At 60.7% G+C, this 41,943-nt stretch carries 36 protein-coding genes; 5 read left to right on the top strand and 31 right to left on the bottom strand.

Annotated features, from left to right (window positions below; translation table 11 throughout):
* Window positions 1–188: 188 nt before the first annotated feature.
* The 8 genes from C2E25_RS13290 to C2E25_RS13330 form a co-directional block, all read right to left on the bottom strand.
* On the bottom strand, window positions 189–2,168 hold the full coding sequence (locus C2E25_RS13290; RefSeq protein WP_103116217.1) for a (Fe-S)-binding protein: 1,980 nt from the start codon (window positions 2,166–2,168) through the stop codon (window positions 189–191).
* A 363-nt stretch (window positions 2,169–2,531) separates the two neighbouring features.
* Complete coding sequence (locus C2E25_RS13295; protein WP_103116218.1) at window positions 2,532–3,110, bottom strand: TetR/AcrR family transcriptional regulator; 579 nt, start codon at window positions 3,108–3,110, stop codon at window positions 2,532–2,534.
* Window positions 3,111–3,245: 135 nt separating this feature from the next.
* The gene (locus C2E25_RS13300) at window positions 3,246–5,354 is read right to left on the bottom strand and encodes a TRAP transporter permease (RefSeq protein ID WP_103116219.1); all 2,109 of its coding nucleotides are present in this window, start codon (window positions 5,352–5,354) and stop codon (window positions 3,246–3,248) included.
* A gap of 73 nt (window positions 5,355–5,427) precedes the next feature.
* Window positions 5,428–6,459 carry a TAXI family TRAP transporter solute-binding subunit gene (locus tag C2E25_RS13305; RefSeq protein ID WP_103116220.1) on the bottom strand — a complete coding sequence of 344 codons (1,032 nt, stop codon included), beginning with the start codon at window positions 6,457–6,459 and terminating at the stop codon, window positions 5,428–5,430.
* A gap of 246 nt (window positions 6,460–6,705) precedes the next feature.
* Window positions 6,706–8,094, bottom strand: a complete 1,389-nt coding sequence (locus C2E25_RS13315; RefSeq protein WP_103116222.1) for a sigma-54-dependent transcriptional regulator — start codon at window positions 8,092–8,094, stop codon at window positions 6,706–6,708.
* Window positions 8,091–9,872: a sensor histidine kinase gene (locus C2E25_RS13320; protein ID WP_146032974.1), complete on the bottom strand. Its 1,782-nt coding sequence runs from the start codon at window positions 9,870–9,872 to the stop codon at window positions 8,091–8,093. The genes C2E25_RS13315 and C2E25_RS13320 overlap by 4 nt, the downstream gene beginning before the upstream one ends.
* A 180-nt stretch (window positions 9,873–10,052) precedes the next feature.
* A complete protein-coding gene (locus C2E25_RS13325; protein WP_103116224.1) occupies window positions 10,053–10,451 on the bottom strand; it encodes a hypothetical protein in 399 nt (132 codons plus the stop codon).
* Window positions 10,448–11,608: a histidine decarboxylase gene (locus tag C2E25_RS13330; protein WP_103116251.1), complete on the bottom strand. Its 1,161-nt coding sequence runs from the start codon at window positions 11,606–11,608 to the stop codon at window positions 10,448–10,450. Before C2E25_RS13330 ends, C2E25_RS13325 begins: the two co-directional genes overlap by 4 nt.
* 154 nt (window positions 11,609–11,762) lie before the next feature.
* On the opposite strand from C2E25_RS13330, the gene C2E25_RS13335 reads away from it, so the two are divergent.
* The 4 genes from C2E25_RS13335 (at window position 11,763) to C2E25_RS13345 (ending at window position 13,897) form a co-directional block, all read left to right on the top strand.
* Window positions 11,763–12,239, top strand: coding sequence for an Lrp/AsnC family transcriptional regulator (locus C2E25_RS13335; protein WP_103116225.1), 477 nt, complete (start codon window positions 11,763–11,765; stop codon window positions 12,237–12,239).
* Window positions 12,240–12,703: 464 nt separating this feature from the next.
* Complete coding sequence (locus C2E25_RS13340) at window positions 12,704–13,369, top strand: protein-L-isoaspartate(D-aspartate) O-methyltransferase (RefSeq protein WP_103116226.1); 666 nt, start codon at window positions 12,704–12,706, stop codon at window positions 13,367–13,369.
* A 157-nt stretch (window positions 13,370–13,526) separates the two neighbouring features.
* Window positions 13,527–13,655, top strand: coding sequence for a CBS domain-containing protein (locus C2E25_RS17990; RefSeq protein WP_146032975.1), 129 nt, complete (start codon window positions 13,527–13,529; stop codon window positions 13,653–13,655).
* Window positions 13,652–13,897: a hypothetical protein gene (locus C2E25_RS13345; protein ID WP_199177434.1), complete on the top strand. Its 246-nt coding sequence runs from the start codon at window positions 13,652–13,654 to the stop codon at window positions 13,895–13,897. The genes C2E25_RS17990 and C2E25_RS13345 overlap by 4 nt, the downstream gene beginning before the upstream one ends.
* A 164-nt stretch (window positions 13,898–14,061) precedes the next feature.
* Here the strand turns inward: C2E25_RS13345 and C2E25_RS13350 are convergent, their stop codons facing one another.
* The 13 genes from C2E25_RS13350 to C2E25_RS13410 all read right to left on the bottom strand — a co-directional run bounded on the left by C2E25_RS13350 (window position 14,062) and on the right by C2E25_RS13410 (window position 28,207).
* Entirely contained in the window at window positions 14,062–14,244 is a 183-nt protein-coding gene (locus C2E25_RS13350) for a hypothetical protein (RefSeq protein ID WP_103116228.1), read from the bottom strand.
* A gap of 18 nt (window positions 14,245–14,262) precedes the next feature.
* Window positions 14,263–15,252, bottom strand: coding sequence for a glutathione S-transferase family protein (locus tag C2E25_RS13355; RefSeq protein WP_103116229.1), 990 nt, complete (start codon window positions 15,250–15,252; stop codon window positions 14,263–14,265).
* Between the two features lie 262 nt (window positions 15,253–15,514).
* Window positions 15,515–16,090 (bottom strand): rubrerythrin, encoded by a 576-nt coding sequence (rbr, locus tag C2E25_RS13360; protein ID WP_103116230.1) that lies wholly within the window; start codon window positions 16,088–16,090, stop codon window positions 15,515–15,517.
* Window positions 16,091–16,377: 287 nt separating this feature from the next.
* Window positions 16,378–16,815 (bottom strand): Fur family transcriptional regulator, encoded by a 438-nt coding sequence (locus C2E25_RS13365; protein WP_103116231.1) that lies wholly within the window; start codon window positions 16,813–16,815, stop codon window positions 16,378–16,380.
* Window positions 16,816–16,917: 102 nt separating this feature from the next.
* Window positions 16,918–18,579 (bottom strand): AMP-binding protein, encoded by a 1,662-nt coding sequence (locus C2E25_RS13370; protein WP_103116232.1) that lies wholly within the window; start codon window positions 18,577–18,579, stop codon window positions 16,918–16,920.
* 18 nt (window positions 18,580–18,597) lie between these two features.
* A complete protein-coding gene (locus C2E25_RS13375) occupies window positions 18,598–19,173 on the bottom strand; it encodes a cupin domain-containing protein (protein ID WP_103116233.1) in 576 nt (191 codons plus the stop codon).
* A gap of 186 nt (window positions 19,174–19,359) precedes the next feature.
* On the bottom strand, window positions 19,360–20,265 hold the full coding sequence (locus C2E25_RS13380) for a thiamine pyrophosphate-dependent enzyme (protein WP_158247265.1): 906 nt from the start codon (window positions 20,263–20,265) through the stop codon (window positions 19,360–19,362).
* Window positions 20,262–21,425, bottom strand: coding sequence for a pyruvate ferredoxin oxidoreductase (gene porA, locus C2E25_RS13385; protein ID WP_158247266.1), 1,164 nt, complete (start codon window positions 21,423–21,425; stop codon window positions 20,262–20,264). The genes C2E25_RS13380 and porA overlap by 4 nt, the downstream gene beginning before the upstream one ends.
* Window positions 21,410–23,770: a 2-oxoacid:acceptor oxidoreductase family protein gene (locus C2E25_RS13390; RefSeq protein WP_103116236.1), complete on the bottom strand. Its 2,361-nt coding sequence runs from the start codon at window positions 23,768–23,770 to the stop codon at window positions 21,410–21,412. Before C2E25_RS13390 ends, porA begins: the two co-directional genes overlap by 16 nt.
* A 435-nt stretch (window positions 23,771–24,205) precedes the next feature.
* Complete coding sequence (locus C2E25_RS13395) at window positions 24,206–25,771, bottom strand: sigma 54-interacting transcriptional regulator (RefSeq protein WP_199177435.1); 1,566 nt, start codon at window positions 25,769–25,771, stop codon at window positions 24,206–24,208.
* Window position 25,772: 1 nt separating this feature from the next.
* On the bottom strand, window positions 25,773–26,363 hold the full coding sequence (locus C2E25_RS13400) for a helix-turn-helix domain-containing protein (protein WP_103116237.1): 591 nt from the start codon (window positions 26,361–26,363) through the stop codon (window positions 25,773–25,775).
* A gap of 63 nt (window positions 26,364–26,426) precedes the next feature.
* Complete coding sequence (locus tag C2E25_RS13405) at window positions 26,427–27,299, bottom strand: aminotransferase class IV (RefSeq protein ID WP_146032976.1); 873 nt, start codon at window positions 27,297–27,299, stop codon at window positions 26,427–26,429.
* Window positions 27,300–27,391: 92 nt separating this feature from the next.
* Entirely contained in the window at window positions 27,392–28,207 is an 816-nt protein-coding gene (locus C2E25_RS13410; protein WP_103116239.1) for an enoyl-CoA hydratase-related protein, read from the bottom strand.
* 115 nt (window positions 28,208–28,322) lie between these two features.
* On the opposite strand from C2E25_RS13410, the gene C2E25_RS13415 reads away from it, so the two are divergent.
* Window positions 28,323–29,027 (top strand): Bax inhibitor-1/YccA family protein, encoded by a 705-nt coding sequence (locus C2E25_RS13415; RefSeq protein ID WP_103116240.1) that lies wholly within the window; start codon window positions 28,323–28,325, stop codon window positions 29,025–29,027.
* Window positions 29,028–29,049: 22 nt separating this feature from the next.
* Here the strand turns inward: C2E25_RS13415 and C2E25_RS13420 are convergent, their stop codons facing one another.
* From C2E25_RS13420 to C2E25_RS13465, 10 genes are all read right to left on the bottom strand, one after another.
* Complete coding sequence (locus tag C2E25_RS13420) at window positions 29,050–30,165, bottom strand: CaiB/BaiF CoA transferase family protein (RefSeq protein WP_103116241.1); 1,116 nt, start codon at window positions 30,163–30,165, stop codon at window positions 29,050–29,052.
* A gap of 15 nt (window positions 30,166–30,180) precedes the next feature.
* Complete coding sequence (locus tag C2E25_RS13425) at window positions 30,181–30,738, bottom strand: DUF6125 family protein (protein WP_103116242.1); 558 nt, start codon at window positions 30,736–30,738, stop codon at window positions 30,181–30,183.
* Window positions 30,739–30,962: 224 nt separating this feature from the next.
* Window positions 30,963–32,198 (bottom strand): phenylacetate--CoA ligase family protein, encoded by a 1,236-nt coding sequence (locus C2E25_RS13430; RefSeq protein WP_103116243.1) that lies wholly within the window; start codon window positions 32,196–32,198, stop codon window positions 30,963–30,965.
* A gap of 238 nt (window positions 32,199–32,436) precedes the next feature.
* A complete protein-coding gene (locus tag C2E25_RS13435; protein WP_103116244.1) occupies window positions 32,437–33,273 on the bottom strand; it encodes an ABC transporter ATP-binding protein in 837 nt (278 codons plus the stop codon).
* A 251-nt stretch (window positions 33,274–33,524) separates the two neighbouring features.
* Entirely contained in the window at window positions 33,525–34,769 is a 1,245-nt protein-coding gene (locus C2E25_RS13440; protein ID WP_103116245.1) for an ABC transporter substrate-binding protein, read from the bottom strand.
* 78 nt (window positions 34,770–34,847) lie between these two features.
* On the bottom strand, window positions 34,848–35,915 hold the full coding sequence (locus tag C2E25_RS13445; protein WP_103116246.1) for a branched-chain amino acid ABC transporter permease: 1,068 nt from the start codon (window positions 35,913–35,915) through the stop codon (window positions 34,848–34,850).
* 3 nt (window positions 35,916–35,918) lie between these two features.
* On the bottom strand, window positions 35,919–36,812 hold the full coding sequence (locus tag C2E25_RS13450; protein WP_103116247.1) for a branched-chain amino acid ABC transporter permease: 894 nt from the start codon (window positions 36,810–36,812) through the stop codon (window positions 35,919–35,921).
* 157 nt (window positions 36,813–36,969) lie between these two features.
* Window positions 36,970–38,922 carry a long-chain fatty acid--CoA ligase gene (locus tag C2E25_RS13455; protein ID WP_103116248.1) on the bottom strand — a complete coding sequence of 651 codons (1,953 nt, stop codon included), beginning with the start codon at window positions 38,920–38,922 and terminating at the stop codon, window positions 36,970–36,972.
* Window positions 38,922–39,746 (bottom strand): ABC transporter ATP-binding protein, encoded by an 825-nt coding sequence (locus tag C2E25_RS13460; RefSeq protein WP_103116249.1) that lies wholly within the window; start codon window positions 39,744–39,746, stop codon window positions 38,922–38,924. Before C2E25_RS13460 ends, C2E25_RS13455 begins: the two co-directional genes overlap by 1 nt.
* Window positions 39,747–40,037: 291 nt before the next feature.
* The gene (locus C2E25_RS13465) at window positions 40,038–41,810 is read right to left on the bottom strand and encodes a sigma-54 interaction domain-containing protein (RefSeq protein WP_103116250.1); all 1,773 of its coding nucleotides are present in this window, start codon (window positions 41,808–41,810) and stop codon (window positions 40,038–40,040) included.
* Between the last annotated feature and the right edge of the window lie 133 nt (window positions 41,811–41,943).

Consider the following 41,943-nt stretch of genomic DNA (forward strand, 5'->3'; position numbering starts at 1 on the left):
CCTTGAAGCGCGACTCCATGTCGGGAACCTGCTTGATACAGACGAGAATGTTCATGAGTTAACCTCCGGTTGTTAAGAATCGGCTCAGGGCAAAAGGCTAAGGGACAAGGGATTTTTCTCTGGCCTTTCGCCGTCCTTATTCTTTTCCTTCAGCCTTTAGCCGCATTTGTTTTTCCTTCAGCCGCCTTTCAGGCATCTATTCGCTCCGCCAGCAACTCCAGCAGATCCTTCGGCTGCAGGGTTTCATCCAACTCGGCACCCTTGATGCCGTCTTCGAACATGGTCATGCAGAACGGACAGCTGGAGACCAGCGTCCCGGTGCCGGTTTCGGCGGCCATCCGGGCGCGTTTCTGGTTGATGCGCTCACCGAGTTTTTCTTCAGCAAGGATCCGACCGCCGCCGGCACCGCAGCAGAAGCTCTCGGCCCGACTCTTTTCCATTTCGGCAACCCGGGCGCCGGCGGCCGCCAGCAGGCGGCGCGGGGCATCGTAGAGATCGTTGTAGCGGCCGAGGTAGCAGGAGTCGTGGTAGGTGCAGTCGAGACTTTCCGCCTTGAGCTTGAGTTTACCTCCATCCAGCAGTTTAGCCAGGAAGGTATTGGCATGCTCGACGGGCAGTTCGAAACCGAGATCACGGTAGTCCTTGGCCAGGGTGTTGAAGCAGTGCGGACAGGCGGTGACGATTCGACCGGCGCCGGTCGCCTGCAGCTGTTCGATATTCTCGACCGCCAGCATCTGGTAGAGGTATTCGTTGCCGAGCTTGCGCACCGGTTCGCCACAGCATTTTTCTTCCTTGCCGAGGATGCCGACCTTGATACCGGCGGCGGACAGCAGCTGGATAAAGCTTCTGGCAATCTTCTGGTTGCGCTTGTCAAAGGAAGCGTAGCAGCCGACAAAGTAGAGAATTTCGGCCTTTTCTCCCTTGCTGAAGTCGGCGATTTCCAACCCTTCGGCCCAATCCGCCCGGGCCGCCGGCGCCATCCCGAGGGGATTGCCGTTGACTTCGGTCTGCTCCACGGCCTTCTGCACCTCTTCGCCGGGGAACTCTCCCTCCATCAGCACCAGGCTGCGGCGCATGCCGACGATCTTGGTCACATGCTCGATGGTCGCCGGGCAGATCTCCTGGCAGGCGCGACAGGTGGTACAGCTCCAGAGCACGTCGTTGGTCACGGTTTCGACCAGGTTGGCCTCGGGATTGTCGATGCTGACTTCATTGATCTGGTTGACCAGCTTCATCGGCGAGAGGGGTTTATCGGTGTTCCAGGCCGGGCAGCGATCCTGGCAGCGTTTGCAATACGTACAGGCGTCGCCGTCGAAGATATCCTTCCAGGTAAGGTCGGAGATGGTGGCGACGCCGAAACTCTCGGCTTCTTCATCTTCGAGATCGAGAGTCGGAAGATTTCCCCGGGGGCCGAGATCGCGGAAGAAGACGTTGGCCGGGGTCAACAGCAGGTGGCGAAAGCGGGTGAAGGGGATGGCACAGAAAAAACCGAGGACCAGGGCGAAGTGAAACCACCATAATCCAAGATGCAGCGAACGCTGGGCAGCCTCACTCATGCCGGCAAAGGCCTGGGCGCAGAACAATCCGACCGGCGACCACCAGGAGAGACTGGTGCCGAGCTCGGTGGCAGCCATGCGCGTCCCTTCCAGAAGAAAACCGGTCACCAGGATCAGCAGCAGCAGGACCAGCATCAGGGCGTTGTCAGAAACGGTCGGAAGATCCTTCGGTCGGACGATATAGCGGCGCGCGGCGAGGCCGAGCAGCATGACGATGCCGACCAGCCCGGCGAGATCGAGAACGATGGAGAAGAGCAGGTAGAACCCGCCCTTGAGAAAACGGATGCCGAACAGCGGATGCAGAATGTCGGCCTGCAGAAAGACCAGGGTGGTGCCGATGGTCAGCAGCACGAAGCCGAAGAAAAACAGGCCGTGGGCGGTGCCCGCTCCCTTGACGCGCAGCACCCTGACCTGCAGCAGGACATCGCGCAACACGCCCTTGAGACGTTCGTCACGTTGATCGATGCGATCCAGCGGCTGTCCCTGGCGGTAGATCGCCAGGCGCTTGCGAAGCCCCCAGACCAGTACGCCGACAGCGGCCGCCACCAGCAGATACATCGGAATCATCACTGAATGGCCGACATTCCAGTAAATTTCGCGAGTCAGTTCCATCTGTTCCATCCTGTTACCTGAATCCGTGAGTTCCCGTTGGATGGAGAGTGCAAGTGCCTGGCCCGGTTGGGATTCCCAAAAATCTGAAGCGCACCCACAGGTTCGCTGGTGATTTTTGGGAAGCTTAGACAGGTCAATGACTTGTGCTGTCCACCAACAAGGGACTCACTGGTTCAGGTGTTACGCCTGCTGCAGTGCAAGGGAAAGCAGCAAGGAAGATACCAACCACCGCCGCCCCCTTGCGGCTGCGGATAAATCTTTATTTTTCGTTTAATTCCGGAAGCTTGAACAATTACTACCGTCTCAACCGGACTGTTCTGTTCCGTGACAGCTTATCACTTACGTTTACACTCGCCGACATGATCAGCGCGGCAGCAGACCGTTGCACACCAGGTCGGCATAGGCCTCGGCAATCCCGTCAAGGGTCAACTCCCCTTCGGTCCGGAACCAGGTGGCGACGCCTGCGCATATTTTGATCACCGCCCGGGTGATGAGCTTGGTGTCGGTGACACACCAGCCTTCCCGGTCTCGCCCGGCGGCCAGAATATCCTCGATGATGCGTTGGTAACGATCCCGCTTGGCGACAACTTCACGGTAGTTCGCCGGCTCCAGGTTGCGCAGTTCATCATCGGTGATGTAGGTGCGATCGGATCCGGCAACCACGTACTCGATATGAAAACGCATCATCCGTCGCAGCCGCTGCGACGGCGTCTCCGCACCTTCGAGACACGCCGTCAACTGGGTGATCATGTCACTCATCGTGTCGTCCATCACCTGGAAGAGGATCTCCTGCTTCGAGGAGAAATGGTGATAGATGCTCCCCCCCTGGATACCGGCCCGGGACGCGAGCTCCCGCAGATTGGCGGCCAGATAGCCTTTTTCACGAAAAAGACGGGCCGCCTCCTGAAGAATGACTTCCCGCCGGGACAGGACTTCGAACATAGACTCTCCAAACAAACCTAACGTTTGTTAGGCAGATTATCAAACAGGGTTTTTCTGTCAAGAAAAAAGAAGGGCAAACCAAGGGACGAGCGCCAAAGCGATTTCCCCTGAAGGAGAAAGAAGCCTGGCAGGCGGTCAGGATTTCAGTTCCGCCGGCAGAATCCGGGGATTTTCCGCGGAGCCGAGATCCCGCCTTGACTGCCTGAAATTGAAAGAGAAAAAGATCACCAGGCCGACCAGGGCAACACCATGCCACCACCAGGGGAGCGGCCACAACAGGCCGGCAGCGAGGCCGAGGGCGACCAGCCGCAACAGGGGAGTGAGACGGGCCTCCATGTGTCCCTGCAGCGCGGCGGTAAAGGCATAGAGACCAAACAGGGCAAAGAAAAAGATCAGGAAATCCTGCCCCCAGGAGCCGCCGATAAAGGGCGTGTAAGCGAACAGCAGCGGCACCACGTAAAGCCCCTTGGCGATCTTCCACGACTGCAGGCCGGTGGCCATCGGCTTGGTTCCGGCGATCGCCGCCCCGGTGAAGGCGGCCAGGGCGACCGGCGGGGTGACGTTGGAATCCTGACTCAGCCAGAAGATGATCAGGTGGGCCGAGAGCAGGGCGAAGGTCAGTACATCCTTGCTCAGCACCGCTTCACGCACCATGCTTGCCATGTCGATCGGTACCGCATCGACGATTGCCCGGGCCGCGGCATGAGTCATCGGATTGCCGATTTCGGCCAGGTGTTCGGGGGTGGCGACCATGAACAGGGCCCGGGCCGCCTCCGGTATCTGGCCGTTGGCCAAAGCGTCGACCAGCATGCCGTCGGCGATCAGACCGTGCAGCGCCGGCGCCGAAAGGGTGCCGAGAACGATATAGGCGGCGGTCACCGGCAACCCCATCCCCAGCACCAGGGAGGCCAGGGCGATCAGACCGATGGCGATCACCATGCTGTGCCCGGCCCATTCGGTAATCATCAACGAAAAGGTGTTGCCGATTCCGGCGGTGGCGATGACATTGACGATCAGGCCGACGCTGCAGAGCAGGATCGCCGTCATCACCATGTTCCGTGCCCCCAGGGCCAGGGCCTCGACAATCGCCCGCGGCCCCATGCGGTTGGCGCTGAACCAGGAGGCGACCACCACCGAGATGATGCTGATTCCGGCGGCGTAGGTGGGGGTGAAGCCATAGATCAGCAGACCGATCAGCACGCCGATCGGCAACAGGAAGACCACTCCCCCCTTCTTGAGAATCTCCAGTGCCGAAACCTTTTCATCATCGATGGCGGTGACGAAGTTGCGCTTGGCCTCGATGCGGACAAAGAAGGCCACGGTGGCGAAGTAGAGGATCGCCGGCAGGATACTCACCAGGACGATGGTGTTGTAGGAGATCTGGGTGTAGGTCGCCATGACGAACGCCCCCGCCCCCATGATCGGCGGCATCAGCTGTCCCCCGGTCGAGGCCGCCGCCTCGACCCCGGCGGCGAACTTGGCCGGGAAGCCGGCACGCTTCATCAGCGGAATGGTGATCACCCCGGTCGAAGCGGTGTTGGCCACCGCCGAACCGGAAATGGTCCCCATCAGTCCCGAAGCCATCACCGCCACCAGTCCGGGCCCGCCGACAAAGCGGCCGGCCACCGACCGCGCCAGGTCGATGACGAATTCCCCGGCCCCGGAGCGAAGCAGGAAGGCGCCGAAGAGGATGAACATGAAGACGTAGGTCGACGAGATTCGGGCGATGGTGCCGAACAGCGCGTCATCGCCGTAGATGCTGCGAAAGAGGATGGTTTCCGGACTGAGCCCGGCGAACTTGAAGACCCCGCCGATCAACCCGCCCCACCAGCCGACGTAGGTCAGGGCGACGAGGATCAGCACCGGAATGAACCAGCCGGCCACCCGGCGGGTGAATTCGAGGGCGCAGAGGATCAGCACAATTCCGGCGGCCCACTCCGATGGCAGCAGGCTCACGCCCCGGTCGTAGATCGCGTCTTCCCGGGCGATCAGAAAGATCGCCGAGCCCGCCGCGGCCAGACCTAGCAGGGCATCGAAGACCCGCCAGCCGACCGCCCCCCCCTTGCGTAACGGATAAACCACCGCCGCGATCAGGGCGAAGCCGGCAAAATGCAGCGCGTTCTGCCACAGGGTCGGCAGCACCGAAAAGACATTGAACCAGATGTGCAGCAGGGAAACGGCCACCCCCAGCACCAGCAGCAGACCGGCGTGCAGGGGATGAACTTCGGGTTCGGAGGTGGTCATGGTCTTCAACTCCAGCCAGGGGGACGGCCGCCCGTCCGGGCGGCCGTCGTCAGGGGTTCAGGTTGCTTTCAGACTATTTGGCGATCAGCCGCGCGGGGATCTTGATGCCGACTTCCCGATAGTACCTGGCGGCACCGGGATGCAGGGGCATCGGCAGACCGGCAATCGCCTTTTCAACCGCCATCGCCTTGGTGGCGCCATGGATGGCATTCAAAAAGGGCAGGTTCTCGTAGATGGTCCTGGTGATCTGGTAGACGGCGTCCTCATCCACGTCGGCCCGGGTGGCGAGGAAATTCGGCTGGGCAATGGTGTTGATCGGTTTGGTCTGCCCCGGATAGGTCCCGGCCGGAATGACGTAACGGGTCCAGAGGTTCATGCCGTCGTCGGCCTGCTTCAGCTGCTGATCGGTGAAATCGAGGACGGTGATCTTGTCACCCATGGCCGCCATCGCCTTGGTCACCGCGCTGACCGGCGCTCCGGCGGGAGTTCCCATGCCGGCCACCTGACCGTTCTGCAGGGCGTCGGCCGACGGGCCGTAGCCGACGTAGACCAGTTTGTAATCCTTCTTGACGTCGATGCCCAGATTGCCGAGCAGCATGGTATTGGAACCGAGGGTGCCGGAATTCTTCTTGCCCAGCGCCATCGCCTGTCCCTTCATGGCCACCAGATCGGCAACGGTGCCGGTCTTGGCGAACTTCTTCAGCACGGTGAAATGCTCGACATTCTGCCAGAGCATGGTGACCGCCCGCAGCTCCTTCTGCGGACCGGCGCTGGCAATGGGACCGGTGCCGTTCCAGGCGTACGCACCGTACAGCCCCTGCAGGATGGCGAACTGCACCTCGTTGTCGCGCAGCAGCTTGACGTTCTCACCGGAGCCGGCCGAGTTGATGGCCGACATGCCGATCTTCTGCTTCGGCTGCAGCTTGACCTTGACCAGGGTCGACAGGGCGACACCGACCGGATAATAGGTGCCGCCGGTCGATGCGGTCGCCAGCAGGTAGCTGCGCTCCTTCGGCTTGGCTGCCGCCGGAGAAACCGTGCCGAACACCAGTGCCAGCGCGGCAAGAGTCAGGGCGGCCTGTCTGATTCGCGTCATGATCTTCATTTGTTCTCTCCTCCTCTGATGGGTAAAGGGATTACGATCCCGTTGACTGACTGCCATATCAACAGGGCAAGGGCTGTGCCAAAGGGAAACAGGGGAAAAAACCCGCTTTCGGACAAAAAAGGGGACAATTATCAGCAAGATTTTGCTGATAAAAATCCCCCCGTCGGCAAAAACTTGCTGACGGAGGGGGCTAGGATGGACTTCCGCAGGTCACTGCCGGACAGGAAAGACCTATGTATTCGCTCTCTATGAAGACTCTCCGTCCATGAGAAAATTCCTACGGTCGAGCTGATGGCGGGACATCTTTTCGTTCAGGGTCCGGCGCGGCAGGCCGAGTTCGTCCAGCACCGCCTGGATGTCTCCCTTGTGACGGGCCAGCGACTGCTCCAGCAGTTGCCGTTCATACTGTCGCAGCAGCTCCTGCAAACCCGCCCGGGGCGTCTCCGACGCGACCGGCCGCAAGCCCCCGAGGACCGCGGCCAGACGCTGCTCCCCGGAAAGGGAGGAAAGGACATACCGCTCGGCGATATTCTTCAGTTCGCGCACGTTGCCCGGCCAGTCATGGGCCATCAGCAGTCCGGTGGCGGCCGGCTGCAGTGGCGGCGCCGGGCGCCGGTAGGTCTCGGCCGCCCGGGCGCAGAAGTAGTCGAACAGCAGCAGAATATCGCCGCCCCGCTCGCGCAGCGGCGGCACCCGCAACTCGACCACGTTGATCCGATAATAAAGATCCCTGCGGAACCGCCCGGCGGCGCATTCGGCCTGCAGGTCGGCGTTGGTGGCGCTGATCAGCCGCAGATCAACCGCCTGCGGCTCGTTGCCGCCGATCCGCACCACCTCCCGCTCCTGCAGGGCGCGCAGCACCTTGACCTGCAGCGGCAACGGCATGGTGCCGATCTCGTCGAGGAACAGGGTGCCGCCGTGGGCGTACTCGAAGCGGCCGATGCGGCGCTTGTCAGCGCCGGTGAAGGCGCCCTTCTCGTAGCCGAACAGCTCGCTCTCATACATGCTTTCCGGCACCGCGCCACAGTTGACGGCAACGTAGCGGCCCTGCTTGCGGGTGCTGTACTCGTGCAGGCAGCGGGCGACCACCTCCTTGCCGGTTCCCGTTTCACCCTGAATCAGTACCGGCGCGTCGGTCGCGGCGATATCGAGGATCTCCTCACGCAGCCGGCGGATTCCCGGACAGTTGCCGATCAGGCGCTGTTCCAGATCCCCCGGACCGTCCAGACGACGGCGCAGTTCCCGATTTTCGAGAACCAGCCGGCGCTTCTCTCCGGCCCGCTGCAGAATATCGAGCAGCCGCTCCGGCTCAAAGGGTTTTTCGATAAAATCGTAGGCGCCCCGACGCATCGCCTCGACCGCCATCTGCACATCACCGTGGGCAGTCACCAGGATCACCGGCAGATCGGCATCGAGAGCTGTCAGTCGGGCGAGAAAGCTCATGCCGTCCATCTTCGGCATCCGCACGTCGGTCACCACCACCCCGTCCAGATCGGCATCGATCTCCGCCAGGGCGCTCGGCGCGTCGACAAAGACCCGGACCTCGTGCCCCGCCAACTCCAGCCACTGGGTGGTCGAGGCACGCATCTCCGCGTCGTCGTCGACCAGATAGACCCTGCAGTTGTTCTTCGTCATCGTTTCTCCCCGACAGACTGCCCGTTCAACAGCGGCAGACGCACAATAAACCGGGCTCCCCGGTCCGGATTGTTCATCGCACGAATGGTTCCCCCCAGGTCGGTGACGATCCGGTAGGAGATCGACAAACCGAGCCCCAGCCCCTTGCCGACTTCCTTGGTGGTAAAGAAGGGGTTGAACAACTCGGCCAGATCCTGCTCGGCAATCCCCGTACCACTGTCCCGCACCTCGATCTCGACCTCCTGTCCTTCGACGGCGACCCGGATCCGCAACTCCTTCGGCTCACTGTCGCGCATTGCGTCGATACCGTTGCGGATCAGGTTGACCAGCACCTGTCTGAGCCGGCCGCTGCCGCCGGAAATGGTCACCTCCTGATCCGGCAAATCCCGAACCAGGTCGACCCCGGCCTCGCTGAACAGAGGCGCGGTCAGTGCCAGCGCCTCGTCAAGACAGGCCTGGATCGCCACCCGCTCGCGTTGCAGCGGCGCCTTGTGGGCGAAAATCTTCAACTGCGCGGTGACCGAGGCCATGTGTTCGGTGATCCGGGTGATGGCGGCGAACGTTTCCCGAAGCTGCTCCTCCTCGTGACGGTCGAGCAGCAGCCGGCCGCTGGCGGCGTAGGTGCGCATGGCGGCGATCGGTTGGTTCAACTCGTGAACGATGCCGGCCGACATCTGGCCGAGCGCCGCCAACTTGCTGCTCTGCACCAGTTCCGCCTGGGCGTCACGCAGGGCCCGCTCAGTCCACCGGCGCTCCTCGATCTCCTCCTGCAGGCGCAGGTTGATCGCCTTGATCGCCTCGGCTTCACCGGCCTTGCGCCGGGAGAGCTGCTTCTGGCGCCGTTCACGCATGTACATGCCGCAGGCAAACAGCAGCAGCACCAGCACCGTGCCGATGATCGCCACCGCCTGACTCCGCTCCCGCACCGGGGCCAGCGAGGCAAGATGCATCAACGTCCAGTCAAACCCCGGCAACGGCCGGGAAACCAGCAGATAACGTTCACCGTCGGCACGGACAATGCGCAGGTTCTCGCCGAGAACCTCGATCGTCTGCAGCGGACTCAACCGTAGAGGCTGGTTGCCGTATTGACGTCCCGCCCGGATTCGCCGCCGCTGTTCAGCGGAGAGCGGCGCCAGGGTGGTGTATTTCCAGTCGCCGCGGCTGGAGAGAAACAGCACCCCGTTAGCATCACTGACCAGAACCGTCTCCCCCCCTTCGCGCCAGTCGTCCTGCAGAGGGTCGAGATCGACTTTGACCACCGCCACGCCGAGAAACCGCCCGTCACGACGCACCGGGTGAGACATGAAAAAACCCGGCTGACCGGTGGTCACCCCGATGGCGAAAAAACGTCCCTGTCGCCCCTGCATCGCCTCTGTGAAATAGGGGCGAAAAGCATAATTGCGACCGATGAAACTGGATGACTCGCGCCAGTTGCTCGACGCCAGGGTATCGCCCAGGATGTTCATGACGTACAGCGATTCGCAACCGGCCTCCCGGTTCAGTTCCTCCAGGTAACGGTTAACCTGGGGCGAACTGCCCCCCTGCATCAGCATCTGCTGCACCTGGGCATTGCGGGCCAGGACATAGGGAAGATAGGCATAACGATCCAGCGCCCCGCGCAGGGTGCCGGCATAGAGAGTCAGCCGCTCCTCGCCGGTCGCGGTCAGCGCGTCAAGCTCGACGCTGTGGGCCCAGCGGCTGGTCAGCCAGACCCCGCTGATCAGCAGCAGGGCAAGAACCAGGATCCATCCGGGAGCAAGCGGTCTGAAGTCTTTCACTTTTCCCGTTGTCCACTTTCCGGTCAGGAGAATCCCCGGCGCGACAATCCGCACCGGATCGACAATAAACCAAATACAGCACAGAGGGACTCTGAACGCAAAGAAACTTTCACCCCACCCCCCTGCAATCTCTGCGCCTTCGCATCAACTCTGCCCTGAACCGGTAAGGACGTCAATACATCAGGGGATGTCCAGGACATCCTCGCGAAGAACCTCCCATGCCGTGCCCCGGTCATCGGTGGCGACCGCCACGACGCAGAACCCGGCGTCGCGCTGTACCATGGTCAGGCCACGGATATCCACTCCCTGTTCGGCCAGGCTGCGGGCCACCCGCGCCAGGTTGCCCGGCCGGTCAGGAATCCGCAGCACCAGCACCTGGTCGGAAACCGCCTGGTATCCGGCATCCCGCAGCAGGGCCAGGGCCCGGTCGTAGGGTTCGGCCCGCAGCCGCAGGTAGGCGCTGCCCGCGGCGCACTGAGCGTTGATGGTCAGGATGTTGACCCCGCCCGCCGCCAGCAGCTCGGTCAGGTCGGCGATCAGCCCCTGGCGGTCCCCGGCAATCACCGTGATCCGTTTCATCGGCAGCCCCCCGCCGCCGCCAGGTCGGCGACAAAACAGTCGATCTGCCCCTGCGAAACATTGGGCAGGACCACCAGGTGCGAGGCGCCGCCGGCGCTGGCCAGCTGCCAGCGCCGGCAGACCGTTTCCGCCGGGGTGGGGAAAACCACGGTGACGGCATTGGGATTGCGCCAGGCCGCCACTCCGACCGCGCGCAGCCGGTTGCAGGCGTACGCGGCCACCTCCAGGCTGCTCCGTACCCGCGCGCGAAAACCCTCTTCGCCCAACTGCCTGATCGCCAGCCAGAGAATCAGCGGGGTCAGGCCGTTGCGCGATCCGCTGATGGTGGTGTCGAGATTGCCGATATAGGCAATCGAGCGGGCAATCCGTTCGACATGACGCTTGCGAGCCAGAACGATTCCACAGGGGATGGGAGAACCGATGAACTTGTGGCCGCTGATCGAGATGCTGTCGGCGCCATCGGCAAAATCGAAGGCGGGGCGCGGACTCAGAAACGGAGCGATGAAACCGCAGAGCGCCGCGTCGCTGTGAATATAGGATCGGCTGATGGCCAGTTCCTGAAAAATCCGGCGGATTTTTCCAATATCATCCTTGCCCTCGGTCATGGTGGTACCGATATTGGCGAACATGATCGGCACCACGTCACGATGGACCCGCAGGGTTTCGCGCAAATCCTCATAATCGATCTCACCACTGGCCTGAGAGCGGATCATGATATGCCGCATGCCGAGCAGATGGAGGTTCTTGCTGACGCTGTAATGGGTTCCTTGAGAGAAGTAGACCATCCCCTGCGGAAACAGCTCTCGCGCCAGATAGAGGCCGTAGAGATTCCCTTCGCTGCCGCCATTGCCGACATAGCCCCACCAACTGTCCTCTTCGGCCCGCAGCAGCCGGGCGGCAAAAGCGATCACTTCCCGTTCAAATTCGCGCGAATCAACCTGGTAGGTGCTCGGCGCGAAGGGATCGCCAAGATTGTTCAGCGGCAAATCCAGAAAGGGCGCCAGGGCGCTGCAGTCGAAGTCTTTGGCCACCGGGTAACCGAGAAAATTCTCGGTCCGCTCGCGAAGGTTGGCGAGCAGCCGGTCGAGACGTTCCTGGTCGGAGGAGGAAAGGCGGGGGAAATCTTCCGCCGGGTTCAACGGGTTGGCAAGCAGCATGACGAACAGCCCTTTCCGCACCTCTTCGGGTCACTCATGGTGCACCTTCAGGATATCCTGGAATACGGGCTAATTTCTTTTCAATGTTTTGTCATTCCGCCAATTATTTGATACGATTTTTCATCTTTGATTATTTTTTCGAAAGAATTTCACAATGACCCTCGACCACCAGGACCGCATCATCCTCGAATCCCTGCAGCAGGACGCCAGCCTGCCCGTTGCCGAAATCGCCGCCCGGGCCAACCTCTCGCCGCCGAGCTGCTGGAGGCGCATCCGCCAGCTGCGCGAAGCCGGCTACATCCGCCGCCAGGTCGCCCTGCTCGATGCGGACAAGGTCAATCTCGGGGTGACGGTCATCTGCTCCGTGACCCTGCGGGACAAATCGGTGGCGGGGCAGTCCGCCTTCGAACACTTCGCCGACGAACGGGATGAAGTCCAGGAATGCCTGCTGCTCAGCGGCGGCCGGGACTATCAGCTCAAGGTCATCGTACCGACCATCAAAGCCTACGAACACTTTCTGACTTCGGTCCTGCTGGACCTGCCGATCGTCGAATCGGCCGAATCGAATTTTGTGCTGCGGGAAGCGAAACAGACCACGGCCCTGCCACTGGGACTGGGGCAGACGAGTTGAATGGACCAATCGACCGGCAAGGCCAAAAAGGGCGTATCACGATGGCGAAGAAGCGCCCCAGCCGTCCCTCCCGGGCAGCGGCAAGGGCCGAAAGGCATAATTGCGACCGATAAAGCTGGACGATTCACGCCAGTTGCTCGAAGTCAGGGTGTCTCCGGCGGCATCCATCACGTACAGGGCCTCGCTGCCGGCCTCCCGGTTCAGATCTTCAAGGTAGCAACTGACCCGGAGAGAGGGATTTTCCCTGCGCCAGCATCTCCTGCACAGAGGAAATGAGTGCTGGGCTTTCGGGCCATGAACACAAACTTCCAATCTTGCAAGGCTGACCCTGCTCACTTTTACAAACGTCGTAAAAAAAAGATAGAATATTCTTATCTACTCGGATTTTACCGAATCGCATCCCAGTGCTATTGATTGCAGTATGTGGAGATTTTTCAGGGAATAAATATAAACCGGCGGGCAAGATGGGTTCTGCAAAAATAAAACAGATGCTGCGAACCATCGAGCTGGAGTGTGAATCGACCTGGCGAATGACGGGGAGGCGCGTTCTCAGGCAGTCGGTCATGGAAGCTATGGCCAACGTACCACGGGAGGAATTCGTGCCGCCGGACATCAAGCCCTTTGCCTACGACAACCGGGCTTTGCCCATCGGCAACGGCCAGACCATCTCGCAACCCTTTATTGTCGCCCTGATGACCGACCTGCTAGACCCCCGGCAGGAACACGTGATCCTTGAGGTTGGAACCGGCTCCGGCTACCAGGCGGCAATCCTGTCCACCCTGGTAAAGAGCGTGTTCAGCATTGAAATCATCTCCCAGCTTGCGACCCAAGCGGCCAACCGTCTGGACCGGCTGGGCTACCACAACATTAAAGTTATCCAGGGAGACGGCTACCAGGGCCTGCCGGAGCAGGCCCCCTTCGACGGGATAATCGTCACCGCGGCTGCCAGCCATGTGCCAATCCCCCTCAAGGAACAGCTCAAACCGGGCGGCAAACTGATCATTCCCGTCGGGCTGCCCTTTGCACACCAGGAACTGTTACTGATCAGTAAAAACCGGAAGGGACAGCTCAGAACCCGCTCGGCACTCGATGTCGCCTTTGTCCCGCTGACCGGACAACAAGAACAATAATGATGCGGGCAACAGACAGAGCTGAAGTTCCCGAGGGGAGATAAACCATTTTCACTTCCCGCAAACAGGGACGGAAAAATCGGCAACGGAGGAAAGATGCCATGTCCGTTCGCAAGGTCTGTACCCGGGAAGTAGTCATAACTGACCGGAAAACATCATGAGCTTCGAACTGCTGGTGGTCAGGGAGGATGCCAACCGTCAAGATGCATGCAAACAGATGCAGGTCAGTGGAGTGCGGCGGGTTCCAGCGGCGAACGACAGCGCCTGCGGGGTTAAAGAATCGTGAATGCAGCAACCGTAGAAGTCCGGGTCGATTGTTACGCCGGCTACCGGGGCGAAGAGACTCCCCGACGTTTTTTTCTGGGGGAACGCCGCATCGAGGTGGTGGAGATCCTCGACCGCTGGCTTGCCCCTGATCACCGCTATTTCAAGGTCCGCGGCGACGATGGCGACCTGTACATACTGCGCCACGCCAGCGATTCAGGGCACTGGGATCTGATACTCTACAGCGCTCGGGGGCTGTCGTAACATGAACCGGCGGCCCCGTATCTCAGTTTCTTTTCGGCCCATAGTTACGACGCTATCAGATAGCAAAGGGGCCAGAGTTCCACCCTGGCCAGCCTTTTCTGGCAACCTCTCCCAGGCTGGGCCGCAACGGACATTTGGCAATGCGGCCCAGGCAGATGCAAATCTCACTTCTGCACTTGTCCCTTGACAAAATTCAACGTACCACCAGCCAGTAGATGCTGCCGCTGACGATCCGAAACCTCCAGCAGGGTATGGTCGATCCTGATCGCGATCTCCGTGCCGGGAATCATCTCTCCAGCGACCAGATGGGCGGCGATGATTTTTCGGGTCAGATTTTCGGCCTTCATGATGCTCCTTTTCCGTACTCAGGCAGATGCCCGGGCAAACCTGCCCCGATCATGCGACCGGGCATAGTCGAGCAACGGCCCCTTCGGGACAATTCCGGTCGGATTGATGGCGGGATGGCTGGCGTAATAGTGGGTCTTGATCTGGTCGAAATCGACGGTTTCGGCAACCCCGGGCACCTGGTAGAGATCGCGCAGGTAACCCGAGAGGTTCGGGTAATCCTCGATCCGCCGCAGGTTGGCCTTGAAATGCCCGACATAGACCGCGTCGAAACGAATCAGGGTGGTGAACAGCCGCCAGTCGGCCTCGGTGATCCGGTTGCCGAGCAGATAGCGCTGTCCGGAGAGCCGTTCCTCCAGCCAGTCGAGGGCCGCGAACAGCCGGTCGAAGGCCTCTTCGTAGGCCTGCTGGCTGGTGGCGAAGCCGACCTGGTAGACGCCATTGTTGATATCCCGGTAGATCCGCGCGTTGATCTCGTCGATCCGACCTCTGAGCGCGGCGGGATAATAGTCGGCCTGATTATCCGTAAGAGCATTGAAGGCACTGTTGAACATGCGGATGATCTCCGCCGATTCATTGCTGACGATGGTCCGCCGCTGCCGGTCCCAGAGAACCGGGACCGTGACCCGGCCGCTGTAGCCGGGTTCGGCCCGCAGGTAGAGCTGGTACAGGTAACGAATCCCCTCGACCGGCCCTGAAGCACTCGCCTCCGTACCGAGTTCCCAACCGTTGGCCCCCATCAGCGGGTCAACCACGGAAAGACCGACCAGTTCCTGAAGGCCTTTGAGCCGGCGGAAAATCAGCGTCCGATGAGCCCAGGGACAGGCCAGTGAAACGTAGAGGTGATAGCGCCCGGCCTCGGCCCGAAACCCGCCCGTGCCGCTCGGCCCGACCCGGCCATCCGCGGTCACCCAGTTGCGGAACTGCGCCTCCGTGCGGACGAAAGCTCCCTTGTTCGATTTGGTGTCGTACCATTGGTCCCGCCAGACTCCGTCAACCAGCAATCCCATGACCCGTCCCTTTCTGCCATAGCCTTTTCTTTTTACAATACCCTGAATCAGTGAATCCCCGAAACAGCGGGTTGCCGTTTTACGGAAACCTGAAGCAGTGAGTTTCTGTTGGATGGATAGCACAAGGAACTCTCTGATTCAGGAGGAAAGAAACCGGGGCCGCCGAAAAGACTGTGGCGGACCGTTGCCGATCCGCCACCGCTTTCCCGTTCTGGCTCAGACCTGAATCGATGATGAATTCACTGATTCAGGCCAAGGACAGCTAGTAATTTTCCCCCAGCAGTTCGAAATGCGCCCGGGCATGGGCACAGGCCGGGCAGACATCGGGGGCCCCGGAACCCTCGTGCAGGTAACCGCAGTTGCGGCAACGCCAGACGGTCGTCTCTTCACGCTTGAAGACCCGGTCGTTTTCAACATTCGCCAGCAGAGCCAGGTAACGTTTCTCGTGCTGTTTTTCGGCGACCGCAATCGCCTGGAAAATATCGGCGATCTCAGCGAACCCTTCTTCCCGGGCGATCTCGGCGAATTCTGGATACATGACGGTATGCTCGTGGTTCTCGCCACCGGCGGCTTCTTTCAGGTTGTCGGTGGTGGAACCGATGACCCCCGCCGGAAAAGCGGCGGTTATCTCGACCTCGCCGCCTTCCAGCAGCTTGAACAACCGTTTGGCATGTTCCTTTTCCTGATCAGCCGTTTCAATAAAAATGTCGGCAATCTGCACGAAGCCTTCCCGCCTGGCCTGCGCGGCGAAATAAGTATAACGGTTGCGGGCCTGGCTTTCGCCGGCAAATGCGGTCAGAATGTTCTTTTCAGTACGGGTTCCCTTGAGTGATGCCATCTGTTCTTCTCCTTGCTGGTTGTGGGTAAGACGCGATAAAATTCTTTTCACGCTGGGTGTCGACTGCGGCTTCCGGGGTCGCCTGGGTTTCTCTTCGCCCCCCCCCCGCAAAACCGTTGCCTCTTTCTTATATCACCCATTAAGCACACGTCAATATCTATAGATAACCATTTTCCATGGCAGCCCCAAAAACATCTCCAAGAGACTGTCGGACTATTCAGGCTGATGCAATAATTTGGAGCGTTGAGACCCGTTTTTCGCTTCAGTCCGGCAAGCCAGACCGGCTGCTAGCTCCGCTGACAGGCGGGACAAACACCGAAAAACTGCAGCTGGTGCGACTCGATCCGATAGCCCGAGACCCGCTCGACTTCGGCAGCCATTTCACCCAGGAGGCTGGGATCGGAATCGACAATGGCCTTGCACCGGGTACAGATCAGGTGGGGATGGGGATGAGGCCTGTTGCCATCGTAACGGTTGCGGCCGTCGGCGAAACCTATCTCCAGAATTTCGCCGATCTCCTTGAGCAGAGTGACCGTTTTGTAGACCGTGGCCAGGCTGGTGGTCGGGAAATGAACCTTGACCTGTTCATGAACCTGCTCGATGCTCGGATGTTCTTCACTGTGCAGAAAGGTCTTGAGAATCGCAATCCTTTGCGGCGTGATACGACATTCACGTAGACGAAGCTTGGCGATGATGTCATCAAGACGTTCCTGCATGTTGGCCATGGTCGGGCTGTCTCCGGGGCAGGCAAAGGAAAATAAATCTCTATAAAGAATTGCAGACTCCCGAAAGGGAGTCAAGCCGCTCCCGGAAAACAGCCCCTGTCCTCAAGCCGTCTCGGCGGCCGGAGCGGCCTTGAGTCCGAGCTTCTCCACCGCCATCTCCCGCAGTTTGTATTTCTGCACCTTGCCACTGGCGGTCAGGGGAAATTCGCTGACGAAAAAGACGTAGCGCGGCTTCTTGTAGGAGGCGATCCGTTCACGGCAGAAATCCTGCACATCCTCCTCGCCGAGGTCGACATCCTGCTTGAGGATAATGAAGGCGCCGACAACTTCCCCGTATTTGCGATCCGGAATACCGACCACCTGCACATCGAGAATCCCCGGCATGGTGTAGAGGAATTCCTCGATCTCGCGCGGGTAGATATTCTCACCGCCGCGGATGATCATGTCCTTGATGCGGCCGGTGATGCGGTAATAACCGTTGTCATCCACCTCGGCCTGGTCACCGGTATGCAGCCAGCCGTCGGCATCGATGGCAGCGGCAGTCTGCTCCGGCATGTTGTAATACCCCTTCATGACGCTGTAACCACGGCAGCAGAGTTCACCCGGCTGTCCGGGAGCGCAGATCGCGCCGGTTTCCGGATCGACAATTTTCGCCTCGATATGCGGCAGCACGCTGCCGACCGAAGCGGTGCGGTAGGCGATACTGTCGTCGGTGCGGGTCTGGGTGATGACCGGCGAGGCCTCGGTGAGACCGTAGGCGATGGTGATCTCGCTGCAGTGCATCTTTTCCATCACCTGCTTCATGGTCTCGATCGGGCAGGGAGAGCCGGCCATGATGCCGGTACGCAGGGAGGAGAGATCAAACATCTCGAACATCGGGTGATCGAGTTCGGCGATGAACATGGTCGGCACTCCGTAAATCGCCGTACACTTCTCCTTCTGCACCGCCGCCAGGGCCATCAACGGGTCGAACACCTCCAGCGGTACCAGGGTGGTGCCGTGGGTGAGAGCCGCCATGACACCGAGCACACAACCGAAGCAGTGGAACAGAGGAACCGGCAGGCAGAGCCGGTCGGCGGGAGAGAAGTTCTGCCGTTCGCCGATGAAATGGCCGTTGTTGAGAATGTTGTAATGGCTGAGCATCACCCCCTTGGGAAAACCGGTGGTTCCGGAGGTGTACTGCATGTTGATGACATCGTGCGACGACAGGGATGCCCTGATCGCGTTGAGCTGCTCCGAATCGCCCTGGCTGCCGAGCTGCAGCAGTTCGCGGGTATTGTACATACCGCGATGCTTCTCCTGGCCGATGTAGATAACGCTTTTCAGCTGCGGGAAGCGGGCGCTCTGCAGATGTCCGCGCTGGCAGCTACGCAGTTCCGGAATCAACTGGTAGACGGTATCGAGATAATTATGATCCCGGAAGCTGTCGATGATCACCAGCGCCTTCATATCGGCCTGTTTGACCACGTACTCCAGCTCGAAGCTGCGGTAGAGGGTGTTGACGGTCACCAGCACCGCACCGATTTTGGCGGTGGCGAACATGAAGGTGATCCAGTCGGGAACGTTGCGCGCCCAGATGCCGACATGATCCCCCCTGCCGATGCCGATGGTCAGCAGCCCTTTTGCCAGGTCATCCACCCTGCGGTTGAAATCGCTGAAACTCCAGCGCAGGTCCCGGTCGGGATAGACCACGAAGTCGTGGTCGGGAAGCTCCCGAACCTGCTTTTCGAGATAATCCCCGATGGTCAGATCAGTCAAGGACATGGGTTCAACCTCCAGGGGTCAGAAGGGCGCGTAGACGACGGCCAGAATCCGGGCCGGTCCCGACAGGGCGTGGACGTCATGGGGAACGATGGAATCGTAATAGATGCTCTCCCCGGCTTCCAGCTTATAACGGGTCTGGCCGTAGCTGATCTCGATACAGCCGTCGAGGACATAAAGAAACTCCTCCCCCTCGTGGGACGAGAGGGGAGCGGCAGCACCCTCGCGCGGCTGGACATCAATCACAAACGGTTCCATGTGGCGGTCTTTTTTACCCGCCCCGAGAGCGTAGAAGTCGAGCGCGCTCTGTCGTGCCGACGGGTCCTTGCCCGAGAAGCGGATGACGTTGGCCGACTCCCCGTTCTTCACCAGTGCCGGACCATCGTGCGGCTCATCGTCGAGCAGGGTGCCGAGCCGGACTCCGAGGGCCCGGGCGATCGTCATCAACGGCGTCAGGGACGGAACCAGCTCTCCCGCCTCGATGCGGTTGAGAAGGTCGACATGACACTGGCTCTGTTCGGCCAGCTGTTCGATGGACAGCTCCCGCGTTTCACGCAAGCGGCGGAGCCGGTCACCAAGTTTATTGGCGGCATACATGGGTTAATCCTCCTTTAACATCAACGCCTTACAGGGTTGGAGACGATTGGAACGAGCCGCAGGTTAGCACATCTGCAGGGCGGGGCAAAGGGGACAGGGGATTGTGTCAAACAAGAAAAGCCCCCGGGCTCTGAACAAGCACCGGAGGCAGAGGATGAGGGAGTGCGATTTCTCCGGAGAGCAGTCTCAGTCCCCTGTCGGGGCGGAGCGCAGGGTTTCCCAATGCCGTCGGATGGCATCCCGTAACACCATCGCGGTCACGCCCGATTTGCGGAAACGACCCTGCATCGCCAGGTATTCCGCCAGTGCCAGGTCGGAGAAGTCAGGCTCGACATTGATCGTCATCTGCCGCCCGTCCCGGATCTCCAGAACCGGGAAAAGCCCGGAACGAACCGCCAGGCGGATCAGCTGGATCCCGTGAGAAGGTTCCGATTTCCAACCGGTGGGACAGGGGGAAAGGATGTGCAGGAAACGGAAGCCGCGCATCTCAAGCGCCAGCCGCAGCTTGCACAGGGTATCCTCGGGGTGAGCCAGGGAAACGCTCGCCGCGTAAGGAATGCGGTGCGCCGCCATGATCGCCAGGATCTCTTTCTTCACCTCCGGCTTGCCGGTCGGGGTACTGGTGGTCGCCGCCCCCAGCGGAGTGGCCGAGGAGCGCTGACCGCCGGTGTTGCCGTAGATTTCATTGTCGTAACAGATGTAGAGGATATCCTCGTTGCGCTCGGCGGCGGCCGAGAGCGCGCCCATGCCGATATCGTAGGTACCGCCGTCTCCGGCCCAGCAGATCACCCGGGTCTCTTCGCCGTTGAGGGCGGCGACCCGCGCCAGCCCGCCGGCGACTGCCGCGCTGCAGGCGAAGGTCGACATCACCACCGGAGCGCCGAAGGACGAAAAAGGATAATTGCCGACCGCGACCGCGCCGCAGCAGGCCGGGACCACCAGCTGCACCGGTTGTCCGGCAATGGCACGACTGAGCATCTGCAGCGCGATCGACATGCCGCAACCGCCGCAGTTGGTGTTACCGGGACGCAGCAGCGGCTTTTTCCGGTCATGTTCGGTTTGTGCCATACCGTTCAGCGCCGGTTCGTTCATACCCCAACCTCCATGATCATCGGTTCGCCGGCCGACTCCCGGCCGCGCAGGTCGTCGACCAGCTGCTCGATATGTTCGGGACGGACATCGCCGCCACCGAGGCCGAGCATATAGTTCTGTACCAGGGTTTCGGCACCGGCGCAGGTCCGGCATTCCCCCCAGAGTACGCCGCCGAATCCGGGGCTGATATCCCGGTCGAGAACCGCCACCCGGCGGGCACGCGCCAGCTTTTCCCGCAGCAGCCGCGCCGGAAACGGACGCAGCAGGCGGATGCGCAGGGAGCCGACCTTCACGCCCCGCTCCCGCAGGCGGTCAACACTCCGTTCAACGGTGCCGGCAAGGGTGCCCATCGACAGGATCAGCAGCTCGGCATCCTCATCGCGATACCCGACCAGCGGCCCTGGCAGCTCGCGCCCGAAGATTTCGGCGAACTCCCGCTGCAGTTCGGGATAGATGTTCAGGGCCTCGCCCATCGCCTGGTGATGCCGGCGACGCAGAACCTCGGTCTGCTGCGGCAGGATCACCGAGCCGAGGGCGTGCGGCTGGTCGGCAAGACGATGCGACACGGACAGGGGGGGGAGAAAGCGGTCGACCTGCTCCTGGGCGGGAATCAGCGTCTGCGCCATGGTATGGGAAAGGACGAAACCGTCCTGGCAGACCATCACCGGCAGCATCACTCGCGCATCTTCGCCAAGACGATAGGCAAAGAGAATGGTGTCGAGGACTTCCTGGTTGTCAGCACAGTAGAACTGCAGCCAGCCGGAATCGCGCAGCAGCAGGCTGTCGCCATGATCGGCCCAGATATTCCAGGGCGGCCCCAGGGTACGGTTGGCCACCATCATCACCATCGGCAGCCGCAACAGAGCGGCGGCCACGACATTCTCGGCCATGTAGGCGAGGCCGTTGGAGGAGGTGGCGGTGAAGGAACGGGCCCCGCCGGCGACACTGCCGATACAGACCGCCATGGCACTGTGCTCCCCTTCGACCCGCACCACCTGCCCCTTTTCGATCTCCTGAGCACAGAGCAGTTCCATACATTCAGTCGACGGAGTAATCGGGTAGACACCGCTGCAGAAACCGCGGCCTTTTCGATTGGCGCGCGCCGCCAGGGTCGCGGCATGGGCGGCGGCATGGTTGGCGCTGATCAGTTCGCTGCGCATGACTCCCCCTTCCCGTCCAGGGCGGCGGCACGCAGGGCATGCCGCGGACATTCGGCGGCACAGATACCGCACCCCTTGCACTGTTCCTCGTCGATGGCATACCGGGCACCATCCCGGCAGATAATCCCTTCCGGGCAATAAATCAGGCAGGTATCGCAACCGGTGCAGTGACCGCAGGAAAGACAGCGTTCAGCTTCGGAGGCATCAGGCAGACCCTGGTTGACCTCGCGACACTCCTGAAGCCGTCGTTCGACGGCCAGATGACGGTCAGCCGTCGGCGGGCGCGAAGCAAAATAGTCGAAACGGATCTCTTCGGCGGAAACGGCGGGAGACGAGGGCGGATCGATTTCCGACAGGGCTGCCGCCGGCCCTCCGGCCAACATGCGCAGCGCCGTGCGCCGGCCGTCACCGATGGCATGGGTCACGGTACCGGCGCCGGTCGAGAGGTCTCCGCAGGCATAGACCGGCAGCGGATCACCGGCCCGCTCAAAGCGGCCGTCACGAATCTGCCAATGGTCGGGCACCAGTTTCAAATCCGCCGATTGCCCGAGGCAGAGCAGCACATGGTCACAACGGATACGACTGCTGCGGTCGCTGACGATCGGACGGCAACGGCCATCGGCCTCGACCGGACCGAGATCAACCTCGGCCAATTCAACAGCTTCGACCCGGCCATCGCCGAGATAGGCGCGCGGCTGGCAGAAAAGCTGCAGTTCGACACCTTCTTCCAGTGCCTCCTCGACTTCACCGGCGATGGCCGGCATCTCTTCCCGCCCGCGACGGTAAACAAGAGAGACCCGCCGGGCACCGTTGCGCAGCGCGGTACGGGCGGCATCAATGGCCGAGTTGCCGCCACCGATCACCAGCACATGACCTTCGAGGCGGACATTCCCTCCCTGCTTCGCCCGCCGCAGGTAATCGAGCCCCTGCTCGACACCTTCAAGATCCTCACCGGGACAGGCGGCGGATCGCCGGCAGTCCAACCCGGTCGCCAGCAGCAGACCGTCATGATTTTCCAGCAGGCGTTCAAGAGCGAAGGTATCCAACGTGTAGCCCGGTTGCACCTCAACACCGAGCAAAAGAATGCGAACGATATCCCGATCGAGATCCTCCGGCGGCAACCGGTAGCCGGGGATACCGCTGCGCAGCAGTCCGCCCAGTTCTCGGTCGCGTTCGTAGATGGTCACCCAGTGACCTTCGAGAGCGAGAGTGTAAGCCGCGCTCAAACCCGCCGGACCGCTGCCGACCACGGCGAAGGATTTTCTCTGCCCCTGCTGTTTCGGCTGCAGCAGCAGATCCTGCTGGTGATCACCGATCCAACGTTCGAGACCACGGATATTGACCGCGCCGTCATAACCATCACGGTTGCAACGGCTCATACAGGGAGCGGGACAGACCCGGCCGCAGACCGACGGCAGCGGCTGGGTCTGCTGCAGGATGCGGGCGGCAGCTTCAACCCCGTCGTTTTTCAGCGCCTGGATGAAGCCGACCACGTCGTTGCCGGCCGGGCAACCGACATTGCAGGGCGCCGGGCGTTCCTCGTAAATGACTTTCTGGGTCCGCCAGGAACCGGTCTTGAGCGGCATCGGCAGATCGACAAACTGTTCGGTCAGCGGCGTGACGCGACCGCTCTGCCGCATGACAACCGGCTCGGCATGCTCCTTCCGGCAAAAGGTTTCGCGGATTTCAACCGTGCGGAAGGCTTCCTGCGCCGCGTCCAGGTCAGCCTCGAGCCCGAGGTCCCGGTAGGCCTGCTCCACGTCAACCATTTTCAGCCCGATGAAACGGGCATAGGCGCCGATCATGGTGGTATTGACGATGACCACCGAGCGGGTGCCGATCTTGTGCCTGCGAGCAATCGCCGTGGCATCGACGACTGCCACCCGGTACTCGGCAAAGAGGGGGTCAAGCCCCGTCAGTCCGCAACCACTGTTGAGCAGCACCAATCCGCCCGGGTCCAGGCCGTCGAGCAGCTCAGCATTGACCAGCCCGTCATCGAGAATCAGCAGTTGGTCCGGTCGGTAGACCTTGTTGCGGTTGCGCACCGGTTTCGCACTGACCCGGGTGTAGGCCCGCACCGGGGCACCGGAACGCTCGGAGGCATAATCACCGAAAGTCTGGACATAACGATTCTGTCCGGCGAACAGAGCGGCGATCAACTTGGCGCAGGTCACACCCCCCTGCCCGCCGCGACCGTGGACACGGATTTCAAGTTCTGCCGGAACGGCGGCAGCGGCCTGGCGGTCGGCAGGCCCTTCCCCGACAGCGGCCGGGGAGATATGGGACGGCGGAGAGATGTCGCGGGCAATGCGACTGATTGGCGATTGCGGACTGGATTGACCCATGGCTCTGATCCTTGGTGGTGGAATATGGCCGACACCGGGGCGGCCAATCCCTGTCAAGAGCAAGCGGCCTGCCAGAACCGGATGAATCTCCCGCAATTTTATAATTTTGTTCTATTTTCCTCCTGAATGAATGCAACCAATTGAATTCACGTAGATATATCTGGAGGAAAAACCCATTGAACCGGGCTTGAAGGCTGCCGGGGGAGGACGGAACCACACATCTTGATCGGCCCTGTGGAAACCGGGGATTCCAAAATTTGAGACGGAGAGAGTCAAACGGCTGAAAGCAGGGGCTGAAGAGAGATTGGAACCGATCGCTTCCGCTGGAAACTTTTAATTCCAGAAAAGCATGGGAATCGCGGGAGAATGCCCGAGGATTCCATAATCCCTATGGCTCTATGTCTCCTCCATGGCATCCTGCCGCCTTGTCGGGCGTCATCCCATCCCGTACTTTTTCAGCTTTTTCAGCAGCCCGGTATGTGACAGCCCCAGCATTTTCGCCGCCTGGCGTTTGCTCGGTGCCAGTTGCAACGCCTCGGCGATCACCCGTCGTTCCAGTTGTTCGACCTGCCCGGCCAGAGATGTGCCGCCGGCTGCTGCCGCGACACCATCCGGTCGGCTGATCTCAAAACTGAAACGAATACTCTCGGCATCGATCTCCTCGCGACCGCTGAGTATCGCCGCCCGTTCGATGACGTTACGCAATTCGCGCACGTTGCCCGGCCAGTGATGACTCCTGAGCTTGGCCAGCGCCCCCGCGGTCAACTGCCGGGCACGCAGACCGAGACGAGCATTGACCTGGAAGAGAAAATGCCCGGCGAGCAGCGGGATGTCCTCAAGACGTTCGCGCAGAGGCGGGATATGCAGTGGAAAAAGGTTGACCCGGTAGTAGAGGTCTTCACGAAAACGGCCTTGCCTGACCAGCTGTTCGAGGTCACGGTTGGTGGCGGTGACCACCCGGGCGTTGACGGTAATCTCCTCGTTGCTGCCGATGCGTCGCAGCTTGCCGTCCTGGATCACCCTCAGCATTTTCGCCTGCAGGGCCGCCGGCATTTCGGCGATCTCATCGAGAAAGATGGTACCACTTTTCGCCGTCTCGAACAGTCCCGCGCGACCCTCCTTTTTTGCCCCCGAGAAAGCTCCGCCGACATAACCGAACAGTTCACTCTCCAGCAGGTTCTCCGGCAGGGCGGCGCAGTTGACCGGGACAAACGGACCACGGCAGCCGCTGGCCACATGAATGGCGCTGGCAAACAGCTCCTTGCCGGTGCCGCTCTCACCGCGAATCGAGACGATGCCGTCAGTCGGCGCGACCTTCTCGGCGAAGGCGATCGCCTGCCGCAACGCTGGACTCTGGCCGACCATGTCATCAAAGGTCACCTGCGGTTCACCGGCCACCGCGCTGGCGACCTCGTGCAGACCCTTGATATCCCGCAGGACTTCGACCGCTCCGACGATGCGTCCTTTCGAGTCGCGAATCACCTGGCTGCTGGCCAAAAACCGGGCGCGGCGATTGCCGTGGGAAATGCTGCGCTTGACGTTGTGATAGGTCCGGCCGTCAAGACAGGAGAGCAGACTGGTGTCGGGAAAATCGAGATCCCGCAAGTTGCGGCCGACCAGCTCCCGGTCGGTGAGCCCGAGCATGCCGCGGGCCACCCGGTTGATGGTGGTCAGCTCTCCTTCCTCGTTGATCGACAGGATACCGTCGCTGACACTGTCGAGGACCACCTTGAAACGTTTTTCCCGTCGTTCCTGCGGCATGGTACGGATCGAAACGACACTGAGAATATTGGGAATGGCCTCAAGGGAGGAGAGAATCGCCTCCTGGAGAGGCGATTGCGGACCGGTTTCGAGATCAAGATAGACGAAAGTCGCGCCGTCACGCTTCTCGACTTCCATGGCGAGAATGTTCAGGTCCTTGTCGGCCAGGACAACCGCGATCTGCGCCATCGCCCCGACCCGGTCGATGACCTGGAATTTCAGTTTTATATTGGCCGCCATGCTAGAAAATCAGCATCTCCTCGCGCGCATAGATCACCGCGAACAGGGTCGCCGGCCGGTCGCCATGGCAGGAAACGACATGCGGCAAGGTGGAATCATAGTAGATCGAATCGCCGGGATTGAGAATATCGGTGTGGCCGGAGAGGTTGACCTCGACCTGTCCTTCGAGAACGAACAGAATCTCCTCGCCAACATGCCGGTTCGGTTCCGGCTTGAAGCTCTCGTCGGGGGTGAGGGTTACCAGAAACGGTTCCATGTGACGGTTCTGTTTCTTGTAGCCGAGGGACTGGTAACTGTATCCGGCACTGGACCCGCCGCTGGAATCGAAACGGGTCACCATTTTACGGTCGTCACTACGGACAATGCAGAAGGGGGAATCGCCACTGTCACCGAACAGATCCCCGACGGAGACCTTGAGGACATTGGCCAGGCTGACGATATGCCCCAGGGGAGGTGTGACAGAACCCTCTTCAATCGCGTTCAGGGTGGTTTCCGGAAGATCGGTTTTCGCGGCGACATCGGCCATCGACATCCCCTGCCTGGTTCGCAGTTTCCTGATTTTCTCACCGATAGCGCCTTGTTGCTCAGACATCGTTTGCCTCCTTGTGCAATGTTCCTGAGACCGTGAAGCACGGCCAGGGTTCAGGATTCCGGTTCAGGATGATACCGCCGTCTTGTCCATATCCAGATGAAGCACTTCCCGCAGGCGCCGGGCGATGGGACCGACCCGACCCTGGTTGATCATGAAGTCATCGACCTTGACCACCGGCATCACCTCCAGCGAGGTGGAGGTGATGAAGACCTCGTCGGAAAATTTCAGGTCCTGCAGCCGGTATTCGCCGCGGATCACCCGCAGGTCAAGCTCTTCCTCGCACAGCCGGATGATGGTCGAGCGGGTCACTCCGGCGAGCAGCCCGGTCGCGACCGAGGGGGTAAAAACCCAGCGGTCCCGGGTCCAGAAAATGTTCGACGCCGCACCTTCGCAGATCTGCTCCCGGTTGTTGAGCATGACCACTTCAAAAGCGCCGGCGGCCCGGGCCTCCAGCTTGCCGAGCAGGCTGTTGAGATTGCTGATCGACTTGATCTTCGGATTGATCGCCTCCGGAGCGTTGCGACGGGTTTCGGCGACCCGCAGGACAATCCCGTCCCGGTAATGCGCTTCGTCGAACCCCTTGAACTCACGGGCGATGATCAGGCAGGTCAGATCCCCCGTCAATGCCCGCTGGAAACCGACCTGCCCCGGCCCGCGGGTGATGGTGATCCGGTAGTAGGCGTCGGTCAGCCGGTTGCGTCGGCGCAGTTCAAGCAGAATCTCTTCAAGCTGCGGGCGGCTGTAGGGGAGCTCATAACCCAGGGCTTCCGCGGACTGCTTGAGCCGCTGGTAATAGAGGGGGAACTGGTAGAGATGCGCCCCGATGGAACGGAAACTCTCGTAGATGCCGTCGCCGTAGAGAAATCCCTGGTCAAAAACCGAGATTTTCGCTCTGTCGCTGTCGACAAACTGTCCGTTCAGGAATACCTGGCCCATGAGCCCCTCGCGAAAACGATAACTGGCGTGGATATCAAGTTCATTCCCGGGCGGGTCCGGAAAAATTCGTCGAAAATCATGGACAACCCGCCTCAATGCCCGCCGAACTCAGGCGGACGCTTTTCCAGAAAGGCATTGACCGCCTCGATGTGATCATCGGTCTGATGAGCCATGGCCTGGAACGTCGCGCAGAGATCGAGAAATTCCGGCAGAGCCATCGTCTGGCCGAGTTTCAGCAGCCGCTTGCTCAGCCGCAGCGCCTGCGGCGGCTGGGCGGCTATGCGGGCCGCCACCTCCCTGGCTCGCGGCAGCAGTTCCTGCTCATCGACCAGCTCAAGCAGCAGCCCCAGTTCCCGGGCCTCCTCCGCCTTGATCAGCCGGCCGCTGAAAATCAGCTCGGCGGCCCGCTGGGCACCGACGATCCGCGGCAGGAACCAGGCGCCGCCGTCGCCGGGGACGATGCCGAGATTGAGAAAGGTCTCGCCGAGCAGGGATTTCGGCGTGCCGATACGCAGGTCGCACATGCAGGCGAGATCCATACCGGCCCCGATGGCCGGCCCGTTGACCGCGGCGATGAGGGGAATCTCCGCTTTCTGCATCGCCAGCGGCAGCTGCTGAATACCACGCCGGTATTGATCCTGGATCTGCAGGGCCGAGCCGGAAAAGATCCCCTCGCGGTCGCGCATCTGCTTGATGTTGCCGCCGGCGGAGAAGGCCGACCCGGCACCGGTCAGAATCAGGACCGAAACCTCGGGGGTACGGTTGGCCCAGTCAAGGGTGGTCACGATATCCGTCACCAGGTCGGTGCCGGTCAGGGCATTGCGGACATCGTCGCGGGTGAAAGTCAATTCGGCGACGCGATCCCGCAGGGTCAGTCGCGCATCACTCAATTGCGGCAGTTCAATCATCGGTCCATTCTCCGGGTCGAAAATTCGACGAATCCCAGCTTAGCAGAGTTGTTGCCCGGAGCCAAATGGGCTATGGTAATTGTGGAGTTTACCCGTAGCCCATGGAGAATGAACAATGCTGAATCAGAAACCGACCACCATCACCGCAACCCCGGCCGTCAGCTCCACCACCAGCTTTCTGCCCTCGGTCTACGCCTGGATGACCGCCGGTCTGGCCCTGACCGCCCTGGCGGCCATGGTGACCCTGTCCAGCCAGGAACTGCTGAAGCTGATTTTCGGCAACAGAATGGTTTTTTATACCCTGATCTTCGGTGAACTGGGCCTGGTCATCGCCCTCTCCGCCGCCATCAACCGGATCAGTTCAACAACGGCCACCCTGATGTTCCTGTTCTACTCGGCCCTCAGCGGGGTGACCTTCGCCTCGATTTTTCTGGTCTACACCAGCAGTTCCATCGCCAGCACCTTCTTCATCGCCTCCGGCACCTTCGCCGCCATGAGCATCTATGGCTACACCACTCGCCGCGACCTGACCGGCTGGGGGAGTTTCTTCTTCATGGGGCTGATCGGAGTTCTCATCGCCTCGGTGGTCAACATCTTCCTGCAGAGCACGATGATCTACTGGCTGGTCAGCTACATCGGCGTCTTCGTCTTCGTCGGCCTCACCGCCTACGACACCCAGAAGATCAAGCAGATCGGCGAGGCCGGTTTCGCCAACGAAGAGGGGCGCAAAAAGGCCGCCATCATCGGCGCGTTGCGGCTCTATCTCGACTTCATCAACCTGTTTTTGATGTTGCTGCGCATTCTCGGCAACCGCCGGTAAACAATCTCTTCCGCACCCCCCCTCATTCCTTCCACATCGCCAGCGCCTCGGCCGCCGTCACCTTGCTTAAGGGCTGGCGCGGTTGCGGTGGCCGGCCGTCGACCCAGGCGGGAAAGAGGGCCTCGGTGCGCCGCTCCCGCGGATAGATCTGCACCAGGCCCCGCTGCCGGACATGGGGATGGTCGGGGACCTCGTGCTGTTCCAGAACCGGCTCGAAGCAGCAATCGACCTTGACGAACAGCGACCGCCAATGCGCCAGCGTCTCGCCGGCGAACAGGGCGGCGACCTCGCCGATCAGCTCGGTCTGCGGCAACGGCTGCCGCTGACGCCCAATCCAGTCCGGTCGCTCGACCGTCTCGCAGAAACGACGCCAGAACTTTTCCTCGATCGCCCCCAGGGCGACAAACCTGTCATCCGCAGTACGGTAGATCTGGTAGCAGGCCGCCCCGCCGGTCAGCAGATCCCGACCGCGTCCGAAGGTCTCGCCGGGACGGCCGGCGGCGGTCAGACCGAAGGACTGCCAGGAGAGAGCCATCTCGAACAGGCTGACATCGATGAACGCCCCACGACCGGTCCGACCGCGACGCAGCAGAGCGGCGAGAATGGTGGTGGCCGCCTGCTTGCCGGCGGCGTAATCACAGATCGGCGGAAAGGGAATGACTGGCGTCTGCGCGGTGCCGGTCAGGCTGAGCATGCCGCTCATGGCGAGATAGGTCAGGTCGTGCCCGGCGCGCTCGCGACAGGGGCCGCTCTGACCGAAGCCTGAAAGGGCGCAATGGACCAGGGAGGAGTTGAGCTGCTCAAGGCGCTCACGCCCGAAGCCGAGGCGCTCCAGCACGCCCGGCCGGTAGGATTCCAGCAGCACGTCGGCCACCCGCACCAGTTCGGCCAGGGACTCCCGCCCCACCGGCGTCTTGAGATCAAGCTCGGCCACCGCCTTACCGGCATTGACCTGCTTGTAGAAGGGAGAAACCCCGTCACCGTCGGCCAGGATAAAAGACCGCATCGGGTCACCGGCCGGCGGCTCGACCTTCAGCACCTCGGCGCCGAGATCTCCGAGCAACTGGGTGGCGAAAGGACCGGGCAGGTACTGGCTGAGGTCGAGAACCCGGATCCCGGTGAGACAATCAGAAAGCATCAGGCCGCCGCGAGCTCAGTCTTCAAGAGAGAACTCCCAGGCGCACCAGAACTCTTCCGGGTGGGCATCGGGCGGACAGGAGAGGCAGCGGGTCTGGATCCGCGGATCGATGGTGCGGGCGAACTCGCTGTACTCGACGATTCCCACCGACTTGCAGGGGAAGTCATCCAGCCCCCGGCGCTTGCGCGCCGACTGCACCCGGCAGTCGACCATGCGGAACACCGCGCGGCTGTCACTGACCTCGATCGCCTGCTGCAGGTTGAGCCGCGCGTAGAGACGATGTTTGAGGCATTCAAGCAGCGCCGGGATGCCGCCGCCCGGCTCGATCCCGAGCCGCGCCATGATCCGTTTGGCCTCGATGACGGTGAACTTCTCCCAGGCGGCCCGGTCGGCCTCGATCGCCACCTCCATGCCGTGGGTTTTCTCGATCGCCTGGAACCAGAGCCCGTCATGGGCCAGCCAGTTCTTGGCGTCGTCGATAATGATGGCGATCAGTTCCTCTTTGCTGAGCCGCTTGAGCAACTGGATGCCCTCATCGAAAGGTTCAATGGCGGTTTCGGTCTGGATGGACATGGGATCTCCTTTGGCAGAAAAGAAAAGCATTGGGCCGCCAAGACGCCAAGGACTCCAAGAAGGTCAAAACCTGCTTTACTGCAGAGACGGAGAGGAGCAGAGATCGGAGAGAAACCTGTTGGGGTTTATAAAACTCAAGCCAGAATTGGCTGAACTTTGCGTTCGCTCCCGCTCCGCGGCTCTCCGTTGAAAAGGTTTTCTTGGTGTCCTGTTCACAAACATTCCTATTCAATCTCCCGCTGATCGTCAATCACCTTGCCGTCGTTGGGCAGGCTGCCGGGGGCGACGAATTCGACCTCGCCGCGCAGCTTGGTCAGCTCGCGGATCGAGTCGCGCAGGGCGGACGCCAATCCATCCGCGGCAACGGCGGATTCAGCCCGTAGCAGCATGTGGTCCTGGTCGTCCTGTCGGGTCACCACCAGCCGCCCGCGGCCGAGTTCCGGGTGGCGCTTGAGGATGGCGTCGACCTGCTGCGGATGCACGAACATGCCACGCACCTTGGTGGTCTGGTCGGCCCGCCCCAGCCAGCCCTTGATGCGCAGATTGGTGCGGCCGCAGGGGCTGGCTCCCGGCAGGATGGCGGAAAGATCGCCGGTGGCGAAACGGATCAGCGGATAATCGGGATTGAGGCTGGTCACCACCACCTCGCCGACCTCCCCTGCCGGTACCGGGTCACCGCTGCCGGGGCGGACGATCTCGAGAACAATTCCCTCGTCGACGATCATCCCTTCCAGCGCCTCAGACTCGTAGGCGATCAGGCCGAGATCGGCGGTGGCGTAGCACTGGCGGACGCTGATGCCGCGCTGCGCCATCCCCTCACGCAGGCTCGGCGGCAGGTACTCACCGGAAACCAGCGCCGTCTCCAGGCACGACAGGTCGCTGCCGAGATCTGCAGCCTTGTCGAGAATCAGCTTCAGAAAGGACGGCGTACCAACATAGCCGCGCGGCCGGATGTGGCCCATCACCTGCACCTGCAGCTCGGTCTGGCCGACCCCGGCCGGCACCGTAGCACAGCCGAGCGCCCGGGCGCCGGATTCGAACATCATCCCGGCCGGAGTGAAGTGGTAGGAGAAACAGTTGTGAATGATGTCGCCGGAACGGAACCCGGCGGCATACAGGGCGCGGGCAAAGCGCCAGAAATCGGGACGGGTCGAGCCGGGCTCGAAGATCGGCCCCGGGGAAGCGAAGATCTGGCACAACTCCGGCGGCTTAACCCCGGTCAGCCCGCCGAAGACCGGCTGTCCCTGCTGACGCTCGATCAGCTCCGTCTTGCGCAGCAACGGCAGCTTCGCCAGCGCCGCGCGGTCGGTCACCTGCTGGCCGTCGACGCCCCGCAGCGTCTCGGCGAAGGCCGGGGCACTGCTTTTGGCGTGGTCGATCTGATCGGCCAGGCAGGCGAACAGGTCGGCTTCGCGCTGTTCGGGGGTGCGGGTTTCGAGGTTGTCGTAGTAGTCGGACATGAGGGTCTCCATTGAAAAAATTCTTCAGGCCGCCCGCTCGCTCTGCTCGCTCAAGACGCCAGAAAAATCTATTTTAACGCAGAGGCACCGAGATGAAGAGACGCTGAGAAAAGCAAACTCTATTTACAAAACCCTTAAAATGATTTGTTTTTTCTCCCACCTCTGCTCCTCTCCGTCTCTGCGTTAAGAAGCCTTTGCCCCTCTTGGCGCCCTTGGCGTCCTGGCGGCAATCCGGCTTTTACATCCACCGTTTTCTTCGTTTATACGACTTCAGATTCTTGAACGACTTGCGCTCCGACTCGCCGCCGGCGAGGTAGAACTCCTTCATATCCTCATTGTTGAGCAGCTCTTCGCCGGTACCGTCGAGAACGATCTTGCCCGATTCCATGACATAGCCGTAATTGGCGCTGTGCAGGGCCATGTTGGCGTTCTGCTCGACCAGCAGCATGGTGATGCCCTGCTCTTTGTTGATATTGCGGATGATGCCGAACACCTCCTTGACCAGCAGCGGCGACAGGCCCATGGAAGGTTCGTCGAGCAGGATCATTTCCGGCCGCGCCATGATCGCCCGGCCGATGGCCAGCATCTGCTGCTCGCCGCCGGAGAGATAGCCGGCCATGCCGGTCCGCTCCTTGAGCCGCGGGAAGTAATGAAAAACCTTTTCAATGTCGTCTTTGACCCCCTTGTCGCGCCGGGTGTAGGCACCAAGGCGCAGGTTCTCGATGACGGTCATGTCCTCGATGATGCGCCGCCCTTCCATGACCTGGAAGATCCCCTTGCGGACGATCTCGTCGGGGGAGCTGTTGGCAATGCTCTCGCCCTTGAACTCGATCGTGCCGCGGGTCACTTCGCCGTCCTCGGTCTTCAGCAACCCGGAAATCGCCTTCAGAGTGGTCGACTTGCCGGCGCCGTTCGGCCCGAGCAGGGTCACCAGCTCACCTTTCGGCACGTCGAGACTGATGCCGCGCAGCACCAGGATAACCTCGTCGTAGACCACCTCGATATTGTTGACCGAGAGAACGATCTCCTTCTCAACCGGTTTTTCGTCGCTTTTGACAGCAGCTGCTTCGGACATGGGGTTCTCCTTGGCAAGACAGAATGCAGGAGTCAGGAGTCAGCAGGGAGAACCTTCTGACCCCTCACTTCCAAATTCTGCCCGGCGGGGGCAAAGCCCCCGCCGAACATAACCTCTAGTAGAACGGTTTCAGAAACGAGCAATTTTGCGCAAGGTCAAGGAAGCCGAGCATCTGCGCGGAGGCGTAGCAGCGCTACGCCGCACAAGCAGACGCACAGGCTGACGCAGAGATTGCGTAAAAGAGCCGTTTCCTACCAGCCCAGCCATTCCGGCCGGCGCGGCACCTCAACGGTCGCCAGCTTGGTCATCTTGAAATCGCCACCGTTGTACTTGCTGGTGTAGACATTGACCAGGTTCATGCCGCGATGATCCTCGGCGGTCCAGGTCGAGGGGGAGCAGACCCCTTCAAGACCGGCCGGTACGAAGTTCTTCATCGATTCGAAGCCCTTCTTGATGTTCTCGCCGGTGATGGCACCCATGGCATCGGCCTTGAGCATCGCTTCCTTCATCAGGAAGGTGCCGCAGACGCCGCGGATGTAGTGCAGCATGCGCGGTTTCTTGCCGCTCGGGTCGGACATCTTGGAGACTTCGCGGAGGGTCTTCATGCCAGGCGCGTCGTCTTCCCAGGTCGCGGCGCCGACCACCCAGGCGATGCCGTCGCCGGCGGCACCGGTAGCCTTGATGGAGTTCTCGTCCCAGCCCCAGATATTGGTCAGGAACTGGGTCTTGACACCGACGGTGCTGCAGGACTTGAGCAGCGAGATGTTGGAACTGGAGGTGTTGGCGAGATAGGCGTAATCGGCCCCGGAGTCCTTCAGCGACAGGCACTGGGCCTTGGCGTCGGCCGGCTTCAGAGAATAAACGATGGAGGGCTCGACCTCAAAACCGAGTTCTTTGGCGTAGGCAGCGCAGGCGGCCTTGGGGGCGTTCGGATAGGGATGATTGTCGCCCATGTGGATGAACTTCGGCTTGCCCGATTTGCCTTTCGCCTTCCAGTCATCGGCCGCCCACTGCACCAGACCGCGGCAGGCGTCGGAGTAGGAGGGGCCGTAAAAGAAGTTGTAGGGGGCGGCCGATTTGCTCTTCGGACCCTTGCCGGTCGGGTCGGTCAGGTGACCGGAGTAGGAGGCGGAAATGTAGGTGACCTTGTCCTTGGCGATGAACTTGACCAGCGCCTCGGTGTCAGCGGTGCCCCAGCCCTGGATGGCGACCGGCTTCAGCGATGACATCCACTTCTTGTAAGTCGCCACCGCGCGCGGCGCGTTGTAGGAATAATCGACAGTTTTGTACTTGATCTGCTTGCCGTTGATGCCGCCATGCTTGTTGATATAGGCGAGGGCGTCGTCAATCCCGTTGCCGAAGGGGATGCCGACCCCCGACGTCGGCCCGGTGTAGGCCGCGAGATGGCCGACCGGAATGGTGTCGGCGGCCAGGGTGCTGCCGGCGAACGCCAGTGAAGCAACCAGTAAACTGCCCAGAATGATCGATTTGCGCATTGTCTTCCTCCCTTGAAGTGAACAGCTGGCCCGCAATGCGGGACGGTTAGGTGGAACGGTCGTGCACAGGCTCCCGATTCAATATGAGAAGGGATAGAGCTTCCAGTAGGCCTTGATCATTTTCCAGCGATGAGCCAGGCCGTCCGGTTCGAAAATCAGAAAAAGAATGATCGCCAGGCCGATCGACATCTCCTTGATGTAGGCCAGCGCCTGCATCAGTCCCGACGAACCGTGGCCGAACAGTCCGACGCCGCCTTCCATCAGTTCCGGCAGCAGCACCATGAAGGCGGTTCCCATCAGGGTGCCCTGCACCGAGCCCATGCCGCCGATGATGATCATGCCGAGGAACTGGATCGACAGCAGCAGGGTGAACCCCTCGGCCGAAACGAAACCGAGATAATGACCGAACAGGGCGCCGCCGACCCCGGCGTAAAAGGAGGAGATGCCGAAGGAGAGGATGCGGTACTTGGTCAGGTTGATGCCCATGATCTCGGCGGAAAGGTAATGATCGCGCACGGCAATAAAGGCCCGGCCGTCACGGGTGCGCAGCAGGTTGGTACCGAACAGGAACATCAGCACGACATAGAACAGCACCACGTACCAGTAACGCTGGTCATTGTTGAACTCGAAACCGAAAATCGTGAACGGGTTCGCCATCGCCCCGTAGGCGCCGCCGGTGAACCAGTCGGCGCGGGAGAAGAAATCCTCCAGAATGTACTGCGAGGCCAGGGTCGCGATCGCCAGGTAGAGTCCCTTGATGCGACCGGCCGGGATGCCGACGATCAGGCCGACCGCCATGGTCATCGCTCCGGCCAGCGGGATGCAGAAGAAGACCGGCAACCCGGTGGCGTTGTTCAACCAGGCCGAGGCGAAGGCGCCGAAACCAAAGAAGGCGGCGTGACCGAGGGAAATCTGACCGGTGAAACCGACGACAATATTGAGCCCCAGAGCGGCGATGCCGTAATAACCGATCTGGATGCCGAGATTGAGGAAATAGGAATTCAGAAAAGTCGGTGCCAGCAGCAGAAAAATGACCGCCGCGATCGCCGTGCGACGCGCCAGCGGCGTCGGAAAGATGGTCGTATCCTGAATATAGGTGGAGCGGAACTCTCCACAATTCATACGTGCGTGGGCAGATGAAGACATGAATCAGATCCTCTCGATATCCTTGGTGCCGAACAGGCCGTAGGGCTTGATCATCAGGATCACCACCAGGGCGTAGAAGGGGGCGATGGTGTACATGTTGCCGAGATGCAGCCACTGGCTGTCGACGAATTCCGCCAGGTTTTCCAGCACACCGATAATCAGGCCGCCGACGATCGCACCGACGATCGAGTCGAGCCCGCCGAGAATAACCACCGGAAAAACCTTGATGCCGAAGAAGGAGAGCGCCGAAGAGACGCCGTTAACCATGCCGACCACCACTCCCGCCATGGCCGAAACCAGTGCCGAAATCGCCCAGGCGGCGGCGAATACCTTCTTCACCGAGATGCCGAGGCTCTGGGCCACCTGCTGATCGAAGGCGGTGGCGCGCATCGCCAGGCCGAGCCGGGAATACTTGAAGAAATAGTAGAAGCCGATCATGATCACCACCGAAATGACCAGGCTCATGATGTAGGCGGTCTGAATCTGCAAACCGAGCAGGTTGATCGACTCGGTCTCGAAAACCCGCGGGAAGGGCTTGGCGTAGACGCCGAAAATCCAGCCCATCAGCGACTGGAAGAACATCGACAGGCCGATGGTGACCATGATCACCGAGATGATCGGCTCGCCGATCAACGGTCTTAAAACCACCATCTGCAGCACAATGCCGAAGATCACCATGAAGGCGAGGGTGATCGGAAAACCGAGCCAGAAGGGAAGATGGAACTTGACCAGCAGCGCCCAGCAGGTCCAGGCGCCGATCAGCAGGAACTCGCCCTGGGCGAAGTTGACCACCTGGGTCGACTTGTAGATCAGCACAAAACACATCGCCACCACCCCGTAAAGGGTGCCGACAATCAGGCCGTTGACGATCAGCTGGGTAAGCAGTTCAAAATTCATGCTGTCTCCTTTGACATCCTTACGCCCTTAAACCTTTCTTAACGCAGAGTCGCAGAGAGGGAGAGCTCGTAGAGAAAAGCCGGTTACACTTTTGACTTTTTCAAAATCAAGCAGTCCCTCTCCGCCTCTGCCTCTCTTGCGCCTCAGCGTTAAAAACTTACACCGCCGTCCGCATCTTGCCGCCGTCACCCTTACCCGACGCATCCGGGAGCAGGTCGACCACCCGGACATCGGTCCGCACCCGGGACCTGTTGCCGTCCTGAAAGGTGATGACGGTGTCGATGTGAACGATCTCCTGATCTGAATAGATGGTGTCGATGATCTCGGCGTATTTCTCCTTGATCACACCGCGACGCACCTTGCGGGTCCGGGTCAGTTCGCCGTCATCGGCGTCGAGCTGCTTGTAGAGCAGCAGGAACTTGCGAATTCGCTGCGCCTCGGGCAGAGTCGCGTTGACCTGTTCGATCTCTTTCTGCACCATGTCGTAGACTTGCGGCTGGGCGGAGAGATTGATGTAGTTGGTGAAGGCGATCCCGCGCTGCTCGGCCCATTTGGCGACAATCTCGTAGCGGATGCAGATGATCGCCGCCAGATAGGGCCGACCGTCGCCCTGGATCACCGCCTCGGCGATGAAGGGAGAGAACTTCAGCTTGTTCTCGATGAACTGCGGCGAAAAGCGTGATCCGGTCGAAGTCTCCGCCAGGTCGGAGATTCGGTCGATAACCACCAGGTGACCGTTCTCCTTCTTGAAGTAGCCGGCGTCACCGGTATGCATCCAGCCGTCCTCAAGGGTTTCCGCCGTGGCCTCGTCATTCTTGTAGTAACCGAGGAACATACCGCGGGTTTTCGAGACCACTTCGCCGACACCGTTGGCATCGGGGTTGTCGATACGCACATCGGAAGTGTCGAAAGGAATGCCGACGCTGTCGAAATCGACATCGTCCGCCCGGTGGATGGTATAGGCACCACCCATTTCAGTCTGACCGTAGAGCTGCCGCAACGGCACCCCCATGGCGAGGAAGAATTTGAAGGTATCCGGTCCCAGTGCCGCGCCGCCGGTGGCCGCGGAGCGCAGGTTGGAGAAGCCGAGGCGGTCCTTGAGCGCCCGGAACAGCAGCCAGTAGGCCAGTTTCGACTGTCCCCTCCCCTCGGCGGCCGCCTTTTCGGCAAGCTTCATGCCGTAGTTGAACATCTTCTGCTTGAAGCGGGTAGCATCCATCATCTTCGCCTTGACATCGGCGGCGACCGTCTCCCAGACCCGCGGTGCCAGCAGCACGAAGTTGGGGCCGATTTCCCGCAGGTCGGCCATCATCGTCTCCGGCTCTTCGACGAAATTGACAATCTGGCGACTGATCAACGCCTGGGCGACGGCGTAGACCTGCTCCATGATCCACGGTAGCGGCAGCACCGAAACATAGTTGTCGGTCGAGAATTTCGGGTCGTTATGCAGGTAGTCGAGGCAGTGTTCGAGCATCGGCCCGCACTGCAGCATGGCCAGCTTGGGATTGGAGGTGGTCCCCGAAGTCGGGCAGAGGATGGCGACATCCTCCGGCCGGCCGGCAGCAACCAGCTGTTCGTAGAGCTGCGGCTGCTGCGCGTCAAGTTCCTCGCCGAGTTTCATCAGGTCGGTATGGCTGAGCAGCCGCGGGTCGTCGTACTTGCGCATGCCGCGCGGGTCGCAATAGATGATGTGCTTGACGCAGGGGCATTGCTCGGTGATCTCCAGCACCTTGTCGACCTGCTCTTCATCCTCGGCGATGATAATCTTCGCCCCGGCATAGTTGATCAGGTAGGCGCACTCTTCGTTCATCGAATCCTGGTAGATGCCGAAGATCATTGCCCGCAGAGCATGCGAAGCGATCTCCCCGGCAACCCATTCCGGCCGATTGTCGCCGATGATACCGACCGAATCGCCATGTCCGATGCCCAGCTTGTGCATGCCGAGGGCGAAACGCCTGACCAGTGAATTGTAGTCGTCCCAGCTGTAGGCGTTCCAGATACCGAACTCCTTTTCCCGCATGGCGATCTCGTCCGGCCAGTTGGCGGCGTTGTAGGCCAGCAGCTTGGGAAAAGTGTCGTAGACCTTGATATCGGCGTATTCGGCTTTCATCAGGCCACCTCCCCGGTCCGGGCCGCATCATCCACCGCCGGCTCGTCATCATCCTCACCGAGGTAGGCCTTCTTCACCTGCGGATTGGCAAGCACCTCATCGGGCAGACCGGCGGCGATCTTCTTACCGAAATCGAGCACCATCACCCGGTGGGAAATATCCATCACCACCCCCATGTCATGCTCGATCATCACCACCGTCATTCCCCACTCTTCATTGAGGTCGATGATGTAGCGCGCCATGTCTTCCTTTTCCTCCAGGTTCATCCCGGCCATCGGCTCGTCGAGCAGAATCAGATCGGGACGCAGAGCGACGGCGCGGGCCAGCTCGACCCGCTTGCGCAGCCCGTAGGAAAGGGTGCCGGCAATCGATTTGCGAATGTGGGCGATTTCAAGAAAATCGATGATGTCCTCGACCTCGGCACGGTGGCGCAACTCCTCTTTGCGGGCCCCGAACAACCAGTAGACGGAACCGGTGAGAAAATTGTTTTTCAGCAGGTGATGACGTCCGACCATGATGTTGTCCAACACGGTCATGTGGGCGAAGAGGGCGAGATTCTGGAAGGTACGACCGATGCCCAGCGTACAGCGATCGTTGGGCCGCAGACCGATCAGCTCCTTTTCCCTGAAGCGGATCGAACCCTTGTTCGGCTGGTAGCGACCGGAGATACAATTCAGCATCGAGGTCTTGCCGGCGCCATTGGGGCCGATGATAGAGAAGATTTCTCCCCGATTGACACTGCAGCTGACATCGGTCAGGGCGTGAACCCCGCCGAAAGACAGCGAAATGTCGCTGACATTGAGCAGAGGGGGCGTTTCAGTCATGCAGATTCCTCCTCGAACAGGATAACGACCGGCGTCACGGCAATCTTCCACTCGGACGCCGCTCGCAATTCTTGATCAGACCCATCTGCAAACCGGATACCAAACAATGTTTGCTCCGGATTATAATTTTAATAAATTGTTTAACTCTTTGTATTTAAATGATTTATTCCAAAGATACAGCTGACTCCGTGGACCCGCCACGGAAAATAGCGATGTCGTTTTTGTTAACAGTGTTATGGCTTCTTTACAAGCCGTCACAGACTTCCGAAGCACGCCGGAACCGACGAAAAACTACTGCAGATTGTATTTGTGCAGTTTCTTGTAAAGTCCTGGACGGGAGATGCCGAGGACATTGGCCGCATTCAGCTTGTTGCCGCCGACCCGTTCGAGGGATGCCTGGATCAACTGACGTTCCATCTCATCCATGATTTCCTGCAGGGTTTTCTGCCCGATACTCGCCAGCAGGCCCTCCTGCCGGTCCCCGTCCAGGCACGGCAGAACAAGGCCGCCGGTCGCCCGCCTGATATGCAGCGGCAGATCGGCCGCGCGAATCGTGGACCCGGCCACCATATTGAACGCGCTTTCGATGGCATTGCGCAACTCACGGATATTCCCCGGGAAATCATAATTGCGCAGCAGTTGCCAGGCTTCTTCGTCGAGCCCCTGAACCGCCATCTCAAACTCGGCGTTGAAACCGTCGATCAGATGTTTGGTGATGAAATAGATATCGTCACGCCGTTCCCTGAGCGGGGGGATTTCCAGGGCGATGACATTGAGCCGGTAGTAAAGATCGGTACGAAAACTGCCGTCCCGCACCTTCTCTTCCAGGTTGACATTGGTTGCCGCGACAACCCGCATATCGATACTCCGGGTGGCGGTGCTGCCGAGCGGGGTCACTTCCCTTTCCTGCAGCACCCGCAGCAGCTTGGCCTGCATCACCAGCGGCATGTCACTGATCTCATCGAGAAAGATGGTACCGCCATCGGCCTGCTCGAATTTGCCGACCTGACCACCCTTGCGCGCCCCGGTAAAAGCCCCCTCGGCATAGCCGAACAGTTCCGATTCCAGCAGGTGATCCGGGATGGCGGCGCAGTTGACCCGCACGAAGGGAGCGTAGCGACGCTTGCTGGCGGCGTGGATGGCGTGGGCACAGAGTTCCTTGCCGGTCCCGCTTTCCCCCATCAGCAGGACATTGGAAGGACGCTGGGCGATGCGCAGCAGCTTCTCCTTGAGATCCTTCATCGCCTTGCTGTGGCCGATGATGCTGTTGCAGTCGTACTTGAACTCCTGCCCGCGACCACGGCGACCCTTCTTCGGCTTTTCAGGAAGCTTGATGTAGGCCTGAAACTTTTCCGCCAGACGTGAGATTTCACGCACATCACTGAACAGCACCTTGCCCCAGGCGCCGACCATCTTGCCCTCCCTGAAGAGCGGATAACGACTGACCACGGCATGACGGCCATTGAGCAGATGCGGTTCGGCCTCTTCCGCCTGGCCGGTATCCATCACCACCGGCAGCCGCGACGGGTTTGAATTGGGATAGGCGCTGCGGACGTTCTTGCCGAGCATCTCACCGGCACAGATCCCCAGCACATCGGCAAACGGCTGGTTGATCATGGTGATGATACCCTCGGTGTTGACCAGGATCAGGCTCTCCCGGGCCAGGTCGGACCCGGCGTCCATGGAGCAGAGCAGGTCAGGCACTTCCAGACAGGGGACGTCGAGCTGCTCGGCGCGCATCAGGGTGAACAATCCCCCCGAAGCGTGCGGATCGCGGCCGAGCGGAGCGTAGTCGCAGAAATGCTTGACGCCGTCGATCCAGATCGGTTGTCCGGTAAAACTGACTCCCTGGACGATAAAGGAATGGAGAAAACCGAGCCTGACCACCTGACCGAGCCGCCGGCCGATAATCTCTTCCGGCCGCTTGCCGATCAAAGCGAAACATTCCTCGTTGGAAGTGGCGATACACTGCCGCTGGTCAAGAACCACCAGCCAGCTTTCGGTCGACAGATCACGATCACCGAGATCGAAACCCGCATCCCTGACCTGTTGAGCAAATCCCATCACATTCCCCCGATCCGCTGTCCTGTTCCACCGGGAGACTCGGCATCCTGGCCCCCTGGCGGAACTTTATCAAAGGTGACTAAACCACTATGCACTGAAAGTGCATAGGTTTCTCGGGGACTGAAAGTCCCCT

Source organism: Geothermobacter hydrogeniphilus (genome assembly GCF_002898515.1).
Classification (GTDB): Bacteria; Desulfobacterota; Desulfuromonadia; order Desulfuromonadales; family Geothermobacteraceae; genus Geothermobacter_A.

Excerpts from the sequence above, each read along its gene's own strand:
- C2E25_RS13290 (WP_103116217.1), bottom strand. The coding sequence starts at position 2,168 with ATGGAACTGACTCGCGAAATTTACTGGAATGTCGGCCATTCAGTGATG.
- C2E25_RS13295 (WP_103116218.1), bottom strand. The coding sequence starts at position 3,110 with ATGTTCGAAGTCCTGTCCCGGCGGGAAGTCATTCTTCAGGAGGCGGCC.
- C2E25_RS13300 (WP_103116219.1), bottom strand. The coding sequence starts at position 5,354 with ATGACCACCTCCGAACCCGAAGTTCATCCCCTGCACGCCGGTCTGCTG.
- C2E25_RS13305 (WP_103116220.1), bottom strand. The coding sequence starts at position 6,459 with ATGAAGATCATGACGCGAATCAGACAGGCCGCCCTGACTCTTGCCGCG.
- C2E25_RS13315 (WP_103116222.1), bottom strand. The coding sequence starts at position 8,094 with ATGACGAAGAACAACTGCAGGGTCTATCTGGTCGACGACGACGCGGAG.
- C2E25_RS13325 (WP_103116224.1), bottom strand. The coding sequence starts at position 10,451 with ATGAAACGGATCACGGTGATTGCCGGGGACCGCCAGGGGCTGATCGCC.
- C2E25_RS13330 (WP_103116251.1), bottom strand. The coding sequence starts at position 11,608 with ATGCTGCTTGCCAACCCGTTGAACCCGGCGGAAGATTTCCCCCGCCTT.
- C2E25_RS13335 (WP_103116225.1), top strand. The coding sequence starts at position 11,763 with ATGACCCTCGACCACCAGGACCGCATCATCCTCGAATCCCTGCAGCAG.
- C2E25_RS13340 (WP_103116226.1), top strand. The coding sequence starts at position 12,704 with ATGGGTTCTGCAAAAATAAAACAGATGCTGCGAACCATCGAGCTGGAG.
- C2E25_RS17990 (WP_146032975.1), top strand. The coding sequence starts at position 13,527 with ATGAGCTTCGAACTGCTGGTGGTCAGGGAGGATGCCAACCGTCAAGAT.
- C2E25_RS13350 (WP_103116228.1), bottom strand. The coding sequence starts at position 14,244 with ATGAAGGCCGAAAATCTGACCCGAAAAATCATCGCCGCCCATCTGGTC.
- C2E25_RS13355 (WP_103116229.1), bottom strand. The coding sequence starts at position 15,252 with ATGGGATTGCTGGTTGACGGAGTCTGGCGGGACCAATGGTACGACACC.
- rbr (WP_103116230.1), bottom strand. The coding sequence starts at position 16,090 with ATGGCATCACTCAAGGGAACCCGTACTGAAAAGAACATTCTGACCGCA.
- C2E25_RS13365 (WP_103116231.1), bottom strand. The coding sequence starts at position 16,815 with ATGGCCAACATGCAGGAACGTCTTGATGACATCATCGCCAAGCTTCGT.
- C2E25_RS13370 (WP_103116232.1), bottom strand. The coding sequence starts at position 18,579 with ATGTCCTTGACTGATCTGACCATCGGGGATTATCTCGAAAAGCAGGTT.
- C2E25_RS13375 (WP_103116233.1), bottom strand. The coding sequence starts at position 19,173 with ATGTATGCCGCCAATAAACTTGGTGACCGGCTCCGCCGCTTGCGTGAA.
- C2E25_RS13380 (WP_158247265.1), bottom strand. The coding sequence starts at position 20,265 with ATGAACGAACCGGCGCTGAACGGTATGGCACAAACCGAACATGACCGG.
- porA (WP_158247266.1), bottom strand. The coding sequence starts at position 21,425 with ATGCGCAGCGAACTGATCAGCGCCAACCATGCCGCCGCCCATGCCGCG.
- C2E25_RS13390 (WP_103116236.1), bottom strand. The coding sequence starts at position 23,770 with ATGGGTCAATCCAGTCCGCAATCGCCAATCAGTCGCATTGCCCGCGAC.
- C2E25_RS13395 (WP_199177435.1), bottom strand. The coding sequence starts at position 25,771 with ATGGCGGCCAATATAAAACTGAAATTCCAGGTCATCGACCGGGTCGGG.
- C2E25_RS13400 (WP_103116237.1), bottom strand. The coding sequence starts at position 26,363 with ATGTCTGAGCAACAAGGCGCTATCGGTGAGAAAATCAGGAAACTGCGA.
- C2E25_RS13405 (WP_146032976.1), bottom strand. The coding sequence starts at position 27,299 with ATGGGCCAGGTATTCCTGAACGGACAGTTTGTCGACAGCGACAGAGCG.
- C2E25_RS13410 (WP_103116239.1), bottom strand. The coding sequence starts at position 28,207 with ATGATTGAACTGCCGCAATTGAGTGATGCGCGACTGACCCTGCGGGAT.
- C2E25_RS13415 (WP_103116240.1), top strand. The coding sequence starts at position 28,323 with ATGCTGAATCAGAAACCGACCACCATCACCGCAACCCCGGCCGTCAGC.
- C2E25_RS13420 (WP_103116241.1), bottom strand. The coding sequence starts at position 30,165 with ATGCTTTCTGATTGTCTCACCGGGATCCGGGTTCTCGACCTCAGCCAG.
- C2E25_RS13425 (WP_103116242.1), bottom strand. The coding sequence starts at position 30,738 with ATGTCCATCCAGACCGAAACCGCCATTGAACCTTTCGATGAGGGCATC.
- C2E25_RS13430 (WP_103116243.1), bottom strand. The coding sequence starts at position 32,198 with ATGTCCGACTACTACGACAACCTCGAAACCCGCACCCCCGAACAGCGC.
- C2E25_RS13435 (WP_103116244.1), bottom strand. The coding sequence starts at position 33,273 with ATGTCCGAAGCAGCTGCTGTCAAAAGCGACGAAAAACCGGTTGAGAAG.
- C2E25_RS13440 (WP_103116245.1), bottom strand. The coding sequence starts at position 34,769 with ATGCGCAAATCGATCATTCTGGGCAGTTTACTGGTTGCTTCACTGGCG.
- C2E25_RS13445 (WP_103116246.1), bottom strand. The coding sequence starts at position 35,915 with ATGTCTTCATCTGCCCACGCACGTATGAATTGTGGAGAGTTCCGCTCC.
- C2E25_RS13450 (WP_103116247.1), bottom strand. The coding sequence starts at position 36,812 with ATGAATTTTGAACTGCTTACCCAGCTGATCGTCAACGGCCTGATTGTC.
- C2E25_RS13455 (WP_103116248.1), bottom strand. The coding sequence starts at position 38,922 with ATGAAAGCCGAATACGCCGATATCAAGGTCTACGACACTTTTCCCAAG.
- C2E25_RS13460 (WP_103116249.1), bottom strand. The coding sequence starts at position 39,746 with ATGACTGAAACGCCCCCTCTGCTCAATGTCAGCGACATTTCGCTGTCT.
- C2E25_RS13465 (WP_103116250.1), bottom strand. The coding sequence starts at position 41,810 with ATGGGATTTGCTCAACAGGTCAGGGATGCGGGTTTCGATCTCGGTGAT.